54 protein-coding genes and 3 tRNA genes (2 of these 57 cut by a window edge) are annotated in these 56,207 nt (G+C 62.6%); 39 read left to right on the top strand and 18 right to left on the bottom strand.

Annotation, left to right across the window (positions count from 1 at the left end; all coding sequences use genetic code 11):
• Positions 1-740: the 5' portion of an enolase C-terminal domain-like protein gene (locus ACZIRK_RS27050; protein WP_130227027.1), read on the bottom strand. Its footprint begins 346 nt before the window's first position; only the first 740 of its 1,086 coding nucleotides appear in the window; its start codon is at positions 738-740; the stop codon falls past the left edge of the window.
• A gap of 18 nt (positions 741-758) precedes the next feature.
• On the bottom strand, positions 759-2,054 hold the full coding sequence (locus tag ACZIRK_RS27045) for a multicopper oxidase family protein (RefSeq protein ID WP_463328397.1): 1,296 nt from the start codon (positions 2,052-2,054) through the stop codon (positions 759-761).
• Between the two features lie 149 nt (positions 2,055-2,203).
• Here ACZIRK_RS27045 and ACZIRK_RS27040 point away from each other — a divergent pair.
• The 3 genes from ACZIRK_RS27040 (at position 2,204) to ACZIRK_RS27030 (ending at position 4,683) form a co-directional block, all read left to right on the top strand.
• A tRNA-Leu gene (locus tag ACZIRK_RS27040) sits at positions 2,204-2,288 on the top strand.
• A 156-nt stretch (positions 2,289-2,444) separates the two neighbouring features.
• A complete protein-coding gene (gene tig, locus ACZIRK_RS27035; RefSeq protein ID WP_130227026.1) occupies positions 2,445-3,806 on the top strand; it encodes a trigger factor in 1,362 nt (453 codons plus the stop codon).
• A gap of 241 nt (positions 3,807-4,047) precedes the next feature.
• Positions 4,048-4,683 carry an ATP-dependent Clp protease proteolytic subunit gene (locus tag ACZIRK_RS27030; RefSeq protein ID WP_028162822.1) on the top strand — a complete coding sequence of 212 codons (636 nt, stop codon included), beginning with the start codon at positions 4,048-4,050 and terminating at the stop codon, positions 4,681-4,683.
• Positions 4,684-4,685: 2 nt separating this feature from the next.
• On the opposite strand, the gene ACZIRK_RS27025 is transcribed toward ACZIRK_RS27030, so the two are convergent.
• Positions 4,686-4,934, bottom strand: a complete 249-nt coding sequence (locus tag ACZIRK_RS27025; RefSeq protein ID WP_130227025.1) for a hypothetical protein — start codon at positions 4,932-4,934, stop codon at positions 4,686-4,688.
• A 179-nt stretch (positions 4,935-5,113) separates the two neighbouring features.
• On the opposite strand from ACZIRK_RS27025, the gene clpX reads away from it, so the two are divergent.
• The 4 genes from clpX (at position 5,114) to ACZIRK_RS27005 (ending at position 9,764) form a co-directional block, all read left to right on the top strand.
• Entirely contained in the window at positions 5,114-6,388 is a 1,275-nt protein-coding gene (gene clpX, locus ACZIRK_RS27020; RefSeq protein WP_024506813.1) for an ATP-dependent Clp protease ATP-binding subunit ClpX, read from the top strand.
• Positions 6,389-6,695: 307 nt separating this feature from the next.
• Positions 6,696-9,119 carry an endopeptidase La gene (gene lon / locus ACZIRK_RS27015; protein WP_130227024.1) on the top strand — a complete coding sequence of 808 codons (2,424 nt, stop codon included), beginning with the start codon at positions 6,696-6,698 and terminating at the stop codon, positions 9,117-9,119.
• A gap of 113 nt (positions 9,120-9,232) precedes the next feature.
• Positions 9,233-9,637: a GFA family protein gene (locus tag ACZIRK_RS27010; RefSeq protein ID WP_130227023.1), complete on the top strand. Its 405-nt coding sequence runs from the start codon at positions 9,233-9,235 to the stop codon at positions 9,635-9,637.
• 50 nt (positions 9,638-9,687) lie between these two features.
• Positions 9,688-9,764, top strand: a tRNA-Val gene (locus ACZIRK_RS27005).
• Between the two features lie 123 nt (positions 9,765-9,887).
• On the opposite strand, the gene ACZIRK_RS27000 is transcribed toward ACZIRK_RS27005, so the two are convergent.
• Positions 9,888-10,331 (bottom strand): NUDIX domain-containing protein, encoded by a 444-nt coding sequence (locus tag ACZIRK_RS27000; RefSeq protein ID WP_130227022.1) that lies wholly within the window; start codon positions 10,329-10,331, stop codon positions 9,888-9,890.
• A 228-nt stretch (positions 10,332-10,559) separates the two neighbouring features.
• A complete protein-coding gene (locus ACZIRK_RS26995; RefSeq protein WP_028162819.1) occupies positions 10,560-10,928 on the bottom strand; it encodes a hypothetical protein in 369 nt (122 codons plus the stop codon).
• Between the two features lie 178 nt (positions 10,929-11,106).
• Here ACZIRK_RS26995 and ACZIRK_RS26990 point away from each other — a divergent pair, with 178 nt between their 5' ends.
• Together ACZIRK_RS26990 and ACZIRK_RS26985 are read left to right on the top strand one after the other, a co-directional pair.
• Positions 11,107-11,397 carry a hypothetical protein gene (locus ACZIRK_RS26990; RefSeq protein ID WP_028162818.1) on the top strand — a complete coding sequence of 97 codons (291 nt, stop codon included), beginning with the start codon at positions 11,107-11,109 and terminating at the stop codon, positions 11,395-11,397.
• Between the two features lie 30 nt (positions 11,398-11,427).
• Positions 11,428-12,288: a class I SAM-dependent methyltransferase gene (locus tag ACZIRK_RS26985; protein WP_130227021.1), complete on the top strand. Its 861-nt coding sequence runs from the start codon at positions 11,428-11,430 to the stop codon at positions 12,286-12,288.
• A 97-nt stretch (positions 12,289-12,385) separates the two neighbouring features.
• On the opposite strand, the gene pepT is transcribed toward ACZIRK_RS26985, so the two are convergent.
• From pepT to ACZIRK_RS26970, 3 genes are all read right to left on the bottom strand, one after another.
• Entirely contained in the window at positions 12,386-13,642 is a 1,257-nt protein-coding gene (gene pepT / locus ACZIRK_RS26980; RefSeq protein WP_130227020.1) for a peptidase T, read from the bottom strand.
• 138 nt (positions 13,643-13,780) lie between these two features.
• On the bottom strand, positions 13,781-14,080 hold the full coding sequence (locus ACZIRK_RS26975) for an HU family DNA-binding protein (protein ID WP_027580650.1): 300 nt from the start codon (positions 14,078-14,080) through the stop codon (positions 13,781-13,783).
• Positions 14,081-14,449: 369 nt separating this feature from the next.
• A tRNA-Asp gene (locus ACZIRK_RS26970) sits at positions 14,450-14,526 on the bottom strand.
• A gap of 382 nt (positions 14,527-14,908) precedes the next feature.
• Here ACZIRK_RS26970 and ACZIRK_RS26965 point away from each other — a divergent pair.
• Positions 14,909-16,276 (top strand): O-antigen ligase family protein, encoded by a 1,368-nt coding sequence (locus tag ACZIRK_RS26965; RefSeq protein ID WP_130227019.1) that lies wholly within the window; start codon positions 14,909-14,911, stop codon positions 16,274-16,276.
• A gap of 29 nt (positions 16,277-16,305) precedes the next feature.
• On the opposite strand, the gene ACZIRK_RS26960 is transcribed toward ACZIRK_RS26965, so the two are convergent.
• From ACZIRK_RS26960 to ACZIRK_RS26940, 5 genes are all read right to left on the bottom strand, one after another.
• A complete protein-coding gene (locus ACZIRK_RS26960; protein ID WP_130227018.1) occupies positions 16,306-16,506 on the bottom strand; it encodes a hypothetical protein in 201 nt (66 codons plus the stop codon).
• A 96-nt stretch (positions 16,507-16,602) separates the two neighbouring features.
• A complete protein-coding gene (locus ACZIRK_RS26955; protein ID WP_130227017.1) occupies positions 16,603-17,184 on the bottom strand; it encodes a haloacid dehalogenase-like hydrolase in 582 nt (193 codons plus the stop codon).
• A gap of 49 nt (positions 17,185-17,233) precedes the next feature.
• On the bottom strand, positions 17,234-18,859 hold the full coding sequence (locus ACZIRK_RS26950; protein ID WP_463328396.1) for a hypothetical protein: 1,626 nt from the start codon (positions 18,857-18,859) through the stop codon (positions 17,234-17,236).
• 2 nt (positions 18,860-18,861) lie between these two features.
• Positions 18,862-19,851: a UbiA family prenyltransferase gene (locus tag ACZIRK_RS26945; RefSeq protein WP_463328395.1), complete on the bottom strand. Its 990-nt coding sequence runs from the start codon at positions 19,849-19,851 to the stop codon at positions 18,862-18,864.
• A gap of 355 nt (positions 19,852-20,206) precedes the next feature.
• Positions 20,207-20,407, bottom strand: a complete 201-nt coding sequence (locus ACZIRK_RS26940) for a hypothetical protein (RefSeq protein ID WP_028162805.1) — start codon at positions 20,405-20,407, stop codon at positions 20,207-20,209.
• A 536-nt stretch (positions 20,408-20,943) separates the two neighbouring features.
• Here ACZIRK_RS26940 and ACZIRK_RS26935 point away from each other — a divergent pair.
• The 26 genes from ACZIRK_RS26935 to ACZIRK_RS26810 all read left to right on the top strand — a co-directional run bounded on the left by ACZIRK_RS26935 (position 20,944) and on the right by ACZIRK_RS26810 (position 47,907).
• Complete coding sequence (locus ACZIRK_RS26935; protein WP_130227014.1) at positions 20,944-21,309, top strand: NADH-quinone oxidoreductase subunit A; 366 nt, start codon at positions 20,944-20,946, stop codon at positions 21,307-21,309.
• Positions 21,300-21,890: a NuoB/complex I 20 kDa subunit family protein gene (locus ACZIRK_RS26930; RefSeq protein ID WP_028162803.1), complete on the top strand. Its 591-nt coding sequence runs from the start codon at positions 21,300-21,302 to the stop codon at positions 21,888-21,890. The genes ACZIRK_RS26935 and ACZIRK_RS26930 overlap by 10 nt, the downstream gene beginning before the upstream one ends.
• An 11-nt stretch (positions 21,891-21,901) precedes the next feature.
• Complete coding sequence (locus ACZIRK_RS26925; protein WP_130227013.1) at positions 21,902-22,519, top strand: NADH-quinone oxidoreductase subunit C; 618 nt, start codon at positions 21,902-21,904, stop codon at positions 22,517-22,519.
• A gap of 2 nt (positions 22,520-22,521) precedes the next feature.
• The gene (locus tag ACZIRK_RS26920; protein WP_028162801.1) at positions 22,522-23,718 is read left to right on the top strand and encodes an NADH-quinone oxidoreductase subunit D; all 1,197 of its coding nucleotides are present in this window, start codon (positions 22,522-22,524) and stop codon (positions 23,716-23,718) included.
• A complete protein-coding gene (locus ACZIRK_RS26915) occupies positions 23,718-24,677 on the top strand; it encodes an FkbM family methyltransferase (RefSeq protein WP_165435296.1) in 960 nt (319 codons plus the stop codon). Before ACZIRK_RS26920 ends, ACZIRK_RS26915 begins: the two co-directional genes overlap by 1 nt.
• A gap of 11 nt (positions 24,678-24,688) precedes the next feature.
• Positions 24,689-25,300 (top strand): NADH-quinone oxidoreductase subunit NuoE, encoded by a 612-nt coding sequence (nuoE, locus tag ACZIRK_RS26910; RefSeq protein ID WP_130227011.1) that lies wholly within the window; start codon positions 24,689-24,691, stop codon positions 25,298-25,300.
• Positions 25,301-25,341: 41 nt separating this feature from the next.
• Positions 25,342-25,506, top strand: a complete 165-nt coding sequence (locus ACZIRK_RS26905) for a hypothetical protein (RefSeq protein WP_165420951.1) — start codon at positions 25,342-25,344, stop codon at positions 25,504-25,506.
• 19 nt (positions 25,507-25,525) lie between these two features.
• On the top strand, positions 25,526-26,851 hold the full coding sequence (nuoF, locus tag ACZIRK_RS26900) for an NADH-quinone oxidoreductase subunit NuoF (protein WP_130227010.1): 1,326 nt from the start codon (positions 25,526-25,528) through the stop codon (positions 26,849-26,851).
• 5 nt (positions 26,852-26,856) lie between these two features.
• Positions 26,857-27,345 carry a hypothetical protein gene (locus ACZIRK_RS26895; protein WP_130227009.1) on the top strand — a complete coding sequence of 163 codons (489 nt, stop codon included), beginning with the start codon at positions 26,857-26,859 and terminating at the stop codon, positions 27,343-27,345.
• 4 nt (positions 27,346-27,349) lie between these two features.
• Positions 27,350-29,425: an NADH-quinone oxidoreductase subunit NuoG gene (gene nuoG / locus ACZIRK_RS26890; RefSeq protein ID WP_463328394.1), complete on the top strand. Its 2,076-nt coding sequence runs from the start codon at positions 27,350-27,352 to the stop codon at positions 29,423-29,425.
• 10 nt (positions 29,426-29,435) lie between these two features.
• Entirely contained in the window at positions 29,436-30,506 is a 1,071-nt protein-coding gene (nuoH, locus tag ACZIRK_RS26885; RefSeq protein WP_028162795.1) for an NADH-quinone oxidoreductase subunit NuoH, read from the top strand.
• Positions 30,507-30,513: 7 nt separating this feature from the next.
• Complete coding sequence (nuoI, locus tag ACZIRK_RS26880) at positions 30,514-31,002, top strand: NADH-quinone oxidoreductase subunit NuoI (protein WP_027575308.1); 489 nt, start codon at positions 30,514-30,516, stop codon at positions 31,000-31,002.
• Positions 31,003-31,061: 59 nt separating this feature from the next.
• On the top strand, positions 31,062-31,700 hold the full coding sequence (locus ACZIRK_RS26875; RefSeq protein WP_130226874.1) for an NADH-quinone oxidoreductase subunit J: 639 nt from the start codon (positions 31,062-31,064) through the stop codon (positions 31,698-31,700).
• Entirely contained in the window at positions 31,697-32,005 is a 309-nt protein-coding gene (gene nuoK, locus ACZIRK_RS26870; RefSeq protein WP_028162793.1) for an NADH-quinone oxidoreductase subunit NuoK, read from the top strand. Before ACZIRK_RS26875 ends, nuoK begins: the two co-directional genes overlap by 4 nt.
• Before the next feature lie 7 nt (positions 32,006-32,012).
• Positions 32,013-34,082, top strand: coding sequence for an NADH-quinone oxidoreductase subunit L (gene nuoL / locus ACZIRK_RS26865; RefSeq protein WP_130226875.1), 2,070 nt, complete (start codon positions 32,013-32,015; stop codon positions 34,080-34,082).
• Complete coding sequence (locus ACZIRK_RS26860; RefSeq protein WP_028162791.1) at positions 34,082-35,593, top strand: NADH-quinone oxidoreductase subunit M; 1,512 nt, start codon at positions 34,082-34,084, stop codon at positions 35,591-35,593. Before nuoL ends, ACZIRK_RS26860 begins: the two co-directional genes overlap by 1 nt.
• 11 nt (positions 35,594-35,604) lie before the next feature.
• On the top strand, positions 35,605-37,041 hold the full coding sequence (nuoN, locus tag ACZIRK_RS26855; RefSeq protein ID WP_130226876.1) for an NADH-quinone oxidoreductase subunit NuoN: 1,437 nt from the start codon (positions 35,605-35,607) through the stop codon (positions 37,039-37,041).
• Positions 37,042-37,854 carry a biotin--[acetyl-CoA-carboxylase] ligase gene (locus ACZIRK_RS26850; protein WP_130226877.1) on the top strand — a complete coding sequence of 271 codons (813 nt, stop codon included), beginning with the start codon at positions 37,042-37,044 and terminating at the stop codon, positions 37,852-37,854. It abuts the gene before it with no gap.
• Positions 37,854-39,524, top strand: coding sequence for a ribonuclease J (locus ACZIRK_RS26845; protein WP_463328393.1), 1,671 nt, complete (start codon positions 37,854-37,856; stop codon positions 39,522-39,524). Before ACZIRK_RS26850 ends, ACZIRK_RS26845 begins: the two co-directional genes overlap by 1 nt.
• Before the next feature lie 55 nt (positions 39,525-39,579).
• Positions 39,580-39,984, top strand: a complete 405-nt coding sequence (gene mce, locus ACZIRK_RS26840) for a methylmalonyl-CoA epimerase (protein ID WP_028162787.1) — start codon at positions 39,580-39,582, stop codon at positions 39,982-39,984.
• A gap of 106 nt (positions 39,985-40,090) precedes the next feature.
• Complete coding sequence (locus ACZIRK_RS26835) at positions 40,091-40,366, top strand: DUF1467 family protein (RefSeq protein WP_028162786.1); 276 nt, start codon at positions 40,091-40,093, stop codon at positions 40,364-40,366.
• Between the two features lie 260 nt (positions 40,367-40,626).
• Positions 40,627-42,522 carry a sigma-54-dependent Fis family transcriptional regulator gene (locus ACZIRK_RS26830; RefSeq protein ID WP_130226878.1) on the top strand — a complete coding sequence of 632 codons (1,896 nt, stop codon included), beginning with the start codon at positions 40,627-40,629 and terminating at the stop codon, positions 42,520-42,522.
• A gap of 277 nt (positions 42,523-42,799) precedes the next feature.
• The gene (locus tag ACZIRK_RS26825) at positions 42,800-43,588 is read left to right on the top strand and encodes an SDR family NAD(P)-dependent oxidoreductase (protein WP_130226879.1); all 789 of its coding nucleotides are present in this window, start codon (positions 42,800-42,802) and stop codon (positions 43,586-43,588) included.
• 142 nt (positions 43,589-43,730) lie between these two features.
• Complete coding sequence (locus ACZIRK_RS26820; RefSeq protein WP_130226880.1) at positions 43,731-44,792, top strand: hypothetical protein; 1,062 nt, start codon at positions 43,731-43,733, stop codon at positions 44,790-44,792.
• A 148-nt stretch (positions 44,793-44,940) separates the two neighbouring features.
• Positions 44,941-46,017 carry a 2,3-butanediol dehydrogenase gene (locus ACZIRK_RS26815; protein WP_130226881.1) on the top strand — a complete coding sequence of 359 codons (1,077 nt, stop codon included), beginning with the start codon at positions 44,941-44,943 and terminating at the stop codon, positions 46,015-46,017.
• A gap of 87 nt (positions 46,018-46,104) precedes the next feature.
• A complete protein-coding gene (locus ACZIRK_RS26810; RefSeq protein ID WP_130226882.1) occupies positions 46,105-47,907 on the top strand; it encodes an NAD(P)/FAD-dependent oxidoreductase in 1,803 nt (600 codons plus the stop codon).
• Positions 47,908-48,021: 114 nt separating this feature from the next.
• Here ACZIRK_RS26810 and ACZIRK_RS26805 read toward each other — a convergent pair whose 3' ends face one another.
• Positions 48,022-49,260, bottom strand: coding sequence for an ABC transporter substrate-binding protein (locus tag ACZIRK_RS26805; RefSeq protein ID WP_130226883.1), 1,239 nt, complete (start codon positions 49,258-49,260; stop codon positions 48,022-48,024).
• Positions 49,261-49,438: 178 nt separating this feature from the next.
• On the opposite strand from ACZIRK_RS26805, the gene ACZIRK_RS26800 reads away from it, so the two are divergent.
• The 3 genes from ACZIRK_RS26800 (at position 49,439) to ACZIRK_RS26790 (ending at position 52,375) form a co-directional block, all read left to right on the top strand.
• A complete protein-coding gene (locus ACZIRK_RS26800) occupies positions 49,439-50,263 on the top strand; it encodes a phytanoyl-CoA dioxygenase family protein (protein WP_130226884.1) in 825 nt (274 codons plus the stop codon).
• Entirely contained in the window at positions 50,264-51,289 is a 1,026-nt protein-coding gene (locus tag ACZIRK_RS26795; RefSeq protein WP_463328392.1) for an alpha/beta fold hydrolase, read from the top strand.
• A 123-nt stretch (positions 51,290-51,412) separates the two neighbouring features.
• Positions 51,413-52,375, top strand: coding sequence for a GntR family transcriptional regulator (locus tag ACZIRK_RS26790; protein ID WP_463328391.1), 963 nt, complete (start codon positions 51,413-51,415; stop codon positions 52,373-52,375).
• A gap of 8 nt (positions 52,376-52,383) precedes the next feature.
• Here ACZIRK_RS26790 and ACZIRK_RS26785 read toward each other — a convergent pair whose 3' ends face one another.
• From ACZIRK_RS26785 to ACZIRK_RS26770, 4 genes are all read right to left on the bottom strand, one after another.
• A complete protein-coding gene (locus ACZIRK_RS26785) occupies positions 52,384-53,418 on the bottom strand; it encodes an ABC transporter permease (RefSeq protein ID WP_245474784.1) in 1,035 nt (344 codons plus the stop codon).
• Positions 53,419-53,429: 11 nt separating this feature from the next.
• The gene (locus tag ACZIRK_RS26780; protein WP_130226887.1) at positions 53,430-54,932 is read right to left on the bottom strand and encodes a sugar ABC transporter ATP-binding protein; all 1,503 of its coding nucleotides are present in this window, start codon (positions 54,930-54,932) and stop codon (positions 53,430-53,432) included.
• 9 nt (positions 54,933-54,941) lie between these two features.
• A complete protein-coding gene (locus tag ACZIRK_RS26775; RefSeq protein ID WP_130226888.1) occupies positions 54,942-55,964 on the bottom strand; it encodes a sugar ABC transporter substrate-binding protein in 1,023 nt (340 codons plus the stop codon).
• A 210-nt stretch (positions 55,965-56,174) separates the two neighbouring features.
• Positions 56,175-56,207, bottom strand: the final stretch of a protein-coding gene (locus ACZIRK_RS26770) for a globin (RefSeq protein WP_463328390.1). The gene runs 378 nt beyond the window's last position; the window shows 33 of its 411 coding nt (coding positions 379-411); its start codon lies beyond the right edge, outside the window; its stop codon occupies positions 56,175-56,177.

Below are 56,207 nucleotides of genomic sequence, written 5' to 3'. Positions count from 1 at the left end.
GCCTGGATCGGGATCGGCGAGTCCATCCGGACACTGGCGTGGCCGGAGAGATTTTCCTGCGGCACGGGCTCCTCGACCCAATGCAGGTCGTAGGGCGCAAGGCGGGCGATGCGGCGTTTGGCCTCCGCCGGATCGAGCGACTGGTTGAAGTCGATCATCAAGGCGATGTCCGGCCCGATGACGGCGCGTACGCCCTTGACCACGCGCTCGTCATTGGCGGCATCGCCGTCGCCGCCCTTGATCTTGATGCCGCGAAAGCCCTGGTCGAGTGAGCGACGCAGCGCCCGCTCGTCGGCTGTCGGATCGACCACGCCATAGCTGTCATAGGCGGGGAGCGGGCGCGCCGATCCGCCGAGCAACTCGGCGACTGGCTTGTTCGCGATCTGCCCCAGCGCGTCCCAACAGGCCATGTCGAGGCCGGAGACGGCCATGCCGACCAGACCCTGCCAGCCCAGCAGGCGGAATTTGGCGTCCATCGCCTTCATCAGGTCGAAGGGGGCGACCGGCCGGCCGGCGAGCTCGCGCCCGGTCTCCTCGACCAGATGAACCAGCGGTTTAAGTGTGAGGCTGGTGTAGGCGAAGATGTAGGAACGGCCGGTAACGCCCTGATCGGTTTCGATATCGATCAGGACCAGCGGCCCGGAATCGATCAGGCCGAAGGCGTTCTTCACAGCACGCTTGAGCGGCACGACGACGGCTCGCGCCTTGATGCCGCGAATCGCTGGAACTGTTTGGCCCATGGTCGTTTCCTCTTGTTCTTATTCGACACTGTACCATCGCACGAGCCGTGGCGCCGCCCAATCGGTCGCGACCTGTTCGATGAGGTAGCGGCCGGCGTACTCGGCCTGAAAGGCGATGCGCTGGGTCTGGCCCGGTTCGATCGCGAGCGTGTCGAGCCAGAACGGCTTCCAGCCGTCGTCGAGCCGGTCGAGCAGGCGGAAGTGATGACCGTGGAGGTGAAAGACGGTGGCGATGGCAGCGCGGTTGGTGAGCGCCAGCACCACCGCGCGGCCGATCTTGGCGCGGAAGGCAGGCGGTGCGGAGGGGCTGAAGCTGGCCGGGCGCGTCCAGTTGGCCGGCGCGCCGAGGACCAGTTCGAACCGCTGCGCATTCTTGAGCTCAACGTGCGCCGGCAGGCCATTGGAGGGAAGCGGAGGGGCCGATGGCTGCGGAGCGGCGCGCAGCGGAGCATCGCCGGAAAGCACGAGTCGTCCGACGGCGCGCGCCTCTTTGCCGTCATGGAGCAGGATCGATGCGGTCGCGGCTGTATCGACAAAGGCATCGGCGCGGCCACCGGGCGCCAGCACGAGCGCGCCATTGCGCGCCGGGAACGGCTCGGCTGGCTCGCCGTCGATGGCCATGACGCGGACCTCGTGGCCTTCCAATTTCGCTGCGAGCACAGTGCGTTGGGAGGCGTTGATGAAGCGGAGCCGCAGGCGTTCATTGGCGCGTGCTGAGAGCTCGAATGAAGTCTGGCCGTTAACGGTATAGACCGGCGTCGCATCCTTGGCGTCCGTCCCCGGCGCAACGGCGGTGCCATCCGGCTGCAGCCGCCATTCCTCGATCATGAGCACCTCGTCGCGGTCGGCGGAGACCCGCTCGGTTTCGAGGACGATCAGTGGCTTTGCGCGCAAAGGGCGCGGCTGGCCGTCATTCAGGAGGCCGGGGTCGCACAGGAAAGTGCCCGCATGGAGCAGTGGAAGCTGGAAGCTCTCTTTTGCCCCGGCGGCAAGCGGGGGGCGGGCGAGCAGGGGCTCGCCGGCGGGCGCGCCGTCGATTCCCCGGCAGTACACTGCAAGCGGCGCGGGGAGATCGTTGCTGAGCGCCACCTCGATGGTCTCACCGCGATTCGCCCTGATGTCCTCGCCCGGGAAAGACCAGATCGGCGTGGCCATGCCGCCCTGGCGCAGCACCAGGCTGTGGGCTCTCGCGGAAAGGGCAAGTGAACGGCGGGCTTGCGCCAAGGTTGCGGCGGGAAGCCCTGCTTCCAGCGCAGCAGCGCCCAATCCCGTGAGCAGGGTGCGTCGATCGAGCATCGGAAAAAGGCTTGCCATCGGCCCGATCCGGACCATTTTTGCACCTGTGAGTCCAGCGGACATTGAGCCGAGTGGACATCCGAAAAAGGCCATTTTTTTGCTGCGTGGGGGCAGGGCCATGCTATAAGCCGCCGCCCGCGGCATCGCGGCCGGAGATGATGCGCCAAGCGGGTGTGGCGGAACTGGTAGACGCGCTGGATTTAGGTTCCAGTGACGAAAGTTGTGGGGGTTCGAGTCCCTCCACCCGCACCAAGCGCTCATCCAGCGTTTGCATGATCCCTTTCTGGAGGGCCTGTCTCTTTATTTCGAGAGACGGGTCCGCCGAATCACCGGCGCAGGCGTTGAGCTACGCGTCGAACCATTGACACAGTCGCGCCAACCGAGGCGCGACAGAAGCGGAAGAAGAAGATGCAGGTCACCGAGACCCTGAATGAGGGACTGAAGCACGAGTTCAAGATCAGCGTTCCCGCCACCGACCTCGATGCCAAGGCGGACGCGAAGCTTGTCGACCTGAAGGACAAGGTCCGCATCAACGGTTTCCGTCCGGGCAAGGTACCGGTCAGCCATCTCAAGAAGATCTACGGCCGCTCGGTGATGGCGGAGACCATCGACCAGACCATTCGCGACACCAACACGCAGATCTTCACCGACCGCGGCTTCCGCCTTGCGACCGAGCCGAAGATCACGATGCCGACGGAGCAGAAAGAGGTCGAGGAGCTGCTCGCCGGCAAGAGCGACCTCACCTACACGGTGGCGATCGAGGTCGTGCCGCCGATCACGCTCGCCGATTTCAAGACCTTCCAGGTCGAGAAGCCGGTCGCCGACGTAACCGACGCCGATGTCGACGAGGCGATCAAACGCATCGCCGACCAGAGCCGCCCCTATTCGGCCAAGAGCGAGGGCGCGAAGGCGGAGAACGGCGATCGCGTCACCATCAACTTCAAGGGCACCATCAACGGTGAAGCCTTCGAGGGCGGAACCGGCGAGGGCATCCAGGTCGTGCTCGGCGCCGGCCAGTTCATTCCCGGCTTCGAGGAGCAGTTGATCGGCATTGGCGCAGGCGAGACGCGCACGCTGCAGGTCACTTTCCCGAAGAACTACGCGAGCGAAAAGCTCGCCGGCCAGCCGGCCGAATTCGAGACCACCGCGACCGCTGTGGAAGCACCCGGCGAGACCGTGATCGATGAAGAGTTCGCCAAGACACTCGGCCTGGAATCGCTCGACAAGCTGAAGGAAGCCGTGCGGGCGCGGCTGACGGCCGAATTCGCCACCGGGACGCGTCAGCGCGTCAAGCGCGCGCTGCTCGACCAGCTCGACGAGAACCACAAGTTCGAGGCGCCGCCGTCGCTGATCGACGAGGAGTTCAACTTGATGTGGAACTCGATCAAGGCCGAGATGGATTCCGCCGGCAAGACCTTTGCCGACGAGAACACCACCGAGGACGCCGCCAAGGAAGAGTACCGCAAGATTGCCGACCGTCGCGTGCGGCTTGGCCTGGTGCTGTCGGAGATCGGTGAGAAGAACAAGATCACGGTGTCCGACGATGAGGTCGGCCGCGCCGTCATCGAGCGCGCGCGTCAGATGCCGGGCCGCGAGAAGGAGGTCTGGGACTTCTACCGCAACAACGCCCAGGCGCTCGCCCAGCTCCGTGCCCCGATCTATGAGGACAAGGTGGTCGATTTCATCCTCGAACTCGCCAACGTGACCGAGAAGAAGGTCTCGAAGGAAGATCTGTTCAAGGATGAAGACGCCGAGAAAACTGCGGCGTAATCCCGGCACCTCGTGTTAATGATGAACGGCGAAACCGGCCCGGCGACCGCATTCCGTCGCTAGGCGGGACCAGCCGAATCGGTTTGAGTTGCCGCGTTCGGACCTAGCCATCTGTGCGGTCTTGCCGCCGCGAAAATGGCGCATATCTGAGCGCAGCTTAACGCAGTCCTGCATCACGGGACGACCGTCCGTCCGGGCCAGCCGGCGGACGTTCGGCCCCGCCAACTCCAGGGGTAATCCCATGCGCGATCCCGTTGAAACCTACATGAACCTCGTGCCGATGGTCGTCGAACAGACCAACCGCGGTGAGCGCGCCTACGACATCTTCTCGCGCCTGCTGAAGGAGCGCATCATCTTCGTGACCGGCCCGGTCGAGGATGGCATGTCGACGCTGATCGTCGCGCAGCTTCTGTTCCTCGAGGCCGAGAATCCGAAGAAGGAAATCTCGATGTACATCAACTCGCCGGGCGGCGTGGTGACATCGGGTCTTGCGATCTACGACACCATGCAATTCATCCGCCCGCCGGTGTCGACGCTGTGCACGGGGCAGGCGGCTTCGATGGGATCGCTGTTGCTCGCCGCTGGCGAGAAGGATATGCGCTTCACGCTGCCGAACTCGCGCATCATGGTGCACCAGCCCTCCGGTGGTTTCCAGGGCCAGGCCACCGACATCATGCTGCACGCGCAGGAGATCCTGAATCTCAAGAAGCGGCTGAACGAAATCTACGTCAAGCACACCGGCCAGACCTACAAGGCCATCGAGGATGCGCTCGAGCGCGACAAGTTCCTCACGGCGGATGACGCGAAAGCGTTTGGTCTCGTCGACAAGGTGATCGACAAGCGTCCTGACGATCCGGCTGCAGCAAAAGCCGCGTAGTCTTACGGGATCGCTTGCGCGATTTTGGCGTTGACGACGAAATCCCTGTCGGCAAACTCAGGCGATTGCGGTGCAGTATGCCCCAAGTTGGGCAGAAAGTTCCGCTTTCGCATCGCTCTGTCGCGTGGCAATCTCGCAACGACCGTGCGTTTTCGACAGGTTATCCACGTGCGGACGTTATAAATCACGGTATTGTCACGGTGCCCGGCAAGCACCCGGTTAGCGAATTCTTGATAGTCGGATGACAGCATGGTTGGCTCTGGCGTATCGGATGTAGTTGCGGGGGAGATTCGACTGAACCGCGATTCGCCGGGTCAGTATTAAGTAGGGTCTTTTTTGGTACGGTTTTTGCTCTATCTACACCTAAAGCCCGGACAGTCCCGGAATAGGTCGATGGAGCGACGGGTTCGAACGGCGGACGGAGATAAGAATGAGTAAGGTCGGCACGAGCGATTCCAAGAACACGCTATATTGCTCGTTCTGCGGCAAGAGCCAGCACGAAGTCCGCAAGCTGATCGCGGGTCCCACCGTTTTCATCTGCGACGAGTGCGTTGAGCTCTGCATGGACATCATTCGCGAGGAGAACAAGTCCTCGCTGGTGAAGTCGCGCGACGGCATCCCGACTCCGAAAGAAATCTGCAAGGTGCTGGACGATTACGTCATCGGCCAGAGCCATGCGAAGAAGGTGCTGTCGGTTGCCGTGCACAATCACTACAAGCGGCTCAATCACCAGACCAAGCACAACGACGTCGAGCTCGCGAAGTCGAACATCCTGCTGATCGGTCCGACCGGCTCGGGCAAGACGCTGCTCGCGCAGACGCTGGCGCGCATCCTCGATGTGCCCTTCACGATGGCGGACGCGACGACGCTCACGGAAGCCGGCTATGTCGGCGAGGACGTTGAGAACATCATCCTGAAGCTGCTGCAGGCGGCCGACTACAATGTCGAGCGCGCGCAGCGCGGCATCGTCTACATCGACGAGATCGACAAGATCAGCCGCAAGTCGGATAATCCCTCGATCACGCGCGACGTGTCGGGTGAGGGTGTCCAGCAGGCGCTGCTCAAGATCATGGAAGGCACGGTGGCTTCCGTTCCGCCGCAGGGCGGCCGAAAGCATCCGCAGCAGGAATTCCTGCAGGTCGACACCACCAACATCCTGTTCATCTGCGGCGGCGCCTTCTCCGGGTTGGAGAAGATCATCTCCGCACGCGGCCGCTCGACCTCGATCGGCTTTGCGGCGCAGGTGCTCGCGCCGGAAGATCGCCGCACCGGTGAGATTTTCCGCCACGTCGAACCGGAGGATTTGCTGAAGTACGGTCTGATCCCGGAATTCGTCGGCCGCTTGCCGGTGGTCGCGACGCTGGAGGATCTCGACGAGACCTCGCTGAAGAAGATCCTGACCGATCCGAAGAACGCCCTGGTCAAGCAGTATCAGCGGCTGTTCGAGATGGAGAATATCGAGCTGACCTTCGCTGATGAGGCGCTTGGCGCGGTCGCCCGCAAGGCGATCGAACGCAAGACCGGCGCGCGCGGGTTGCGCTCGATCCTGGAGAGCATCCTGCTCGAGACCATGTTCGATCTTCCGGGCCTCGAAGGCGTGGAGGAGGTTGTGATCTCGCGCGAGGTGGTGGAGGGAACGGCCCGTCCGCTGTACATCTACGCGGATCGTTCCGACCGCGCGGTCGAGAGCAGCGCGAGCGCCTGATCGCGCTCGCGGGCGGCCGCCGAATGAACGAAAATACCGATGGCTGCCGGATTCCCGGTGGCCATTTCGATGTAATTAATGCTGCGTGTTTATTCCGGATTTTCCGGTATTTCTAAGTACTTGACACCCCCATGGCCGATAGCCACCTAATGCTGTCGGTGATGAAGATTTACGTCTCAAGATTCGTCATCTGATATCTGAAACGAGCGGCCGAGGGCCGAGCGACATTCGGATCATACAGGCACCTTGTGGTGGTTGCGCAAGCAAGCGGGCCGCGTGCAAGGGGGCACAACGAAAGGAATAGGCCATGACAACCTCAAAACCCCGGCCATCGATTGTCTACGGCGAAAGCCATTCTTATCCGGTGCTGCCGCTCCGTGACATCGTTGTCTTCCCGCACATGATCGTGCCGCTCTTCGTCGGCCGCGAGAAGTCGATCCGCGCTCTTGAAGAAGTGATGAAGAACGATGCGCTGATCCTGCTCGCGACGCAGAAGAATGCGTCCGACGACGATCCGGCGCCCGAGTCGATCTACGAGACGGGAACGCTCGCCAGCGTGCTGCAGCTCCTGAAGCTGCCCGACGGCACCGTGAAGGTGCTGGTCGAAGGGCTCGAGCGCGCGCGCGTCGAGAAATACTCCGACCGCAGCGAGTTCTACGAGGCGACCGCCGTCGCGCTCGCCGACACCGACGCCAATTCGGTTGAAGCCGAAGCCCTGGCGCGCTCGGTCGTGTCCGATTTCGAAAGCTATGTGAAGCTGAACAAGAAGATATCCGCCGAAGTCGTCGGCGTTGTTCAGGGGATCACCGATTTCGCCAAGCTGAGCGACAACGTCGCTTCGCATCTGGCGGTCAAGATCGCCGATCGCCAGGCGATCCTGGAGACGCTGTCGGTCACCCAACGCCTGGAGAAGGTGCTGGGCCTGATGGAGAGCGAGATCTCGGTCTTGCAGGTCGAGAAGCGCATCCGCTCGCGCGTCAAGCGCCAGATGGAGAAGACCCAGCGCGAGTATTACCTGAACGAGCAGATGAAGGCGATCCAGAAGGAGCTCGGCGACGACGAAGGTCGCGACGAGCTGGCCGATCTGGAAGAGCGCATCAACAAGACCAAGCTGTCCAAGGAAGCGCGCGAAAAGGCGCAGCATGAGCTGAAGAAGCTGCGTCAGATGTCGCCGATGTCCGCGGAAGCGACCGTGGTGCGCAACTATCTGGACTGGCTGCTGTCGATCCCGTGGAACAAGAAGTCCAAGGTCAAGAAGGATCTGGAAGCCGCGCAGGCGGTGTTGGACTCCGACCATTACGGGCTCGAGAAGGTCAAGGACCGTATCGTCGAGTATCTCGCGGTGCAGTCGCGCGCCAACAAGCTGACCGGACCGATCCTGTGCCTGGTCGGGCCTCCCGGCGTCGGCAAGACCTCGCTCGGCAAGTCGATCGCGAAGGCGACGGGGCGTGAATTCGTGCGCGTCTCGCTCGGCGGCGTGCGCGACGAAGCCGAGATCCGCGGTCACCGCCGCACCTATATCGGCTCGATGCCCGGCAAGATCATCCAGTCGATGCGGAAGGCGAAGACCTCCAATCCGCTGTTCCTGCTCGACGAGATCGACAAGATGGGCGCCGACTTCCGCGGCGATCCGTCATCGGCTCTGCTCGAGGTCCTGGACCCCGAACAGAACTCGACGTTCAACGACCACTACCTGGAGGTCGACTACGACCTGTCGAACGTGATGTTCATCACGACCGCGAATACGCTCAATATTCCGGGACCGCTGATGGACCGCATGGAGATCATCCGGATCGCCGGCTACACCGAGAACGAGAAGGTCGAGATCGCGCGCAAGCACCTGATCCCGAACGCGCTCTCCAAGCACGGTCTGGATTCCAAGGAATGGTCGATCGATGACGATGCGCTGCTCTTGATGATCCGCCGCTACACCCGCGAAGCGGGCGTGCGCAACCTGGAGCGTGAGCTCTCCACACTCGCCCGCAAGGCGGTGAAGGAGCTGATGATCTCCAAGAAGAAGTCGGTCAAGGTCACCGAGAAGAACATCGAAGAGTTCCTCGGCGTGCCGAAGTACCGCTTCGGCGAAATCGAGAGCGAGGACCAGGTCGGTATCGTCACCGGTCTGGCCTGGACCGATGTCGGCGGCGAGTTGCTCACCATCGAAGGCGTCATGATGCCCGGCAAGGGCAAGATGACGGTCACGGGCAATCTGCGCGACGTCATGAAGGAATCGATCTCGGCGGCGGCGTCCTACGTCCGCTCGCGTGCGATCACCTATGGCATCGAGCCGCCGCTATTCGACAGGCGCGATATCCACGTGCACGTGCCCGAGGGTGCGACGCCGAAGGATGGACCGTCCGCAGGCGTGGCGATGGCCACCGCGATCATCTCGGTCATGACCGGCATTCCGGTCCGCCACGAGGTCGCGATGACCGGCGAGATCACGCTGCGGGGCCGCGTGCTGCCGATCGGCGGTCTGAAGGAGAAGCTCCTGGCTGCCGCCCGCGGCGGCATCAAGACGGTGCTGATCCCCGAGGACAACGCCAAGGATCTCACGGAGATTTCCGATGCGATCAAGGGCGGCATGGAGATCATCCCGGTCTCCCGGCTCGACGAGGTCGTCGCCAGGGCGTTGGTGCGGGTGCCCACACCGATCGTCTGGGAAGAGGAGACCAAGGTCGACGTCAAGCCCGACGCTGCCGAAGAGACCGGCGGCCTGACGGCGCACTGACCGGACCGGATTGCTTGAACAACGAACGGCGCCTTCGGGCGCCGTTTTTGTTTATGGGAGTTTCGCGCGAAGATAACGCGCCAGGACAAGCGGCAGGCAGAGAGGAGGGCGCCATGAAGATCGACGGACAATGCCATTGCGGCTTCGTGACCTTTGATGCCGATATCGATCCGGAGCGGGTCTCGATCTGCCACTGCACGGATTGCCAGACGCTGACCGGCTCGCCCTACCGCGTCACAGTGATCTGCTCCGGCGAAGCGATACGCCTCACGGGCAAATCGCCGAAAATCTATGGGAAGCCCGGCGACAATGGCCGGATCCGCTTCCAGCATTTCTGCCCCGAATGCGGTTCCCCGCTGTTCACGAGCGGCGAGGACGGTGGCCCGGAGGATTGGGGCATCCGCTGGGGCAGCATCCGCCAGCGCGACCAATTGCAGCCGCGGCGCCAAATCTGGTGCCGCTCGGCCGCGCCCTGGATCAATGATCTCAAGGCATTGCCGGGACTTCCGACTGAATGATGGTAGCCACCTTGCGCCGCGGGCCAGGGCGAGGGTAAAGAAGCAGGCGAGGGCGGCTAGCTCAGCTGGTTAGAGCATCTCGTTTACACCGAGAGGGTCGGGAGTTCGAATCTCTCGCCGCCCACCAGCCTTCGCCCTGCGGCTTCGGCTCGGCAAGCCGGAGCTTGGAGAGCGAAGGCGGACTGGTGCTGTTCGTCAGCGTTCATCCTTGTTCACCCGCGAAGATCAGCTTTTGTAGCGCAGGGCCTTTCTACTCTTGCGCCATGTTGGTCGCTTTGGCCTCCGACAAGAAGGCGTCGACGGCAAATTGGGCAAGCGGCGCGAGAGATTCCCTGATCTGACAGAGTTCGGCGAGCGTGAACGTCGTTAGCTTGCCCTCAGTAATCGTCAGCTCTTCAGAACAAATCGATCGGACGATAAATATCTCGGCGTGAAAGTTGCCGCCGGTAATCGGGTGGTTTGAACCAACGCAGCGCGCGAGATGCTGGAAGCGCTCTGCCGGCAGATGGCAGCCCAGTTCTTCGTGGATCTCACGGGCAATACAGTCCCTGAAAGTCTCGTTGCCTTCGCGTCGGCCACCAAAAAGGCTGATCTTGCCGGGATCGACGATACCGGGCTTGTCGTCGCGCAATTGCATGAGAAAGCGACCATCTGTATCGATCACGATGGCCGCGGCGCCTTCTCTCAAGCTCATGATGATCCTCGATGGTGCGCATGACCCATAGTTTCGCCGTCGCGGAGCCGCAACGGCTGGATTTCAGATGGGCAATGATAGCGCACCAGTCACAATTGAGCTCGCGCGAATGCGCTCTGCGCGGGCTTCGGCTCGGCGGGCCGAAGTTTCGCAGAGCGAAGGCGAATTGGTGCGGCAAGTTCGATGCCGCACCGATGCAGACGCAGCCTGTCGAAATGATATCCGATCTCACGCCGTCTTGGTGAACATCGTCAGGATGCCATCGGCGATGTTGATGGCAACGACTTGCGACGACGTCACGCCCTTGGCCTTGAGCGCGGATACCGCCTGCGGGGTCGCGTCGATGGTCTTCCGAAGTGACTGCATGTCCTCGTCGCTCGTCTGCGAGATGATCTCATCGACTTTCGAGCGCACCGCCGGCTGCAGTTCCTTGACGTCAACAACCTGTATGGTCCGTATCACGGTGCCGGGCTCGGACTGAGCGGGTGGCGACTCCGCCCCACGTTGCGAGGGAGTTCCCTGCGCCAGCACCAAAGACGGTGTTCCGAGGCAGAGAGCTGCAATGATGGCGGATGCCGTAAAGATGCGCATGGTCATGCCTTTCCAGGTTGAAGACCAAACGAGTCCTATCCGGGAAATCTGGTTGGCATCTGCTTTTCATGTGGCCATTCGGTGAAAGCAATGCGGCCTCAATGCGCGGCGCTGCGCTCGCCGGAGGATTGGCGATGCGCCCAACCGGGTGATATCATTGCATGAAAACCCCCGGGAGCTGCCCATGCGAGTCTTTGTTGCCGCCGTGATGATCGCGCTGATGGCCGGATCGGCGTTCGCACAGAATGCCGTGCCGCAATATGGTGACATCGACAAGGAGAAGAGTCCGTCGCAGAAGGAGGAGGAGCGCAACGCCGAGCGCGCCTACAAGAAGTCGTTGCGCAACATTCCCGACAAGGCAGGGCCCAGCGATCCCTGGGGCGCTGTGCGCAGTGACAACGCGGCTCCGCCGGCCAGCCACACAACGCAGAAGAAATCCAAGACCGGCAGTGCCGCGAAGCAGGCACCGCAATGATGCTGCGGATTACAACGAAGAGACATGCTGATGGATACCGCCCTTGGCCACGAGCAGAACGCCGACCAGATCGCCTATTGGAACGGGCCGGGTGGCCAGCGCTGGGCTGACCGGCAAGCAGCGCAGGACGTCCTGTTGGCACCGGTCCTCGATATCCTGATCGATCGCGCCAGGCCGAACACAGGCGAGCGCGTCATCGATGTCGGCTGCGGCAGCGGCGCGACCACCGTCGCGTTTGCAGGGAAGGTCGGGCCGTCCGGCCACGTGCTCGGCATCGACGTATCGGGCCCGATGCTCGAGCGGGCGCGGCAACGCGTGACGCCGGGATTGTCGCTGGAATATGCGCTCGCGGACGCGACCGTGTATCCGTTCGCTCCCGCAAGCTTCGACCTGTTGGCGTCGCGGTTCGGCGTGATGTTCTTTGCCGATCCCGCGGTGTCGTGTGCGAATATGAGGAAGGCGCTGCGATCGTCGGGGCGGCTTGCGTTCGTCTGCTGGCGCGAGCCGCGAGAGAATCCATTCTTCATGACGCCGTTGCAGGCCGCCTACAAGCACGTGCCGAAATTGCCGCAGCAGGGCCCCGAGGATCCCGGGCCGTTCGCGTTCGCCTCGGAGGAGCGTGTGCGACGTATCCTCGGCGCGGCCGGCTTTACGAATGTGGAGATGGAGCCGTGCCCGCTCTCGCTCGACGCCGCGATCGGCGGCGGCCTCGATGGCGCCGTGCAAGGCGCGCTCGAGATCGGGCCGGTCAGCCGGGCGCTGCAGGATCAGCCGCCTGAACTCCGCGCCGCTGCCGCCGGTGCGATCCGCGAGGCGCTCGCGCCGTTCGTCAAAGGCAATTCAGTGATGCTGCCTGCCTCGATCTGGATCGTGACGGCGAAGGCTTCGTAGCAGCCAACCGTCATTGCGAGCGGAGCGAAGCAATCCATGTCTCCACACGCGGCGCGATGGATTGCTTCGCTCCGCTCGCAATGACGGAAGAGCGGCGCTACGCCCGCTCTTCCCAGATCATCGCGAGATGTACGATGGTCTGCACCGCCTTTTCCATGTCCTGCCGGCTCACCCATTCCAGGCGCGAGTGGAAGGCGTGCTCGCCGGCGAAGATGTTGGGGCAGGGCAGGCCCATGAACGAGAGGCGCGAGCCGTCGGTGCCGCCGCGGATCGAGGTCTTCACCGGGGTCAGGCCGGCGCGGCGAATGGCCTCGCCCGCGTAGTCGACGATCTCGGGGTGACGGTCGATCACCTGCTTCATGTTGCGGTACTGCTCCTTGACCTCCATGCGGTAGGTCGAGCGCGGATAGGCCTTCATCACGTCCTTGACGATGGCCTCCAGCAGCGCCTCCTTCTCCTTCAGCCCGGCCTCCGTGAAATCGCGCACGATGAAGTCGAGCCTGGCCTGCTCCAGCGCGCCCGAGATCGCGATCGGATGCAGAAAGCCTTCCTTGCCTTCGGTGGTCTCCGGCGAGCAGGTCGTCTTCGGCAGCCGCTCGATGATCCCCGCGGCGATCTTGATCGCGTGCTCCATCTTGCCCTTGGCGAACCCGGGATGGGTGGAGACGCCTTCGATCGTGATGGTGGCGCCGTCGGCGGAAAAGGTCTCGTCCTCGATATGGCCGGCGGTTTCGCCGTCGATTGTGTAGGCGAAATCGGCGCCGAGTTTCTTCAGGTCGACCTTGTCGACGCCGCGGCCGATCTCCTCATCGGGTGTGAACAGGATCTTGATGGTGCCGTGCTTCACCTGGGGATTGTTAACGAGGAAATGGGCGGCATCCATGATCTCGGCGACGCCGGCCTTGTTGTCCGCTCCCAGCAGCGTGGTGCCGTCGGTGGTGATGATGTCGTTGCCGATCTGGTCGGACAGCGCTGGATGCTCGGCGGCCCGAATCACCTGCGCGGGGTCGGCCGGCAGCACGATGTCGCCGCCGCGATAGTTCCTGACGATCTGCGGCCGCACATTCCTGCCGGTGCAGTCCGGCGAGGTGTCCATGTGCGAGCAGAAGCAGATCACCGGCACCTTCTTGTCTGATGTGGCCGGGATGGTCGCGTAGACATAGCCGTGCTGGTCGAGGTGGGCGTCGCTGAGCCCCATCGCCTGCAATTCCGAGACGAGGAGGCGGCCGAGATCCTTCTGCTTCTCGGTGGAAGGGCAGGTCGGCGATTCCGGATCGGACTGGGTGTCGATCACGACGTAGCGCAGGAAGCGCTCGGTGACGGTGTGTTTGAAATCGAGCGTGGGAGCCAGCATGGTGACCGCAATTGCAGGAGAGGGATTGGGCTGGCTCTATAACAGAAAAGCGCCACTCCGGGGGCCGCGTCGAAGAGCCGGAATGGCGCTGACTGAACGAAGGGCTTGGCCGATCACTCGGCCGGTCACTTTGGCCGATTAGATGGCTTCCTTGAGTTCCTTGGCGGGGCGGAAGGCGACCTTCTTGCTGGCCTTGATGTGGATCTGCTCGCCGGTGGCGGGGTTGCGGCCCATCCGGGCGGCGCGCTTGCGCACCTGCAGGATGCCGAGGCCGACGATGCGGATACGCTCGCCCTTCTTCAGGTGCTTGGTGATTCGCGTCACGACGTCGGTCAGGATGCTTTCGGCCTGTTTCTTGGAGAGCTCCTGGTCTTCGGCGATCGCCGCCGCCAGATGCTTCAGGGTGATGGTCGCCGGGGTCGCTGCTTTCTTCGCCATGTGTGGCCCTCCTCGTGATGAACGGCTTAAAGAAGCGTTTTCGAACGAAGCGGATGCTGAATCGTTGGGGAAAACGCGTCGACGGGAGATCTGGAGCCCTAGGGGGTCTCGATGGCGAGGGTCCAGGAAACCCTGACATTTCAGGCCTTAGTCGATTCGGACCCTGACTGACTACGCCGTTTCGCCCGAAAATCAGGCGTTTCCTGCATCGAAACCGCAAAACCGCCAAACGTCGCAGCTATGAAACGGTTGTGCGAACGGGGCCGTTCGCAACAACTGAAGGTGCCGAGTTGCCGGCGGGAAGTTTGGCGAAGGGAGCGGATCGATAAGTCGAGCGCGGAGCTAACTCTTTGAAACACATCGCCAAAATGGCGCGAGAGACGGGGCTCGAACCCGCGACCTCCGGCGTGACAGGCCGGCGCTCTAACCAACTGAGCTACTCCCGCGTGATGCGCAATTCCGCGAGACGTGGGGGACTTAAAGGGGCGGTCTTTTGAAGTCAAGGACGTTGAGATTCCCCGTGTCCTGCAGGGCTTTGCAGCGTGTTGATAGGGAATCAGCGGCGCTGCACGGAAGGCTCCGCGTTTCCTGCCCGAGGCGACTCGCCGGGTTCCATCAGATGGCGGGCTGGAAAGCCAGATGGCGGGCTGGAAAGCGCTCGGAGGTGCCATCGTGTTGCCACAAGCATAGAGCGAATTTACGTCGAGTGGCGACCGGCGCGTGCTGCTACCTTTGCAATTGCGAGAACTGTCACGGAGTCGATATAGAGCTATTCTGAGAACTTTTCTGATTGAGCTTCGACACTATCAGTTTCACGAGGGCCGGGCTTTGCAATCGGTATTGTTCGCCATCCTGCTATCCGCTGGGCCGTTTGCGGTGCTCGCGCACGGTTTCGCCGGGGCTGGCTCGACAATCACCGGTCTGCTGCTGGCCACGCCAATTGCTGCGCTGCTTCTTCTGGCGAGATGGCGTGAGTTCAGGCCCGACATTTGCGACGTGCTGTTCGTGCTGTTTTGTTGCGGCATCGCGCTCTCGTTCGCCGTCAACGGCATCGCCGCTCCGAAAGAGGCTGCCCTTCTGGGGTTGTCGCTTGCGGCTTATCCCGCGATCAGGGTGAGCTCCCGTTGCGGCCAAGTTCCCCAAGCCTTCGTGGTTGTCACAGGCGCGATCGTGGCGGTCGGAGCCGTCGTCACGCTGGTGGCGCTGCTTGGCCAATGGAACGACCACCATGGTAAACCGCTGGTCTTTGACGAGTACGACGCTGCGCCGGCGCAATTCACGACGTCGCTTGGCTTGCTGCTTCTGGCGCTGGCCTGCACAGAACTCAATTGGCGACGGACTGCATGGATCTCGATCCTCGCGGCCGTGCCCCTGGTCATCTTCGCGGCGTCGATGGTACGCTACTCCTTCATCGTGATCGTGGTGGCGCTGCTCGCAGCGATGTTGGTTGCCAAGGCCGGCCAGCGCAAATTCATTGCCGTGATCGTGTGCGTCACGATCGCTTCGGTTGCGCTTGGCGCAGTTGTCAGGTCATCAACAACGCTCAGATTCGCCAAGCTCGCCGAAGCGGCGTTGGGTTTTCAGGTTGCCGAGCCGGGCAACGATGAATCGCCGGCGCCGCCGGTTTCGCCGCCGGCGAGTGCACTGCCAGCCCCCGCCGCATCAGGCCGCATCGCTACCGAGGCAGCTCCGCCAGTGTCGCCTCCGCCTTCGCAAGCCTCTTGTCCTTCGATCGACCTGGACAATTCGATCATCATCCGGCAGCAGCTCTACAAGGACGCCTTCGCGTTGCTGCCGGAAGCGGGGCTGACGGGACTGGGACTGGACGGTTTCACCCAGCGGTCGTGCCTGAAAGGCTTCCAGGTTCACAACTCGATCCTGCAGGCCATCATCGAATTCGGCTGGCCGGCGGGTATCTTCCTCATCCTGTTGCTCTATCACGCGATGGGAACGCGGATGTTGTCGCTGGCGAGGATCAACCGCGAAGCCCGCTTCGTGCTGTGCAGCCTGGTATTCACGCTCATGCTGAGCATGGCGCATGGCAGGATCAGCAGGGACGTCGCCTTGTTCCTGTTTCTGGGATACGCCGCAAAGCTGCGAAGCAGTGCGCTCGATATTGAAGAGCAAGCCTGGGTAGACGGTCCGATCAATGCCATTCCGGTACCGGGTGTCGGCGCTCGCTTGACCGCCGCCTGACGGCGGAGACCGCCAGATTCTGGCCCAGACTAGAATTCGTAGAGGTCCCGGCCGCGGCGGGCCAGATCCCTGAGATCGGCCAATGTGCCGCGGACAGCGCTGCAGCAGCGGCATTCGATCACCGTGTCACCGGATGCGGCGGCCGGTCTCTCCAGCTTGATCGATAGGCTGCCGCAATCGGTGCAGACGATCTTGAAGCTGGAGGCGTATGTTTCCTGATGCAGATTCATCGGCGGCGAGGGTCCTACTGGCCCTCTCTATACGCGCCGAAATTTAAGCTTGGGATCGCAACGTCGGTTGCAATCGAACGATTGCGTTAGGGCTTGTTAACGCTGGCTGTCTGGCCGGGCGGTTAAATCCAGCGTTGGCCGTCCTAGCGCCAGCGCTGCGTCACCGACCGATCGTCGCGTGTTGACGAGGATGATGCCGCTGGCGTGGGCCCAGACCGCGAGATCGGATTTGCTGTCGCCGGCATAGATGAAGCCTTCCGGAAATAGCTCGCGGAGCAACGTGGCCTTGGCCGGCCCCTTCAGGTTTCCCTTGCCATCGGAGGCGAACACCTGATCGAAGACGGGCAGGCGGAATGCGAGTTGGCCGGCGAGCACGGCGTCGGCGGCGGTAGCGAGCACGATCATGCGGCCGGCGGCCTGCTCCAGGCGCGCCAACGCGACGACCTCATGATGAAATTCGAGCCGATCCCAGTCGATGCGGTTGCGCAGCGCAAGCTGGCGCTTGAGCGCGGCGCGTCCTCGCAACAGCCATCTGGCGCAGGCGAGCACGATCAGCGGATTGCGGCGCAGGATCGAGAAGAAGCTCTTATAGAGGAGATCGCCCTTGATGAGGGTGCCGTCGAGGTCCAGCACCAGCGGCATCGATATCGGCAGGCCCAGCAGCGCATCGGCGGCCATGCGTGCATCCCGCTGCTTCCGCGGTGTTGAGGCAACGTTCAGGGTAAGGTCAGTCACGCATCGCACTCAACTGGTTCGGAACCGTGCAGGCCACAATCTCGCGTCCACCGCTCTGGCTTGCCTTGCAGTCGCCATAGCCGAGATTGCTTGCGACGGCTGATCCGCTCTGATCGGAGGACGACACGATCAGCACCTGCGGCGCGCCGCGATTGGAGTTGCGGAATTTTGCGAGCTCAGCGGCGTCGCGCTCGCTTTCCCAGTCGGTGGTCGCGCGCAGGAAATCGTGCGACGACACATATTGCAGCGGGAAATAGCCGAAATAGCGGGTCGAGGGCAGCGTGGACGAGAGACCTGCGCCGCGGGCGGCCAGCGCCGCGGTCTGGGCCGCATGCAAAGTGGGGCGAATGCGCCAGGCGAACAGGGAGCTGTCGCGCTGGGCGATCAGATCGGCATTGACGAAGGTCCTGCCGGGGTTCTCGCGGCCGATCTCAAGCTCGCTTTCCAGCACCGGCGCCCAGCTCTTGTAGGCCACCGTGCGGATCGCGGTCTGGCAGACCAGGCCGGCGATCGCGGCCAAGCACAGGATGCGCACCAGTGCTTCGCGTGGCTGGCGGCTCGCGATGAAGAGCACGACCGCGATCCAGCTATAGGGAGCGAGCCGTTCCGACAGCAGCGCCGAGCCGGTCTTCAGGTTGAGGAGCGACACCAGCACCACAAGGACGAAGAAGATGGGCCAGGTCAGGTTGCCCGCCCGCAAGCGCCGCAGCGCCATGGCGCCGGTCACCAGCACCGCCGCCAGAAGCGGCGCCAGCGCCGCCACTTCCCAGGAGGTGAAGGTGAAGAGGTGCGTGGCGGCAAGGATCCGGCGCAGGATCTGCGTGATGCCGCCTTCTCCGCCCGGCACCTCGCCGGGAATGTTCTGGTAGGCGAGGAGAAACCCTGCGATCAGGACCAGCACCGGCATGGCGGCCGCAGCGGACCAGACGCCATCGACGAGCAATCGTCGGCCGGCGGCGCGCGGGCCGGCGTGCTCCAGCGTGCGGAGCGCACGGGTGATACCGTCAGCCGCAAGCAGCAGGCAGGCCGCGACCACGGAGGTGATGTGGGTCAGGTAGAGGGCCGCCAGGAATAGTGCGGTGGCGAGGAAGGTGAAGATGTCACCGCGCCCGCGCACCTTGCTCCAGAAGCTTGCGAACAAGAGGAACAGCGGCACGCCAAGGGCGAAATTGTAGAAGCCCCAATGGATGAAGACGCCGAAGGCAACCGGCAACAGCAGCAGCATCGGCAGCAGCGGCCGCTCGGTTTCCGTGCGGGACACCACAAAGGCGGCGGCGATCCAGATCAGCCCGTACAGGCTCAGAAACAGCGTGTTGGCGAGCAGCGGATTCCCGGTCAGCCGGATCAGGCCGGCGAGCAACAGATAGATCGCGGAGTTCGGCTCGATGCGCGAATTCCACTGGTAGAAGGAGGCGGCAGGCTCCTGCAGCACGCCACCCCATCCGAAGCGGGCGATCAGGTCGGCCTGTGCCAGATGCACCGGGCCATCCTGGGTCGGCACCAGCTTGACCAACCAGACCGGGCCGTCGAGCAAAAGCGCCAGCGCGGCGAAAGCCAGCGTCGCGACCGCGACGCCGGCGTAGTTTCGTGGGGCGCTCAGGGAGGCCGTCATCGACATGGTCAGCGACCCCCGCTGAGACGGATGAGGTCCGAACTGGTGAGGCTGTTGAGCAGCGGCAGGTCGACGAAGGTCAGGATGCCGAACAGCGCCATGGTGACGGCAGCGGCGATCAGCATGGACGGCTGCCGCATCAGCTCCTCGGGCCGTGCGGCCGCGGAATCCGGGGTCAATGCGAGCCGCATGTAGGCGGCGAACAGCGCGATCAGGAACGGGATCGCGACGATGTATTCGATCCGGTACTTGATCAGGAAGATCGCCATCATGAACGCAAAGCCCTGGGCGTAGACGAGGCAGCTCGTCACCAGGCTCGAATGCGTATAGACGGCGAAGGAGGGGCGATAGGCGGCGAGGTTGGCGGTGCCGCCGGCCTCGACGATGGCGCGATGTTCGGAAACGCGCTTGGCGGCCATCAGGAAGGCGCCGCCGAACCAGTAGGCAAGCAGGATCGAGATCGGCGGGGCGATATGCGGGACCACCGCGAACCAGCCGAACAGGAAGCGCATGGGATTGTTGAGGGACTCGACAATGACGTCGAGGAAGGCGCGATCCTTGGCGCGGATCGGGCGCACGTTGTAGATGACGCCGAAAGCGGCGAATACGGCGGCGGTGAGGGCGAAGCTCCGGCCGAGCTGGTTGGCGACGAGCAGGCCCACGCCGGTCAAGAGGATATACTGGGCGAAGACGATGCTGGGCGACATCGCGGTCTGCACTGCCGGACGCGCCCGCTTGGTCGGGTGCATCGCATCGAAGGGGGCATCGAGCCATTCGTTGATGGTGTAGTTGGCGGACGACAGCGCCATGGCGACGAACAGGCAGGCGAGCAGGCGTTCTCCCACCGTCGCGTAGTCGACCGGTCCGGTCCCTGCCATGATCATCGCGAAGGCGACGCCTGGCACGATCAGCACGTGCTTGATCCAGTGATCGGGCCGGGCGATGGCGATGTAGTCGGCGAGACCCGCCGACGGCGGCGCGTAGTGGGTGACGGACATGCAATCCTCCAGGCTGCCTCTGTGCCGCATCGGGGCGGATGCGACGGAAGATGCCTTGGAAGGGCAGCGATCGTGCCGCAGTGACGAGGGAGGCCATCAGGGGCGCCGAAACCCAGGTAATGCGGTTAACGGCGGTAGCGGAGGCGGGGTTTTCGGGGTTTTCGGCCCGCCGCATAGGCCGTCGTGCAGCCGAATCCAGGTCGGCGGCGGCGAAAGGTGGGGGCGATTGTTGCCAGCGCCTGCGCCGGATTGGTACAGGCTGTTCCAAACCGGGCAGTCTGTCAGCTTCGCAAGCCCACCAAAGAACAAAGCCGCCCGGAGGCGGCCTTCGGTGCCTTGTCAGGGAATGTGCGGGTCAGCGGACCGTGGAGGTCCCCGAGCTGGTAATCGCCACCGGCTTGCCAGCCTTCACCACCTGGGTTTGGGCGGTCTGGGTGAACTCCGAATTGTTGCGCGCGGCGATACCCAAGGCTGTGACCGCAATGCCCGCCACCAGCGCGACCACCACGATCTTCAGGTGGGTCGAGCGATCCGCCGAGTGAATTGAGTGGTTCATCTGACGCCTCCGGGCGAACTTTGCCGCCGCCTGTCGGGAAGACAGGTAGCTTTAATCTGTTTCAGGATGGTTTCGCGGGTTCCCCAAAATGGTTTCGTTGCTCGGCGGGATTGGTTTCCTGCGAAGCGTGTCTGACCGCAGGCGGCTGGGGCTAAAGGAAAAAAGTCACAAACGAAGGAGGATTCCCTGGGGATAACGCTGCCACAGGGGCGGCGGGCCAACATACCGTGTCGGCCGACAGGACCGCTGCGGTTCAACTAAACGAGAGGCGCGCAGAGACGGCCGGGCGATTATTAGCCACCGTGGATTTGAGCCGATCGGGAGCTGCAAATCTGGGGCACGAACCTTCGAGGTCACGCGTTCTTCATGTGGGGCGAGAACGAGCATTCAACACCGGTTGATCGGAGGCGGCTCCGCCCGGCAGAGCTTTAAAATAGCTTGTCTTGCGCCCTCTGTTGCGCTGCGCTAAGGCTCAAGAATAATTCCAATGACACGAATCTGCGGCCGTCCGAAACCGCAGCAAGAAGGCACCGCCGATGAACGGCATCCTGCAGAATTATCTTCCACTTGTGGTGTTTATCGGGGTCGCGAGCGTGATCGGCCTGGCGCTCCTGATTGCGCCATTCCTGCTCGCATTCCAGCAGCCCGATCCGGAAAAGCTCTCCGCTTATGAATGCGGATTCAACGCTTTTGACGACGCCCGTATGAAGTTCGACGTCCGCTTTTATCTGGTGGCGATCCTCTTCATCATCTTCGACCTCGAAGTGGCGTTTCTGTTCCCCTGGGCGGTGGCGTTCGGCAAGCTGGGCGCAACCGGGTTCTGGTCGATGATGGTGTTTCTGGCCGTGCTGACGGTCGGCTTTGCCTATGAATGGAAGAAAGGCGCGCTCGAATGGGATTGAGCCCTACCGTCGCAACGCCCCGGCCGGCGATCGCGCCGGCGCCCAAGGGCATCCTTGATCCCGCCACCGGCAAGCCGGTCGGCGCCAATGATCCCTATTTCCGCGAGATCAACCACGAGCTCTCCGACAAGGGCTTCTTCGTCGCGGCTGCCGACGACCTGATCACCTGGGCCCGTACCGGCTCGCTGATGTGGATGACGTTCGGCCTGGCCTGCTGCGCGGTCGAGATGATGCAGGTCTCGATGCCGCGCTATGACGTCGAGCGTTTCGGCTTTGCGCCACGCGCCTCGCCGCGGCAGTCGGACGTGATGATCGTCGCGGGCACGCTGACCAACAAGATGGCGCCGGCGCTGCGCAAGGTCTACGACCAGATGCCGGAGCCGCGCTACGTGATCTCGATGGGCTCGTGCGCCAATGGCGGCGGCTACTACCACTATTCCTATTCGGTGGTGCGCGGCTGCGACCGCATCGTGCCGATCGACATCTACGTGCCGGGCTGTCCGCCGACGGCGGAAGCGCTGCTCTACGGCGTCTTGCTGCTGCAGAAGAAGATCCGCCGCATCGGCACTATCGAACGCTAAGGTATTACGTCATGGACGACGCCAAGCTCGACGCCTTGGGGCAGACGATCGTTAGCGCGCTTCCCGGCGCTGCGAAGGCGCATTCGGTTGCATTCAATCAGCTCACGGTTGACGTGGACGCCGAGAAGATCGTCGACGTCGTCAGGCACCTGCGCGACGATCCGGCCCTGCGCTTCGTCAACATCACCGATGTGACCGCGGTCGATTATCCCGAGCGGGACAAGCGGTTCGACGTCGTCTACCACTTCCTGTCACCGACGCTGAACACACGGATCCGCCTGCGCGCGGAGGCGGACGAGAACACGCAGGTGCCCTCGATCATCGAGGTCTTTCCTGGCGCCGACTGGTTCGAGCGCGAGACCTACGACCTCTATGGCGTGATCTTCACCGGCCATCCTGACATGCGCCGGCTGCTGACCGATTACGGCTTCGACGGCCACCCGCTGCGCAAGGACTTTCCGCTCACCGGCTTCGTCGAGGTCCGCTACGACGACCAGGAGAAGCGGGTGGTGTACGAGCCGGTGCGCCTCAACCAGGAATTCCGCAAGTTCGATTTCCTCTCGCCCTGGGAAGGTGCGGATTATCCGCTGCCCGGAGACGAGAAGGCGAAGGCGGAGCCGAAGGCCTGATCATGAACGAGCAACCGCAGAATCTGCGCAACTTCACCATCAACTTTGGACCGCAGCATCCGGCGGCGCACGGTGTGCTGCGCTTGGTGCTTGAACTCGATGGCGAGGTCGTTGCGCGCGTCGATCCGCATATCGGGCTCTTGCATCGCGGCACCGAGAAGCTGATCGAGCAGAAGACCTATCTGCAGGCGATCCCGTATTTCGACCGGCTCGATTACGTCGCGCCGATGAACCAGGAGCATGCCTTCTGCCTCGCGGCGGAAAAGCTGCTGGGGATCGAGGTGCCGCGGCGCGGGCAGTTGATCCGCGTGCTCTATTGCGAGATTGGCCGCATCCTGTCGCATCTGCTCAACGTCACCACGCAGGCGATGGACGTCGGCGCGCTCACCCCGCCGCTGTGGGGTTTTGAGGAGCGCGAAAAGCTGATGATGTTCTACGAGCGCGCCTCCGGCTCGCGCATGCATGCCGCCTTCTTCCGCGTCGGCGGTGTGCACCAGGACCTGCCGCCGAAGCTGATCGACGATATCGAGGCGTGGTGCGATCCGTTCCTTAAAGTGGTCGCGGACCTCGACACGCTGCTCACCGGTAACCGCATCTTCAAGCAGCGCAACGTCGATATCGGCGTGGTGTCGCTGAAGGAAGCCTGGGAGTGGGGCTTTTCGGGCGTGATGGTGCGCGGCTCGGGCGCGGCCTGGGATCTGCGCAAGTCGCAGCCCTATGAATGCTATGCCGAGATGGATTTCGACATCCCGATTGGCAAGAACGGCGACTGCTACGACCGCTACCTGATCCGGATGGAAGAGATGCGCCAGTCGGTGCGCATCATGAAGCAGTGCATCCAGAAACTGAAATCGCCAGACGGGCAGGGGCCGGTCGTGGTCGAGGACAACAAGATCGCGCCGCCGCGCCGCGGCGAGATGAAGCGCTCGATGGAAGCGCTGATCCATCACTTCAAGCTCTACACCGAGGGCGTGCACGTACCGGCCGGCGAAGTCTATGCCGCGGTGGAAGCGCCTAAGGGCGAGTTCGGTGTCTATCTCGTCTCCGACGGCACCAACAAGCCCTACAAGTGCAAGATCCGGGCGCCGGGCTTTGCCCATCTGCAGGCGATGGATCACATCTGCACGGGCCATCTGCTCGCCGACGTCTCCGCGATCCTCGGCTCGCTCGACATCGTGTTCGGAGAGGTCGATCGGTGATGGTGCAGCCGCCCATCCAGTTTGACCGCGCCTCAGGGGCTCTCGAAGGAGCCAACCTGTGGGAGCGGACGGCTGCGCTGGCGCTGTCGACCGGTTCGAAGATCTCCTCGCATTTTTCCCACATGGGCTACATCGCCTGCGCGAACCTGCTGCGCAAGACGCTGCCCGAGCGCAACATCGCCATCCGGCTCAATGAGGACGCGGTGTTCGAGTTTCCCTATGGGGACGGTTATTGGAGCAAGCTGCTCAACCGCTCCTACCATTACGAGGACGAGCTCGAACTGCTGTTCAAGGATTCCGCCGACGTCGACTACACGCTGATCGATTGCGGCGCCAATTACGGCTACTGGTCGGTGCTGGTTTCGAGCAAGCCGTTCGGTTCGCAAAAGGCGATCGCGATCGAGCCGTCGGGACAGAATTTTCCCAAGCTTGCGAACAACGCCGCGATCAACGGCAATCGCTTCGAGACGATGAAATGCGCGATCGGCGCAGGCAGGGGTACGGCAAAGCTCTCCGGCACCAAGCATGAGGCGTTCAGCATCGCCGGCGACCAGACCGGCGGCGAGGACGTGCCCGTGATCGCGCTCGACAATCTGCTCGACGACGGCAAGATCGCGCTGGACGGAAAATATCTGATCAAGCTCGACGTCGAGGGCGTCGAGATCGAGGCGATGAAGGGCGGCTTGCGGCTGATGCAGGGCGACAGCGTGCTGCTGTGCGAGGAGCATGGCAGCGACCGCAAGCACACCGTGTCGCGCTACATCCTCGAACAGACCCCGCTCAAGCTGATCGTCTACGATCCCAGCTCCAATCGCCTTGAAGCCGTGACCGAGCTTTCGATCCTCGATCGCATCAAGGTATCGACCCATGTCGGTTACAACGTGTTCGGCACCGCAAGCGCCTTCTGGCAGGACCGGATCAACGCGCTGAATGCGAAGCCCGTTCGCCGCATGCAATGAGAGAGTAAGAAATGTCGGTCCGTCGTCTTGCCCCGAAGGAATTGCAGCCCGCGAGCTTTGCGTTCACGGAGGAGAACCTCGCTTTCGCCAAGCAGCAGATCGCGAAGTATCCGCCGGGACGTCAGGCCTCCGCTGTGATCGCGATCCTGTGGCGGGCGCAGGAACAGAACGAGGGCTGGGTTTCGGAAGCCGCAATCCGCACCGTCGCCGACATGCTCGAAATGCCCCACATCCGCGTGCTCGAGATCGCGACCTTCTACACGATGTTCCAGTTGCAGCCGGTCGGCAAGAAGGCGCATGTGCAGGTCTGCGGCACCACGCCCTGCCGCCTGCGTGGCGCCGGCGACCTGATCGAAGTTTGCCAGCATCGCATCAGTCACGAGCCCTTCGAATTGTCGAAGGACGGCAATTTCAGTTGGGAAGAGGTCGAGTGCCTCGGCGCCTGCGTGAACGCGCCGATGGTCCAGATCTGGAAGGATACCTACGAGGACCTGACCAAGGAGAGCTTCGGCAAAGTGCTCGATGGTTTCGCCTCGGGCAATCCGCCGAAGCCGGGTCCGCAGGTCGACCGTCAGTTCTCGGCGCCGGCGGGCGGGCCGACCACGCTGAAGGAAACCACATGAGGCCTGGTCTCGCATGGCAGCGGGCGGGAAGGGAGGTCGCGATGAAACACTGGCGTTACATCGCTCTCCACGCGGCGGTCGCTGCCGCGTTCATTTTCCTGCTGCAGCGCTATGGGCTGAACGCCTCGCTCGAATCCAGCCTGTTGTGGGCGCTGACCTTCGGCGGATGCGCTGCGGGGCTCGCTTACGCCCAGGCCAATCGTTGATGTTTGGAAAGTTCTAGGCATGCTCGACGACAAGGACCGCATCTTCAAGAACCTCTACGGCCTCCACGATTGGGGCCTCGAGGGCGCGCGCCGCCGCGGCGCCTGGGACGGCACCAAGGCGATCATCGACAAGGGCCGCGACTGGATCATCGCCGAGATGAAGGCCTCCGGTCTGCGCGGCCGCGGCGGGGCCGGTTTTCCGACCGGCCTGAAATGGTCGTTCATGCCGAAGGAATCGACCGACGGCCGGCCGAGCTATCTCGTGGTCAACGCCGACGAATCCGAGCCGGGCACCTGCAAGGACCGCGAGATCATGCGGCACGATCCGCATCTCCTGATCGAAGGCTGCCTGCTCGCGAGCTTCGCGATGAACGCGCATGCCTGCTACATCTATGTCCGCGGCGAATTCATCCGCGAGCGCGAGCATCTGCAGGCTGCGATCGATCAGGCCTATGAGGCCAGGCTGATCGGCAAGGACAACGTCAATGGCTGGCCATTCGACCTCTACGTCGCCCATGGCGCCGGCGCTTATATCTGCGGCGAAGAGACGGCGCTGTTGGAAAGCCTCGAGGGCAAGAAGGGCCAGCCGCGGCTGAAGCCGCCGTTCCCGGCCAATGTCGGCCTGTTCGGCTGCCCGACCACGGTCAACAATGTGGAATCGATCGCGGTTGCTCCGGATATCCTGCGCCGCGGCGCGGCCTGGTTTGCCGGTATCGGCCGGCCCAACAATGTCGGGACAAAGCTGTTCTGTGTCTCCGGCCATGTCGAGCGGCCCTGCAACGTCGAAGAGGCGATGGGGATTCCGTTCCGCGAACTGATCGAAAAGCATTGCGGCGGCATCCGCGGCGGCTGGGACAATCTGAAAGCGGTGATCCCCGGCGGTTCCTCGGTGCGCATGGTGCCGGCCGAGCAGATCATCGACACGCCGATGGATTTCGACTCCTTGAGCAAATTGCGCTCGGGCCTCGGCACCGCGGCCGTGATCGTGATGGACAAGTCGACCGACCTGATCCGGGCGATCGCGCGCATCTCCTATTTCTACAAGCACGAGAGCTGCGGCCAGTGCACGCCTTGCCGCGAGGGCACGGGCTGGATGTGGCGCGTGCTGACCCGCATGGCCGAAGGGCGCGCCCACAAGCGCGAGATCGACATGCTGCTCGAGGTGACGAAACAGGTCGAGGGTCACACCATCTGCGCGCTTGGCGATGCCGCGGCCTGGCCGATCCAGGGCCTGATCGCGCACTTCCGTCACGAGATCGAAGCGCGCATCGACCAATATTCGCACAAGGCTGACATTGATGATGTCGGCGTGCTCGATCCCGCGCACATGGTGGCGGCGGAGTGATGGTAATGTCGCAACCAAGCTTCTGGTGGCAGAGATACGGGACGCTGGCGCAGATGGCGCAGGCGGCCGTGGCGCTGCTCGGCTTTGTTGCGATCCTGTTCCAGATCAACGAGCTGCGTACCGGCAATCGCGCCTCCAGCGCGCGCCAGGCGTTTCTTGGCTACACCGATCTTGCCTTCAAGAACCCGAAATATGCGCAGCCGGATTATGAGCGGATCAAGGCGGGGAGCCAGGAGGACCAGGTGCAGTACGAGAGCTTCGTCTCGTACTTTCTCTATGCCTGCGAGGAGGCGATGTCGGCGTTTGCCAATCGGCGGGAATGGGCGGCTTCCTGCGACTACGATTTGAGGCCGCATCTGCCGTTCCTCTGCGCCAAGGTCGCCGCCGAGCCGGCCTATCTCGCGACCTACAGCGCCGACACCCAGCAATGGGTGAAGGCTTCACTGAAAACCGCCAGCGTCGTGCCGCCCGACTGCAAGCTGGGAAAGACGTAAAGAAATGACCAAACTGATCATCGATGGCAAAGAGATCGATGTGCCGCCGGAATACACGCTGCTGCAGGCGTGCGAGGCCGCCGGCGCCGAAATCCCGCGCTTCTGCTACCATGAGCGGCTGTCGATCGCCGGCAACTGCCGGATGTGCCTCGTCGAAGTGAAGGGCGGCCCGAAGCCGGTCGCAAGCTGCGCCTGGGGCGTGCGCGACTGCCGTCCAGGCCCCAAGGGCGAGCCGCCGGAAATCTCCACCCGCTCGCCGATGGTGAAGAAGGCGCGCGAAGGCGTGATGGAGTTCCTGCTGATCAACCATCCGCTGGACTGCCCGATCTGCGACCAGGGCGGCGAATGCGACCTGCAGGACCAGGCGATGGGCTATGGTGTCGACACCAGCCGCTTCGCCGAGAACAAGCGCGCGGTCGAGGACAAATATCTGGGCGCGCTGGTCAAGACCTCGATGAACCGCTGCATCCAGTGCACGCGCTGCGTCCGGTTCTCCGCGGAAGTGGCGGGCGCCCCGGAAATGGGGGCGACCGGCCGCGGCGAGGACATGGAGATCACGACCTATCTGGAGCAGGCGCTGAGTTCGGAACTGCAGGGCAATCTGGTCGACATCTGCCCGGTGGGCGCGCTGACCTCCAAGCCCTACGCCTTCGTGGCGCGGCCCTGGGAGCTCGGCAAGACGCAGTCGATCGACGTGATGGATGGCGTCGGCTCGGCGATCCGGGTCGATACCCGCGGCCGCGAGGTGATGCGGATCCTGCCGCGCATCAACGAGGCCGTGAACGAGGAGTGGATCTCCGACAAGACCCGCCACATCGTCGACGGCCTGCGTACCCAGCGGCTCGACCGGCCCTATATCCGCGAGAACGGCAAGCTCCGCCCGGCCTCGTGGCAGGAAGCCTTCGCAGCGATCGCGGCCAAGGCCGGCCGCATCGACGGCAAGCGGATCGGCGCCATCGCCGGCGACGTTGCCGCGGTCGAGGAGATGTTCGCGCTGAAGGAGCTGCTGGCGAAATACGGCTCGTCCAACCTCGCCGTGCAGGGTGGCGATGCCTTCGATCCGAAGGCGGGCCGCGGCAGCTACATCTTCAATCCGACGATTGCGGGCATCGAGCGGGCGGACGCGCTCCTGATCATCGGCTCGACCCCGCGCAAGGAAGCCGCGATCATCAACGCGCGTATCCGCAAGCGCTGGCGGACCGGCCAGCTCAAGATCGGCGTGATCGGTGCCAAGGCGGACCTGACCTACGACTACGACTATCTTGGCGCCGGACCGGAGACGCTTGCAGCTCTCGCTGCCGGCAAGCATTCCTTCGCCGACGTGCTCAAGAATGCCAAGAACCCGATCGTGCTGGTGGGCGCCGGCGCGTTCGCGCGCCAGGACGGTGCGGCGGTGCTGGCGCAGGCGGCGAAGCTTGCGTTGGACTTCGGCGCGCTGAAGGACGGCTGGAACGGGTTCGGCGTGCTGCACGATACCGCCTCCCGGGTCGGTGCCCTCGACGTCGGCTTTTCGGGCGGCGCCGGCGGCCTCAATGCGACGCAGATGACGACCCCTGGCACGCTCGACGTGCTGTTCCTGCTCGGCGCCGACGAGATCAAGGTGCCGGACGGAACGTTCGTCGTCTATATCGGCACCCATGGCGACCGCGGCGCGCACCGCGCCGACGTGATCCTGCCGGGCGCGGCCTACACCGAGAAGTCCGGCATCTACGTCAATACCGAGGGCAGGGCGCAGATGGCCGCCCGCGCCGCGTTCCCGCCCGGGGAAGCGCGCGAGGACTGGGCCATCATCCGCGCCCTCTCGGACGTGCTGGGCAAGAAGCTGCCTTACGATTCGCTGGCTGCCTTGCGCCAGGCGCTGTTCAAGGCGGTGCCGCACCTGATGCGGATCGACCAGATCGAACCGGGCAAGGCCGACGATATCAAGGCGCTTGCGTCGAAGGGCGGAAGCGCCGACAAGGCGGTATTCCAGAGTCCGGTCGAGGACTTTTACCTGACCAACCCGATCGCCCGGGCGTCCGCCGTGATGGCGGAATGTTCGCGCCTGGCCTCGGCGCGGATGCTGACGGCAGCGGAGTGAGCGTGACCTGATGGCTGATTTCTTCGCAAGCTCGTTCTGGACCGGTTTCCTGTGGCCGCTGATCATCATGCTGGCCCAGAGCGTGCTCCTGCTCGTCGTGCTCCTGATCGCGATCGCCTACATCCTGCTCGCCGACCGCAAGATCTGGGCGGCGGTGCAGATCCGTCGCGGCCCCAACGTGGTCGGACCCTGGGGATTGCTGCAATCCTTCGCCGACCTCCTGAAGTTCGTGCTGAAGGAGCCGACGATCCCGGCCAGCGCCAACAAGGGCGTGTTCCTGTTGGCGCCGCTGGTGTCCTGCGTCCTCGCGCTCGCCGCCTGGGCGGTGATCCCGATGAATTTCGGCTGGGTGATCTCCGACATCAATGTCGGCGTGCTCTACATCTTCGCGATCTCCTCGCTGTCGATCTACGGCATCATCATGGCCGGCTGGTCGTCGAACTCGAAATACCCGTTCCTGGCCGCGCTCCGCTCGGCGGCGCAGATGGTGTCCTATGAAGTCTCGATCGGCTTCGTGATCATCACCGTGCTGCTCTGCGCCGGTTCGCTCAATCTCTCCGCGGTGGTCGAAGCGCAGAACACCCGCGGGCTGGCCCACCTGATCGGCCTGCCGCAGCTCACCATCCTGAACTGGTATGTGTGGCCGCTGTTGCCGATGTTCGTGGTGTTCTACGTCTCGTCGCTGGCGGAAACCAACCGCCCGCCGTTCGACCTCGTGGAAGCGGAATCCGAACTGGTCGCGGGCTTCATGGTCGAATACGGCTCGACGCCGTATCTTCTGTTCATGCTCGGCGAGTATGTCGCGATCACCACGATGTGCGCGCTGGCGACGATCCTGTTCCTCGGCGGCTGGCTGCCGCCGGTGGCGCTGCCGCCGTTCACCTGGATCCCCGGCGTGATCTGGTTCGCGCTGAAACTCTTCTTCATGTTCTTCCTGTTCGCGATGGCGAAGGCGATCGTGCCGCGCTACCGCTACGATCAACTGATGCGGCTTGGCTGGAAGGTGTTCCTGCCGCTGTCGCTGGTGATGGTGGTGGTCGTTGCCGCTGTGCTGCAGTTCGCCGGCATCGCGCCGAAGTGAGGCCGTCATGAATATCAACGCAACAGCCCGCTCGCTTCTGCTCTCGGAATTCGTCTCGGCGTTCTTCCTCGCCATGCGCTATTTCTTCCAGCCGAAGCCGACCATCAACTATCCCTTCGAGAAGAACCCGATCTCGCCACGCTTCCGCGGTGAGCATGCGCTGCGCCGGTACCCGAACGGCGAGGAGCGCTGCATCGCCTGCAAACTGTGCGAGGCGATCTGCCCGGCCCAGGCGATCACGATCGAGGCAGGGCCGCGCCGCAACGACGGTACCCGCCGCACCGTGCGCTACGACATCGACATGGTGAAGTGCATCTATTGCGGCCTGTGCCAGGAGGCCTGCCCGGTCGATGCGATCGTCGAAGGACCGAATTTCGAATTCGCGACCGAGACTCGCGAGGAACTCTACTATGACAAGGCCAAGCTGCTCGCCAATGGCGACCGCTGGGAGCGCGAGATCGCAAAGGCGATCGAGCTCGACGCGCCATACCGCTGAGGTGAGGGCATGATCCTTCAGAACATTCCCACGTCATTCCGGGGCGCGGAGGCTCGCCGATGATCCTTCCCGCACTGTTCTTCTACCTGTTTGCCGCGGTCTGCGTGGCGTCGGCGGTGATGGTGGTTGTGTCGCGCAACCCCGTCCATTCGGTGCTGTATCTGATCCTGGCCTTCGTCAACGCCTCGGGTCTGTTCGTGCTGATGGGCGCCGAGTTCCTGGCGATGATCCTGATCGTCGTCTATGTCGGCGCGGTCGCGGTGCTGTTCCTGTTCGTGATCATGATGCTCGACGTCGATTTCGCCGAGCTTCGCGAGGGCTTCCTCGAATACCTGCCGGTCGGGCTCGTGATCGGCGGCATCTTCATGTTCGAGCTTCTCTTGATAGCCGGCGCCTGGGTGATCAATCCCGCCGTCACCAAGACGATCACCGCGGCGATCCCGACCAACGTCTCCAATACCGAGGCGCTCGGGCTCGTGCTCTACACGAAGTACATCTTCTACTTCCAGATCGCGGGCCTCGTGCTGCTGGTCGCGATGATCGGCGCCATCGTGCTGACGCTGCGCCACAAAGCGAATGTCAAGCGGCAGAACATCACCGTGCAGAACGCGCGCACGCCCGAAATGGCGATGGCGCTGCGCAAGGTGACGTCGGGGCAGGGGCTGCAGGAAGCCGATGCGGCGGAGTGGGTGAAATGACGATCGGGCTCGGACACTATCTCTCGGTCGGCGCGATCCTGTTCACGCTCGGGATCCTCGGCATCTTCCTCAACCGCAAGAACATCATCGTCATCCTGATGTCGATCGAATTGATCCTGCTTTCGGTCAACATCAACCTGGTGGCGTTCTCGACCTTCCTCGGCGACATCGTCGGCCAGGTGTTCGCGCTCCTGGTGCTCACGGTGGCGGCCGCGGAAGCCGCGATCGGGCTTGCCGTCCTGGTGGTCTATTTCCGCAACCGCGGTTCGATCGCGGTTGAAGACGTCAATCTGATGAAGGGCTAACGCGCCGATGTACCAGGCAATCGTCTTCCTGCCGCTGCTGGGCGCCATTCTCGCAGGGCTCATCGCGATCGTCGGCGCCCATGCGCGCAACCCGAGCGGCGACACCGTCGAACATCACGACGATGCGCATGGCGATGCCCATGCCTCCGCGGCCCACGATGAACATGCCCACGGCGGTCATGGCCACGACGACCACCACGTGAGCGAGCCGCCGGCCGCCGGCTCACGTGCGGCCGAGTTGATCACGACCGGGCTGTTGTTCGTCTCCGCGGCGTTGTCCTGGTTTGCGCTGGTCGACGTCGGCTTCCTGCACCACGACGCCCGCGTCCCGCTGTTTCCCTGGATCACTTCCGGCGACCTGCAGGTCTCCTGGGCGCTACGGATCGACACGCTGACTGCGGTGATGCTGGTCGTCGTCAACACCGTGTCCTCGCTCGTGCACCTCTACTCCATCGGCTACATGGACGAGGACCCGAACCGGCCGCGCTTCTTCGCCTATTTGTCGCTGTTCACCTTCGCGATGCTGATGCTGGTGACCGCGGACAATCTGGCGCAGATGTTCTTCGGCTGGGAAGGCGTGGGCCTAGCGAGCTACCTGTTGATTGGCTTCTGGTATCAGAAACCGACAGCAAATGCCGCCGCGATCAAGGCGTTCGTCGTCAACCGTATCGGCGATTTCGGCTTCTTGCTCGGCATCTTCTCGATCTTCGCGCTGATCGGCTCGACCGATTTCGACACCATCTTCGGCGGCGCCGGGGGCCTGACCGGCAAGACCATCAATTTCTTCGGCTGGCATGTCGATGCGCTGACGCTCACCTGCGTCCTGCTGTTCATGGGTGCAATGGGCAAATCGGCGCAGTTCCTGCTCCACACCTGGTTGCCGGACGCGATGGAAGGCCCGACGCCGGTCTCGGCGCTGATCCATGCCGCGACCATGGTGACCGCCGGCGTCTTCATGGTGGCGCGGCTGTCGCCGCTGTTTGAGCTGGCGCCGAACGCGCAGGCCGTGGTGATGTTCTTCGGCGCGACCACCGCGTTCTTTGCCGCGACCATCGGCCTGGTACAGAACGACATCAAGCGCATCGTCGCTTATTCGACCTGTTCCCAGCTCGGCTACATGTTCGTGGCGATGGGAGCGGGGGCCTATTCGGTCGGCATGTTCCATCTGTTCACCCACGCCTTCTTCAAGGCGTTGCTGTTCTTGGGTTCCGGCTCGGTGATCTACGCGATGCATCACGAGCAGGACATCCGCAACATGGGCGGGCTGTGGCGCAAGATCCCCTATACCTACGCGGTGATGGTGGTCGGCACGCTCGCGCTGACGGGCTTCCCGCTGACCGCCGGCTACTTCTCCAAGGACGCGATCATCGAGTCGGCCTATGCCTCGCATAATCCGTTCGCGTTCTACGGCTTCCTGCTGACGGTGTTCGCCGCCCTCCTGACCTCGTTCTATTCCTGGCGCCTGATCTTCAAGACCTTCCACGGCACGCCGCGCGACGAGGAGCACTACGAGGCCGCACATGAGAGCCCGATCTGGATGCTGATCCCGATCGGCGTGCTCGCGGTCGGCTCCTTCCTCGCCGGTTTCCCGTTCAAGGAATTGTTCGCGGGTCACGGCATCGAGGAGTTCTTCCGCGAATCCGTGAAGATGAACCCGCATATCATCGAGGAAATGCACCACATCCCTGAGAGCATCGCCTTCCTGCCGACGGTCATGATGGTGCTGGGCTTCCTGATCGCGTATCTCTTCTACATCAGCCGGCCCTATCTGCCGGTTGAGCTCGCCAAGCAGCAGCCGATGCTCTACCAGTTCCTGCTCAACAAGTGGTATTTCGACGAGCTGTACGATCTGATCTTCGTGCGGCCCGCCAAGTGGATCGGTTACACGCTCTGGAAGAAGGGTGACGGCGCCATCATCGACGGCTTCGGGCCGGATGGCGTGTCGGCGCGTGTGCTCGATGTCGCCCGTAATGCTGTGAAGATCCAGACCGGCTATCTCTACCACTACGCCTTCGCCATGCTGATCGGGGCTGCCGGCCTGATCACCTGGTTCATGTTCGGCCTGGGAGGCCAGTGATGACGACCTGGCCCATCCTTTCCGTAGTTACCTTCCTGCCGGCGCTCGGCGCGCTTCTGGTCTATCTGCTCGCGCGGGGCGGGGACGAAGCGGCGAACCGCAACGCCCGCTGGATTTCGTTCTGGACCACGCTGATCACCTTCCTGATTTCGCTGATCCTGGTGGTGCGGTTCGATCCGGCGAACGCCGACTTCCAGTTCGTCGAGAAGGCGTCGTGGCTCGCCACCGGCATCAACTATCACATGGGCGTCGACGGCATCTCGCTGCCGTTGCTCATCCTGACCACCGCAGTCATGCCGTTCTGCATCATAGCGAGCTGGAAATCGGTCACGCAGCGCGTGAGCGAATACATGATGGCGTTTCTGATCCTGGAAACGCTGATGGTCGGCACGTTCTCGGCGCTCGACCTCGTGCTGTTCTACCTGTTCTTCGAAGGCGGCCTGATCCCGATGTTCCTGATCATTGGCGTCTGGGGCGGCCCGCGCCGGGTCTATGCCTCCTTCAAGTTCTTCCTCTACACGCTCCTCGGCTCGGTGCTGATGCTGCTTGCCATCATGGCGCTGTACTGGAACGCGGGTACGACCGACATTCCGACCCTGATGCACACCGCCGTGCCGTACAACCTGCAGAAGTGGGCGTGGCTCGCGTTCTTTGCCTCCTTCGCGGTGAAGATGCCGATGTGGCCGGTGCACACCTGGCTGCCTGACGCCCACGTCGAAGCGCCGACCGCGGGCTCGGTGATCCTGGCGGCGATCCTCTTGAAGATGGGCGGCTACGGCTTCCTGCGCTTCTCGCTGCCGATGTTCCCGCTGGCGTCGCACGACTTCGCGCCGCTGGTCTTCGCGCTGTCCGTCATCGCCATCATCTACACCTCGCTGGTGGCCCTGATGCAGGAGGACATCAAGAAGCTGATCGCCTATTCGTCCGTCGCCCATATGGGCTTCGTCACCATGGGCGTTTTCGCCGGGACCATGCAGGGTGTCGCCGGCGGCGTGTTCCAGATGATCTCCCACGGCATCGTCTCCGGCGCGCTGTTCCTCTGCGTCGGCATCGTCTACGATCGCATGCATACCCGCGAGATCGCCGCCTATGGCGGCCTGGTGAACCGGATGCCGCTCTATGCGCTGGTGTTCATGGTCTTCACCATGGCCAATGTCGGCCTGCCCGGGACCAGCGGGTTCATCGGCGAATTCATGACGCTGCTCGGCACGTTCAAGGTGTCGCTGCCGACCACGGTGCTTGCCACCACCGGCGTGATCCTGTCCGCGGCCTACGCGTTGTGGCTCTATCGCAAGGTGGTGTTCGGCGCGCTGGTCAAGCCGTCCTTGATGAGCATCAAGGATCTGACGGCGCGCGAATGCCTGATCCTGTTCCCGCTGGTGGCGCTGACCATCCTGTTCGGCGTCTATCCGAAGCCGGTGCTCGACATGTCCGAAGCATCGGTCCAGCAGCTCGTCAATAATTACAACACCGCCGTGACTGCCGTGAAGGCAGCCGCGCTGCTCCAGTAAGGCCTTAACCCATGAGCTTCTCGAGTGCAGGTTATCAGTTGCAGCCGGTGCTGCCCGAGCTCGTGCTCGCGGTCGGCTCGATGGTGCTGTTGATGATCGGGGCCTATCGCGGGCAGGGGACGACCCGGCTCGTGACCACGCTTGCGACGTTGCTGCTCATCCTCACCGGCGTGCTCATACTGATGCTGCCGTCCGGTAAGCTCGTCACCTTCGGCGGCAGCTTCATCGTCGACGACTTTGCCCGCTTCCTGAAGATCCTCGCGCTGATCGGCTCGGCGGCAACGCTGATCCTGTCGACGGAATTCCTGTCCGACCCGTCGCGTCGCATCTTCGAATATTCGATCCTGGTGCTGCTCTCGACGCTCGGCATGATGGTGCTGATCTCAGCGGGCGACCTGATTGCGCTCTATCTCGGGCTCGAGCTGATGAGCCTAGCGCTCTACGTCGTCGCCGCCAGCCACCGCGACAACGCCAAGTCGACCGAAGCCGGACTCAAGTATTTTGTGCTGGGCGCGCTGTCCTCGGGCATGCTGCTCTATGGCGCCTCGCTGATCTATGGCTTCACCGGCACTGTCAATTTCGCTGGCATCGCGGCGGCTGCGACGACCGGCACGCCCGGCATCGTGTTCGGGCTGGTGTTCCTGCTCGCCGGCCTCTGCTTCAAGGTCTCGGCGGTGCCGTTCCACATGTGGACGCCCGACGTCTATGAGGGCGCGCCGACGCCGGTCACGGCGTTCTTCGCTTCCGCTCCGAAGGTCGCGGCGATGGCAGTGTTCACCCGCGCGACGCTGACCGCGTTCCCTGGCATCGTGCCGCAGTGGCAGCAGATCCTGGTGTTCGTCTCCATCGCCTCGATGGCGCTCGGCTCATTCGCTGCGATCGGGCAGAAGAACATCAAGCGCCTGATGGCCTATTCCTCGATTGGCCACATGGGCTTTGCGCTGGTCGGCCTCGCCGCCGGCACGGTGGAAGGCGCGCAGGGCGTGCTGATGTACGTCGCGATCTATGTCGCGATGACGCTCGGCTCATTCGCAATCATCCTCGCGATGAAGCGCAACGGACAGCATGTCGAGCAGATCAGCGATTTCGCAGGCCTCTCGCGCACCAATCCGCTGCTCGCCTTCTTCTTCGCGATGCTCCTGTTCTCGCTCGCCGGCATTCCGCCGCTCGCGGGCTTCTTCGCCAAGTGGTACGTCTTCGTCGCGGCGATCAAGGCCAACCTGTTCACCCTCGCCGTGATCGGCGTGCTGACCAGCGTGGTGGGCGCCTACTACTATCTCGCCATCATCAAGACGATGTATTTCGACGAGCCGGTGGGCAATCTCGATCCGGTCCGGATCGAATTGCGCGGGGTGCTGGCGGTCGCGGGCCTCTTCAACATCTTCTTCTTCGCTTATCCAGGACCGCTGGTCAGCGTTGCGACCGCCGCGGCGAAGTCACTTTTCTAGATGCCGTTTACACTTGGTCATCGCGCCACTTCCGCCGGCTACAGGCTAGCCGCCTTTGACCAGGTCGGCTCGACGAATGCGGAGGCTCTGGTCTGCGCCCGTGAAGGCGAGCGCGGACCGATGTGGTTCGTGACGACTGAGCAGACGGCGGGGCGCGGCCGACGGCAGCGGACCTGGATCGCGCCACGCGGCAATCTCGCCAGCAGCATCCTTGAGGTCATGGACGTCGCGCCCGCGGTCGCGGCGACGCTCGGCTTTGCCGCGGGGCTGTCGCTGGAGGCTGCGCTGCAAAAGATCAGCGTCGAGGCGGCGCTGCGTCTGGGCGGGACGGATGCGCTGAAGTTCTCCCTGAAATGGCCGAACGACGTGCTGGCCGGGAACAAGAAGCTCGCCGGCATCCTGCTCGAGGCCGAGATCGTCGCGGGCGGCCGCCTTGCCGTCGTGGTCGGCATCGGCACCAATGTCGTAGGGGCGCCGGAGGGCACGCCGACGCCCGCGACCTCGCTGGCCGCTCTTGGCGTCCATGTCGGCGCCGAGGAGCTGTTTACCGCGCTTTCGGAGGCCTGGGTGGAATTCCGCGGCGTCTGGGACAACGGCCGCGGTTTTGCGGAAATCCGCAGGCTTTGGCTCGCGCGTGCGGCCCGGCTGGGGGAGAATGTGGCGGTCCAGACGGGGAACGCTATTCTCGAAGGCACGTTCGACACCATCGATGAGACAGGTTGCATGATTATCCGGCTGCCCGACGGCAAGCACGTCCCCGTAACCGCAGGCGAGGTCTATTTCGGTACGGCGGCCTCAGTAGGATCTGCCTGATGGCACGGCCGGATGAACTGACCTTTGCGCCGCTCGGCGGCGTCGGCGAGATCGGCATGAACCTGTCGATCTATGGGCTCGGCAACCGCCAGCAGCGGTCCTGGCTCGCGGTCGATCTCGGCGTCTCCTTCGGTGACGAGGAGCATCTGCCCGGCATCGACCTGATCATGCCCGACATCTCGTTCCTGGAGAAGGAACGACAGAACCTGATGGGCCTGGTGCTGACGCACGCCCACGAGGACCACTTCGGCGCCATCATCGATCTCTGGCCGAAGCTGCAGTGCAAGATCTACGCGACGAAGTTTAGCGCGGCGCTGTTCGAGGCCAAATGCGCCGCCGAGCGCAACCCGCCGAAAATCCCGATCACCGTGGTGCCCTCGGGCGGGCGCGTCGATATCGGCCCGTTCAACGTCGAATTCATCCCGGTCGCGCATTCAATCCCTGAGTCGCATGCGCTCGCGATCCACACCGAGGTCGGCACCGTCCTGCACACCGGCGACTGGAAGCTCGACCCGACGCCGACCGTCGGGCCGCCGACCGATGAGAAACGCTTGCGCGAGCTTGGCGACGCCGGCGTGCTGGCGCTGGTCGGCGATTCCACCAACGCGGTACGCGACGGGCGTTCGCCCTCGGAAGCCGAGGTGTCGAAGACCATCGCCGAGCTGGTCAAGGGCGCGAAGGGCCGGGTCGCGGTGACGACCTTTGCTTCCAACGTCGCACGCATCAAGGCGGTTGCCGATGCGGCGCGGATAGCGGACCGCGAGGTCGTGGTGGTCGGGCGCGCCATGGACCGCGTGGTCCAGGTTGCGCGCGAGACCGGCTACCTCGACGGCGTGCAGAATTTCCGCGGGCCCGATCTCTACGGCCATTTCCCGGCTGACAAGGTGCTGGCGATCTGCACCGGCAGCCAGGGCGAGCCGCGCGCGGCGCTGGCGCGGATCGCCAAGGACGATCATCCTGAGATCACGCTCAACAAGGGCGATTGCGTGATCTTCTCCTCTCGCACCATTCCAGGCAATGAGAAGGCGGTCGGCTCGATCATCAACGATCTGGTCGAGCAGGGTATCGAGGTCATCACCGATCGCGACCATCTGGTCCATGTCTCCGGCCATCCGCGCCGCGACGAGGTGCGCGACCTGCTGTCCTGGGTGCGGCCGCAGGTTCTGATCCCGGTACATGGTGAAGCGCTGCATTTGCACGAGCACGCCAAGCTCGCGCGTGCTGCGGGCGTGCCAAAAGTGATCGAGTGCCGCAATGGCGACTTGGTCAAGCTCGGGCCCGGCGAGCCCGGGATCATCGCCGAGGTGCCCTCAGGGCGGCTCTACAAGGATGGCATCATTCTGGAGGACGCCAAGTCGCGCGCCGTGGTCGAGCGGCGGCGGCTGGGATTTGCCGGCTGCGCCTTCGTTGCGATCGTCATGACGGCGCAGGGGGAACTGGCCGAAGATCCGGAGGTCGACCTGGTCGGCGTGCCGGAGAAAAATAGCGTAGGCGAGGTGCTCGACGAGATCGTGTTCGATGTGGTGGTATCGACCGTGGAAGGCCTGCCGCGGGCGCGCCGGCGCGACCCGGATGCGGTCGCGGAGTCGGTCCGCCGCGCAGTGCGCGGGACCGTGAACGAGCATTGGGGCAAAAAGCCGATTTGCGTCGTTCACGTGCTGACGGTCTGACGCCGGTTCGGCACGGCGGCGACAAGAACAAGCGTATCTGCGAGGGAGAGACAACATGCTGGGCCGGCTCAACCACGTCGCGATAGCGGTCAAGGACGCCAAGAAGGCGGCCAAGATCTACGGCGCGGCATTCGGCGCCGAGATTTCGGATGCAGTGCCGTTGCCGGAGCACGGTGTCATCACCGTGTTCGTGACCTTGCCCAACACCAAGATCGAGTTCATCGAGCCGCTCGGCGATGCTTCGCCGATCGCAAAATTCGTCGAGCGCAATGCCGACGGCGGCATCCATCACGTCTGCTATGACGTGCCCGACATCATCGCCGCGCGCGACCGGCTGATCGCCGAAGGCGCGCGCGTGCTCGGCGACGGCCAGCCCAAGATCGGCGCCCACGGCAAGCCGGTGCTGTTCTTCCATCCGAAGGATTTTTCCGGCGCGCTGGTCGAGATTGAGCAGGAGTAGCGCCTGATCGGTTCTGATTGCATCAGAACCGATCAGGCTCTAGCTTTTGTCTTGACGCGTTTTCTTGACGCGAGCCGGCATCCACTTCGCTTGAAAACGCTACGGTATGGCCTACAGCATCTCAACCGCGTTCGCGATCTACTTCGTCTTATGGTGGGTCGTGCTGTTCCTGACGTTGCCGTTCGGCGTGCGCAGCCAGCACGAGGAGGGCGGGGGCGTCGAAGGCACCGATCCCGGCGCGCCGATCATGGCGCGGATGGGCCGCAAGCTGCTTTGGACCACGCTGATCTCGGCGGCCATTTTTGCTGTTGCGATGTGGGCCTACAACGCCGGCTATCTCAGCATCGAAAGATTGTCGAAGTTGATGGGAACGCCGTTCTAGCGCGTGTTGTTTTTTTGACTAGTCCACTGACTTTCGGCCTGTTCCTCATGGGAAGGATGGGCGCTTCACTCTTGGGCCTTCCGGCACGGTCCGGTCTATTTGAGATGCTGCTGTGCGATGCGGCGGACACAGGCGCTTGATGCGAACTGATCCGCTGGAAGAAGCGTGTTTACATTCGACAAAACTCGTGCAGACTTGCGCGGCCTGGGAAAAAAGAGAAAATATGGCCGTGGCCGTTGGGAGGCAGCGCGGATTGTCGCATGTTTTCGCATTCTGACCATATCCGCGAAATCGAAAGCGTCAGTCTCGGCGCGGCAACCAACCGTGATGATATTGTCGTGCAGAGCTGGCTGCGCTGCATCAACCAACACCGGCTCGATCCAGCACAGGCTTGCGAAGCCTATATCGTCCCCGATACCGAATTGCGTGAGCACCGTCAGCAGTCGGAAGTACTGATATCGATCGCGCGGTCTGGACTTGAGAACCTGTTTCGGCAGGTCGCCGGACAGAACTATGTGTTGCTGCTCTCGGACCGCCAGGGCGTGACGGTCGAATTTCTTGGAGATCCGCTGTTCGACAATAATCTGCGCAAGGCGGGGCTCTATCTTGGCTCAGAGTGGTCGGAATCCCGGGCGGGTACCTGCGCCGTAGGCGCCTGCATCGAAAGCGGGGATGCGCTAAGCATTCATCAGACCGATCATTTCGACAATACGCACACGCCGCTGTCCTGCACTGCTGCGCCGATCTACGATGTTCGCGGTGCGCTCGCGGCGGTGCTGGACATTTCGCTCCTGAGTTCTCCCATCAAGAAGGCGAGCCAGAATCTCGCTTTGCACCTGGTCACGGCGACCGTGCGGCGTATCGAACTGGCCAACTTGATGGCGCTGGCAAGCCGGGAGTGGGTGCTGCGCTTCGCCCGATCGCCGGAATTTCTGGACGTCGATCCGGAGGCGGCCATTTCCATCGACGGATCTGGACGCATCATCGGGATGACCAATGGTGGCGCCAAGATATTGGCACGTTCCGTGAGCCGCGACTGGCGCCAGCCCGACGATCTGATCGGGCAGCCCCTTTCGCGCTTCTTTGAAATTGATATCAACGACTTGCCGAATCTGACACGACAACGCCGCACGCAGGATCGCCTCGTCTTTGCCCGCGACGGCAACGCGCTGTTTGCCCATGCGATCGAACCGAACATCGCCGTGCGCGCCCCCGCAAGCATCAGGCACGAGATTCCCGCCTCGTTGCGCGATCTCGGCCGAGGCGATCCGCAAATCGCGACACTTCAGGTCAAGGCTGCAAAACTTGCCGCAAAGCCGTTGTCGATCCTCATTCAGGGCGAAACGGGGACGGGCAAGGAATATCTCGCCCGTGCGATCCATGACAGCAGCGCCGTCAAGGGCAGGTTTGTCGCCGTCAATTGTGCGGCGATTCCCGAGCAGTTGATCGAAGGCGAACTGTTCGGCCATGTTCCGGGGGCTTTCACCGGGGCCAATGCCAAGGGCCGCAAGGGTCTGATTGAAGAGGCTGACGGCGGCACGTTGTTCCTCGACGAGATCGGTGACATGCCGCTACCGCTGCAGAGCCGGTTGTTGCGTGTGCTCGCCGAGAAGGAGCTGATGCCGATCGGTGCGACCCGTCCGAAGCCGGTCGATGTTCGCGTGATCTCCGCCTCCCACCGCATGATCGAAACGCTCGTGAGGGAAGGGTCCTTTCGTGAGGACTTGTTTTACCGGCTGAACGCCGCAACGCTGTTCTTGCCGCCGCTCAGGGAGCGATCCGACTTTGCGTGGCTGCTGGGCAAGATCGTGGAGAGGCATCGGGCGAAGGAAGATTCGCTGGTGGTGTCCCCGGCAGCGCTCGATGTGCTTGAGACATACGCCTGGCCTGGCAACATCCGTGAACTGGACAATGTCATCTCGGTCGCCGCGGCGCTCTGTCAGAACGGCGTCATCGAACCTCACGATCTTCCGGATGCTTTGCTAAGAACGACCGGCGTCGCAAAGGCGAAAGAGCCGCATTCGCAGAAGACGATGCTGGAAACGATGCTTGCGGCCTGCGGCGGAAATATTTCGGAAGCCGCGCGCAGGCTGGGTGTCGACCGGTCCACCGTTCATCGTCAAATCAAGCGATACGGTTTGAGCCAACGTACCTGACGCTGTCGCGGTGCGACTGCAACAGGTGTGGCGTCTGTTGCAGGCCGTGCAACAGTAGCGGCCGCTGTTTCGCTAGAGCATTTTCGGTTCTGATTGAATCAGAACCGAAGCTCTAGATTCTTGTTTTGACGCGTTTTCTTCACGCGAACCGGTGTCCACTTCGCTCGAAAACGCTCCAGAAAACGAAGGATTTCTTCGGGTTTTGCCGTTGGCACGGCGATTGCTCCTTTCATTTGCAAGCATTCGTAAGAGTGCAACAGCAAATGGGAGGATTTTCATGCCATTCGATCTCGAGGGGTGCGCGATTGTCGTGACCGGATCCGGCCGCGGCATCGGCGAAGCCATCGCACGCGGTCTTGCGGCGGATGGGGCGCTCCTGACGATCGCGGACATTGACGAAGGCAATGCTTCGACAGTCGCGGAAGGAATTCGCGCCGCAGGCGGCAAGGCGATTGCCGTCCGCGTCGATGTCACCAGCCGCGACAGCGTCAAGGCCATGATCGCCGCGACGGTGAAGGCGCACCGCAAGCTGGATGTGATCTTCAACAATGCGGGCATAGCGCAGACGAAGCCGTTCCTGTCCATCACCGAGCAGGATTGGCGCAGGGTTATGGATACCAACGGTCTCGGTGTTCTCATCTGCATGCAGGAGGCGATCAAGCAGATGATCGCGCAGGGCCACGGAGGCAAGATCATCAACACCGCCTCTATCGCGGGCAAGCAGGGTTATGAACCGCTCGCTCATTATTCGGCCAGCAAGTTCGGCGTCGTGGCGTTGACGCAGGCGGCGGCCCGCGCTTTCGGAGCGCAGAAGATCAACGTCAATGCCATCTGTCCGGGTGTCGTGGCGACGGACATGTGGAAGCTCATCGACAAGGGCTTCAAGGACGAGGGTTTGACCTCGCGCGACAACGAAGCCTTCGAGACGTTCTCTGCCGGGATTCTGCTCGGGCGTCCATCCGCGGCGGACGATCTCTGCGGTGTTTCGCGGTTCCTGGCGTCATCCGCATCCGACTACATGACCGGCCAGAGTCTCGTCGTCGACGGAGGCATGGTTCTTATCTGAGGTCGCGAAGAAAAATCATCACGCTCTATTGCGTTTTTGAGCGACGTGAAAAGCGGTTCGCGCGAAGAAACCGCATCAAAACAAACCAGAACCCCGGCTTGATTCCATCAGCGCCGGAAAGGCTCCAGGAGGGGAAACAAACATGCAGTATGCGATCGAGGTTGCGCCATTACGACTTAATTCGTCGATCAAGGGATTGGCGTTGGTCTACGGGCTCACGATACTTTCGTGTTTCATCGTCAATCTGATCGTGAAGGCGATGCCGATCGGACCATGGAGCAGCGATCAGATCAGCCAGATGTTCTGGCTGGATAACGTCACCTGGCAATTGCTCAGTCTGTGGTGGGCCCTGCTGTCAATCGTATGTTGCGGCTGGCCGTTTGATCGGATCAAGAACAATCTCGCGCGCGGATTTGTCATCGTTGCAGCTTCGTGGATGTTGGGCTGGCTATCGGCAAAGTCGATCTACTGGAGCGGGCTTGGCGCCGATTGGATATTTCCGATCGTCGGATGCATCTTCTTCTTTCTGGCGTTCTTTTCATTCACGGGTGAGAACTGGATCGTGGCGGGTATGCCGCCGTACCGGCAGTTTTTCATTCTGCTGGTTCTGATCGGCTTCTGCACCTATCTCGTTACGAGTTCGGTGGTGCGCTGGATACCGGCCTGGTGGTTTCCCTTCGTGCAGATGGGGGCCGCTACGGGGCTGCTCGCATACTGGACGCGGGGTATGAAACAACCGGGTCGCGGGTTTACGCAGATGGCGATCCTCTTCCTGACCGTGCTGCTCTGCCTATGGGCCAGCCGCTATTTGGGGCTGTGGGATTCCGCCAAGCCCGGCGTCGGGAATTTCTGGTCCATCGGATACTTCACCGACGATCAATACTGGCTGTTGTGGTTCATGGTCGCCTGTTCGGTTACCTATGGCGTTTTGATCCCCATTCACAACTGGCCGTTCTCCCAGATTCCCATGCCGTGGGGTGGATTGGCGGCGTCCAGCTTTTGCCTATTGCTCGCCTATCTGGTGACGAAACTCTTGTTCGACCTGATCGGGCCGGTTTTCGGCAACATCAGCGAAGCCTTCACCTACGGCTACATGGGCACGCACTGGTCCTTCATAGTTCCGATGCTGTTCGGTTACGGGCTGGCCGAGCCCTATCTCTGGAAGGGACAGAGGACACCAGGCTCATGGGATGATGTCCCGTGAGGATGAGAGAGAAGCCGAACCGGGCAACTCGCGATCATAGCCGGTCCAGGCAAATTTCCTTCCATGACCTCCAGCCCGGCATGAGCCGGACCAGGCATTGAAGCCGAATGCAGCAAACCACAAACGCAAATAGTTACAGGAGGAAAGAATGAAAGCCTTGCGATTTCATGCAGCCAAAGATCTGCGTCTCGATACGATTCCAATACCGGCGGAAACGCCAGCCGCGGGTCAGGTCCTGATCCGGAACCGCTTCGTCGGCATCTGCGGCACCGACCTGCACGAGTATGCCTACGGGCCGATCTTCATCCCCGTCGAACCGCATCCGTTTACAGGTGTCAGCGGGCCGCAGGTTCTCGGTCACGAATTCGGCGGCGTGGTTGAAGCGGTCGGGAAGGGGGTTACATCGGTGAAGCCGGGCGACCGCGTATCGGTTCAGCCGTTGATCATGCCACGCGCCGGCGATTATTTCGCCGACCGCGGTCTCTTCCATCTCAGCCCGCAACTTGCATTGGCGGGGTTGAGCTGGGTGTCTGGCGGAATGGCGGAATATGCCCTGCTCAACGAATACAATGTTGAGAAGATTCCAGACGAGATGACTGATGAGGAAGCCGCGCTTGTCGAGCCGACAGCGGTGGCCGTCTACGCCTGCGACCGCGGTGGCGTGACGGCAGGCAACAGCGTGCTGGTCACCGGCGCAGGTCCAATCGGGATCCTGACGCTGCTGGCTGCGCGGGCGGCGGGTGCTGCTCAGCTTTTCGTTTCAGACATCAACGACGCGCGATTGAAATTCGCCAAGTCCATCTTGCCTGACGTCGTCACCATCAATCCGAAGCGCGACAATCCCGGCGATGTGGTCCGCTCGCTGAGCGAAGGGAATGTCGGCTGCGACGTCGCGATCGAATGCGTCGGTAACGAGCAGGCTCTCAAGGCCTGCACGGACGCGGTGCGGAAGCAGGGGGTGGTGGTGCAGACCGGTCTTCATCCCCACGAAAATCCGCTCGACTGGTTCCAGGTCACGTTCAAGGACATCGATATACGGGGATCGTGGGCCTATCCCACGCATTACTGGCCGCGTGTCATCAGGCTGATTAGCACCGGTCTGCTGCCGGCAAAGAAGGTGGTGACCAAGAAGATCACGCTGGATCAGGCGGTCGGAGGAGGCTTCGACGTGCTGCTCGATCCCGCCGGTCAGCATCTGAAAATCCTGATCGATCTGACGAAATAGCTTCTGCGAAAGGCGCGGGCGCTCGCCATGCATAGCGAGCGCCCGCGTTGACTGATGTTACCAAAATACAAGAGAGAGGAGACGACTATGCTGGACAATAGCCCTCACACCAAGGTGGAGGCTGCCCTCGGTAAGCTGGAGGACGCGCTCGCCGGCGGCGAGATCGATGTTGCGGTGAATCTGTTTCAGGCCGATTGCTACTGGCGCGATCTCGTGGCCTTCACCTGGAACCTGCGCACCATGGAAGGTCAGGGCCAGGTTCGCGAGATGTTGACGGCGCAGCTCGCCGGCATCAAACCCCGCCATTTTCGTCAGGACGCAAGCAATCCCGCGAGCGAAGTCGACGGCGTCGCGGACGGCTGGTTTGAGTTCGAAACCGAAGTGGCGCGCGGCTACGGCCATATCCGGCTGAAGAACGGGCTGATATGGACGCTGCTCACAACCATGACGGAGCTGAAAGGCCACGAGGAGCCGAAAGGGTCGATGCGGCCCATGGGGGCCGAGCACGGCAGCGATCCTGCTCGCAAGACCTGGAAGGAAAAGCGCGAACAGGAGATCGCCGAGCTCGGCGTCAAGACGCAACCCTACGTCGTTATCGTCGGCGGCGGTCAGGGCGGCATCGCCCTTGGCGCACGATTGCGGCAGCTCGGCGTGCCGACCATTATCGTCGAGAAGAACGAGCGGCCGGGCGATAGCTGGCGCAAGCGCTACAAGTCGCTCTGCCTGCACGATCCGGTCTGGTACGACCACTTGCCCTACATCCCGTTCCCGGAGAACTGGCCGGTGTTCGCGCCCAAGGACAAGATCGGCGATTGGCTGGAAATGTACACGAAGGTCATGGAGCTGAACTACTGGAGTTCCACGACGTGCAAATCCGCCAAGTACGACGAGAAGGCAAAGGAGTGGACGGTCGTCGTCGAGCGTGGCGGGGAGGAGATCGTGCTGAAACCGAAACAGCTCGTGCTGGCGACCGGGATGTCGGGCAAGGCAAACATCCCGAAGTTCAGGGGGCAGGATGTTTTCAAGGGCGAGCAGCAGCATTCGTCGCAACATCCGGGACCGGACGCCTACAAGGGAAAGAAGGTGGTTGTCGTCGGATCCAACAACTCCGCGCACGATATCTGCGCGGCGCTCTGGGAAGCCGGGGCCGATGTCACGATGTTGCAGCGCTCGTCGACCCACATCGTGAAATCGGACTCGCTGATGGAAATCGGCCTTGGCGATCTCTATTCCGAGCGTGCCGTCGCCTCAGGCATGACGACCCGCAAGGCGGATCTGATTTTCGCCTCGCTCCCCTATCGCATCATGCACGAATTCCAGATCCCGATTTACAACGCCATTCGCAAGAAGGATGCAGCGTTCTACAAGCGCTTGGAAAAGGCAGGTTTCATGCTGGATTTCGGCGACGACGAGTCCGGCCTGTTCATGAAATATCTGCGCCGCGGCTCGGGATATTACATAGATGTTGGAGCCTGCGATCTCGTTGCCGATGGAAGGATCAAGCTGGTGAGCGGCGTGAACGTTCGCGAGCTCAAGGAGCATTCCATCCTGTTGGATGATGGCCGCGAGCTGGATGCGGATCTGATCGTTTACGCCACCGGCTACGGCTCGATGAATGGTTGGGCTGCGGACCTGATCTCCAAGGACGTGGCCGACAAGGTCGGCAAATGCTGGGGACTTGGCTCCAACACGACCAAGGACCCTGGTCCGTGGGAAGGCGAACAGCGCAACATGTGGAAACCGACGCAACAGGAAGGTCTGTGGTTCCACGGCGGCAATCTGCACCAGTCGCGCCACTACTCGCAGTATCTTTCGTTGCAGCTAAAGGCCCGAAAGGAGGGACTTGCGACGCCGGTTTACGGCCTGCAGGAAGTCCATCATCTTTCCTGAGGTTCATTTGCGCGGGTGGCGTGCGGCGATTTCTGTCGCCGCACGCGAAGCGAGCCCGGGTTTCTTCCTCCCTCTCTCCGTTCTTACAGGGAGAGGGGGCGCCCGAGCGCTAGACTAGTTCGTCTCGCTCGCGGAGCGGCGTCCGGATATGACGTCGCCGAACCGCTCCCAGCTTTCGCCCTTGAAGCGAATGAGCTGCAGGTCCTGGATCGGGCCGAAATCGTTGGCGCTCGTGTTCATCTTGATGCCCGGCAGCAGCCCGTCAAGCTCGACGTCCTTCAGCGAAGCGGCCTGCTTCATGACGTTCTCGCGCGTCAGGTTGTCGCCGCAGGCTTTCAGGACATGGACCAGCGATTGGGCGGCTGAATATCCCGTCAGCACCAGCACGTCGGCCCGATTTCCCCTCGGGTAATACTTCGTCAGAAACTCGTCGAAACGGCGGATGCCGGGATCGTCCTTCCACTGGGGGTCCGTCGCATCCTTCAGATAGGTGGCTGACACGATGCCATGGCCGTTCTCCAGGCCGGCCGGTTTCATCACGCTCGCGACCGAAATCGAGACGCTGGTCATGACGTGCATGGGCTTCCAGCCGATTTCCGCGATCTTCTTGATGGCTTGCGCGGCAAACTTGGGAGTCGCGAAGTTGACGATGACGTCGACATTGGCTGACTTCATCTTCACGATGTGCGAGTCGATCGTCGGCTCCGAGGTCTCATAGCTCTCCTCGGCGACGATCATCGAGCGAGCCTTGTCGCCCAGCCCGTCCCTGAAGCCTTTCATGAAGTCGACGCCGGAATCGTCATTCTGGAAGAATACGCCGATCCTGGCGTCGGGCTTCTCGTTCAGTACGTATTTCGCGAAGCTGCGGGCTTCGCTCTGGTAGTTCGGCTGCCAGCCCGTGGTCCAGGGGAAGTGCTTCGGGTCGTTCCACTTGGTGGCGCCGCTGGAGACGAAGAGATGCGGCACTTTTTTCGTGTTCATGTATTTGTGGATGGCGCTGTTGGTCGGCGTTCCCAATGCATGGAAGATCAGGAGCACTTCATCGCTTTCGACCAGCTTGCGGGCCTGCTCGACCGTCTTCGGCGGTGAGTAGGCGTCGTCATATGAGATGAAGTTGATCTTGCGGCCGTTGATGCCGCCCTGTTCGTTGATCATCCTGAAGTAGGCCGCTTCGGTCTCGCCGATGACGCCATAGGCGGACAGCGGCCCGCTATAGGGCATGATGTTGCCAATCTTGATCTCGGTATCGGTGGCGCCGACGTCGTATTTCTTCTGCGCCGAGGCCGTGCTGGTTGCGGCAAGCACAGCGACGGCCGCGAAAAACACCCGCCGGACGGTATGGCTCAATGACATTCCAACTCTCCCTAGCTTGCGCGGGCCGCTTTCTTCGCGCGGCCTCATTGGATCGGTCCGGCCGGACCGTCATGCTGGAGGGTTGACCGGTCCGAACTTGACGCGATATCCTGCCATCAATGTACATTGAATGCAATGTACATCATAAGAGGGTAGGGAAGAACAAGGGGAGAAGGAAATGCCGAAGGTGTTGTCGCCTGCGCAAATCGAAGGCTTTTGGAAAGATGGATATGTCGCTCCCATCCGCGCGATATCGACCGAGCAAGCGGCTTCGATCCGCGCGAAGCTTGAGGCGTTCGAGCGAACCATCGGCGGTCCGCTCAGCGGGTCGCTGCGCGGACGGAGCCATCTATTGTTCACCTGGCTGAGCGACTTGATCCGCGAAGAGCGGATCGTCGATGCGATCGAGGATCTCTACGGCGAGAATATCCTGTGTTGGGCGAGCAGTTTCTTCATCAAGGAAGCGGAGGACCCGTCATTCGTGTCATGGCACCAGGACTCCACCTATTGGGGCCTGTCGAGCCCGGATGTCGTCACCGCATGGGTTGCGCTGTCGGAGAGCAACAAGGCGAACGGCGCCCTGGAAGTCGTGCCCGGCACGCATCTGCAGGATCAGATCCCGCATCGCGATACGTTCTCCAAGAACAACATGCTCACGCGCGGACAGGAGGTTGCGGTAGAGGTCGATCCGAAAATGGCGGTCATGCTCGAACTCGAGCCGGGCGAAATGTCGTTGCACCATGTGCGCCTGATCCACGGCTCGGCGCCCAATCCGTCGAAGCGTCGCCGCATCGGCTTTGCGATCCGCTACATGCCAACATCGGTGCGCCAGGTTGAAGGGGAAGACAGTGCCTCGCTGGTGCGTGGCGTCGATACTTACCGGACTTTCGAGCACGAACCGATTCCAAGCCGCGACATGGATCCTGTGGCGGTCGAGTTTCATCGCAAGCAGCACGAACGTTCGGTGAAGATCCTCTATAAGGGCGTGAAGGTGCCGGCATAGATGCACCCTCCCGTGCAGCCCGGCTGGATCGATGCGCCGCACGGCCGGCTGAACCTGCCTCGTCTCGTGCTGGAGAGCGGTGAAGCGATCGAGGACTTCGAGCTGTCCTATGCCGTCCATGGCGACATCGATGATCGTTCGCTTCCGGTCATCGTCGCCCTCTGCGCCATCGGAAGCAGCCACCACCGGCTTGATTTCCTGATCGGGGAGGGCCGGGCGCTCGATCCCGGCCGGGCCAGGATCTTCGCGATCGATGCAATCGGCAACGGCCTGAGCAGCTCACCGTCACTGTCGCGCAGGCAGCCGCGCCTGAACTTCCCCCGCTTCACCATCCGCGACATGGTGAACAGCCAGAAGCTGCTGATGCAGCATCTCGGCATCGAAACCGTCGATCTCGTGATCGGCGCCTCGATGGGCGGGATGCAGGCGCTGCAATGGGCGGTTTCCTATCCCGATATTGTGCGGCAGGTCGTGGCCATGACGCCGATGGCGAAGACGACCGCCTGGTCGGGCGCCGTCAACCATGCCGCGCGGCTTGCCCTGCAAAGCCATGCGGCGGATCCGGATATATGTCCGGACCAGCTTCCGAACCGCTGGGAAAGCTGGAGCGCGGTCATGCAGCTTCTCGGCGCGCGGACGCCGCAGCATATTGACAGGCAGTTCAGCGGTCCTGATGAGATCAGGCGCTGGTTGTCGGATCGTACGCGGCTTTGGCTGGAGCAGGGGTTCGATCCGCTTGATTGGATCTATCAGTCGTTCGCGTATGACGGCCATGATGTCGGCGATACGCCGGGCTTTCGGGGAGATACCATCGCCGCGCTGCGATCGATCTGGGCGCGGACGCTGATCGCGATCCCGCCGCTGGATCTCTACAATCCGACGGAAGCCGGCCGCTGGGCGGCGCGGCACATCGCCGATTGCGAATTGGTGGAGGTGATGTCGGATTCCGGCCACCAGGTTGCCAGTGCAACCGATCCAGCCGCCGCCTCCGAGCTGAACCGGCGGATAGCTGCCTTCCTGCGATGAAGGTATATCTTCGCGAAGCGCTGTTCGCCGGTTAAGTTCCGGCGAAGTCTGCAACCAGACGTTGGGAACATGAAAGCGTCACCGCAAGCCGCCGCTGCTGCCGAAGCATTCGAGAAGACGTCGATGCAACGGGATGCATTTCTGTTGCTCAAGGACATGATCGAGCAGGGGCGGATTCGGCCCGGTGAGAAATTGCTGGAAGTGCAGGTCGCCAAAGCATTCGGCATCAGCCGTTCACCCGCCAGACATGCGTTGCGGGCGCTGTGCGAGGCGAAGATCGTCCATCCATTGGAGGGGCGGGGTTATCAGGTCGCCGGCCGTCCGAAGGCTGAGCATGTCGGACAGATCGCCTCGCTTGGCGAATCGCGGATCGCTCCATTGCCGCAATGGGAACGGGTTTACAAGAAGGTCGAGCAGGAACTCTGGATTCGCGTGCTGTTCGGATCGCTCAGGATTACCGAAGCGGCGTTAGCTGACTTCTTCAATGTCAGCCGCACCGTCGCCCGCGATGTCCTTGCCCGCATGCACAGCGTGGGGATGGTCGGAAAGGACGGGCTCGGCCATTGGATTGCGCCGCATGTGTCGTCGGACAAGATCCGCGAACTGTTCGAGATGCGTGCGATCCTCGAGCCGGAGGCGCTGATGCGCGCCGCGCCGCTGGCGCCAGCTGCGGAACTCGGACGCATGCATGCCGACCTGCGGCGTGCGATATCAAACGGTCCGGTCGAAATCGGACCAGTCGGGCAACTCGAAACTGACCTCCACATCAATCTGCTGGACCATTGTCCCAACCGCGAGATCGTCAAGGCGCTGCAGAGAACGCATATCCTGTTTGTGCCGAGCCTTTATCTGCTCGACTCCAGCCTGAGCGTTCCGCAGGGGACCATGCACGATGCCCTGGAGGAGCATCTCGCGATCGTCGAGCAGCTCCGTCGCGACAATGTCAGCAAGGCCGCCAGATTGTTGCGCGAGCATCAGGGCTCCGCAGCAACACGCTGGCTCGAGCGTTTCGAGATTTTTTCGAAGGCGGACCGGTCGCCGCTGCCGCCTTATCTGTCTCCGTTCAAGGATACGGGTTCGAGCTGATCCGCACACTATTCCGCCGTCCGTGCTCGCAGCCGCTGCGCGTAGACATTGATGACGAGCGCGGCGAGCAGGATCAGGCCGCGGATCAGGATTTTCAGGAAGCTGTCGATATTGACGTGGTCGAGGCCGTTGTTGAGCACGCCCAGCACGAACAGGCCGACAATGGTGTTGCCGATGCCGCCGCGGCCGCCGAACAGGCTGGTGCCGCCGACCACCACAGCGGCGATCGAATCGAGCAGGTAGGTGTCGAATTCGTTCTGCTGGGCGCTGCCGAAATGCGCGACGCCGAGCATGCCGGCGATGCCGGAGCAGACTGCTGAGATCACCATCACGCTGCCCAGGATCAGCTTGACGTTGAGCCCGGAATATTCCGCCGCTTCGCGATTGCCGCCGACCATGTAGACGTAGCGGCCGAAGCGGGTGTAGGTGAGCACCAGGTGGCCGGCGAGCAGCATCACCGCCGCGACGATCACGATCCATGGAATGCCGCCGATGGATCCGGATCCGAGCGTCGCGACCAGGTCGGGCACCTTGTAGGCGATCTGGCCGCGCACCAGCAGCGCCGAGATGCCGGCCGCGATCTGCATCATCGCCAGCGTCATGATGAAGGAGGGGATGCCGATCACGGTCAGCCCCAGGGCATTGACGAGGCCGAGCAGTGCGCAGAGCGCCAATGACAGCATGATCGCCGCCCAGCCCGGCAACGGTACATTGGCGATGTTCACATAGGATTCCTGCAGCGTGAAATAGGCAACGGCAATGCCGGTGACGTTGGCGATGGCGGCGATCGAGAGATCGATCTCGGCGCACAGGATCACGAAGGTCAGGCCGACGGCGATGATGCCGGTGACGGAGACTTGCGTCAGGATGTTGCCGAGATTGTCGAGGGTCGCGAAGGAGGGGCTCGCGATTGCGAAGAACCCGCTCAGGCAGATCAGTGTCAGGAACGGCGCGATGTTGCGCATCTGCGAGCGCAGGATCGCAGTCGCGTTGCGCTGTCCGCCGCGATGCACCGTTGCAGTCACCCCTTCGCTGCTTGCCATGCTGTTCTCCGTTAGGCCGCCTCGAGCAGGCGGTCCTTGCTGACCACCTCACCCGCAAATTCGCGCACCACCGCGCCGCGTTTCATGACGATGATGCGATCGGCAAGCGACAACACCGTCTCCGGTTCGGTCGAGAGCACGATGACGGCGAGCCCTTTGGCGCTGAGCTCGCGGACGATGTTGATGACATCGTTCTTGGCGCCGACATCCATGCCGCGGGTCGGCTCACACAGCACCAGCACCCGCGGCGGATAGCTCAGCCACTTTGCCAGCGCCACCTTCTGCTGATTGCCGCCCGAGAGCATCCCGAGGTCGAGCTCAACCGCCGCCGGGCGGATCTGCAATTGCTCGACCTGCCGGGCGGCAATCGAGCGCTCGCGCGACGGCTTGAGCAGAAGTGCAGATATACGGTCGAGCACGCTGATCGAGATGTTCTTGTAGACCGGCTCCTGGTGAAACAGCATCGCGCGTCGGCTCTCGGGGACAAAGGCGATTCCGGCGCGCCGGGCCGCGGCCGTGCTGCGGAAGGCTGTGCGGTTGTCGTCGATGACCACCGTGCCGCTGTCGGGCTTGATCTTGCCAAACAGGACGCGCGCCAATTCCAACTGGCCGCATCCCATGAAGCCGTAGATGCCGAGCACTTCGCCGGCGCGCACGTCGAACGAGACGTCCTGGACGCTGCGGGCGAGCGACAGTGCGTCGGCTTTCAAGACCACTGGACGGTCACCGCGCGGCGGCAGCGTGATGTCATGCGCATAGGTCTCTTCCAGCGCCTCGCGGCCCTTGCCGATCATCGCTTCGATCAGTGCGGCCTTGCTGGTCGCGGCGGCTTCGGTTTCGTGGACCTTCCGCCCATTGCGGAACACCGTCACGGTGTCGGAAATGCGCAGGATGTCCTCGATGAAATGGGAGATGAAGACGATGCCGGTGCCCTCGTCGCGCAGCCGTCGCAAAGTCGCGAACAACCGCTCGACCTCGGGCGGGGAGAGCGCCGAGGTTGGCTCGTCCAGGATGACGATGCGGGCGCCGGAGAATAGCACGCGCGCGATCTCGATCAGTTGCTGCAGGCCGATCGGCAGATCGCCCAGCCGCGTCATCGGATCGACGTCGATGCCGAAACGCGCAAGCTGCTCGCCCGCCTCGCGCGCCATTCTCCGCCACTGAACGATACCGAAACGGTTGGTCGGCTGCGCCCCGAGAAAGACGTTCTCGGCAACGGAAAGATCGGGCGCGACGCTGAGTTCCTGATGCACCATGGCGACACCGGCTGCATGCGCATCGCTCGCCCTGCGGAAACGGGTCTGGCGTCCGTCGAGTACGAAGCGGCCGGAGAATTCCGGATGCACGCCGGCGATGATTTTCATCAGCGTGCTCTTTCCAGCGCCGTTTTCGCCGACGAGACCGTGGATCTCGCCGGCGTAAAGCGCGAAGTCGACCCCACGAAGCGCTTCGACACCGCCGAAAGCCTTCGTGATCTCCTTCAATTCGAGGATCGGTGAGCGTCCCTGTGGCATGCGGGCGGCTCAGATCAGAAAATGATCCTCCATCCATTGCATGCCAGCGGCATTGGCTTTGGTTACCACCGGACCGTCGGTCACCACGCTCTTTGGAATGCCCTGTCCGCTCTTCTCGCCCGCGGTCACCGCGGCGACGCCCGCGATGATGGCGCCGCCGTGGATGCGGCACGATGGATTACGGACGGTCGCGAACATGCGGCCTTCGCTCACCGCCTGGATCGCCGGTGGCATGGCGTCGACCCCGCCGATCAGGATGTTGGTGCGGTTGCGCGCCTTCATGATGTTGTAGGCGGCGAGCGCCATGTCGTCATTGTGGAAGAAGGCGGCGTCGATCTGCGGGTATTTGGTGAGATAGGTCTCCCACAGACGCGCGGTCTTGGAGACATCCCAATCGGCCGGCTGGGTGTCGAGCACCTCGATGTTCGGATACTGCTTCACGACTGCGTTGAAGCCCTTGGCGCGGCCCTGCGCGCCGGTATGGCCGAGTGCGCCTTGCGTCATGATGATCTTGCCCTTGCCGCCGATGGCGTTGACGAGCGCCTGCGTCACCGAGGACCCCATGAATTCATTGTCCGGGGCGAGGAAGGAATGGACGTTGATCTGATCGAGCGGAGCGATCAGCGTATCCATGTCGATGACGGGAATGCCGGCGTCAATCATCTTCTGCACCGGCTGGGTCAGCGTGCCGATGCCGAACGCCTGGATGGCGACGAAGTCCCATTTTTGCGACGCCATATTGTCGATCGCGGCGCGCTGCTTGACCGCATCGAGCTGGCCGTCGAACCATGTGACCTCGACGTTGAAGAGCTTGCCCCAATATTCGGCCGCCTGTTTGCCTTGCGCGCACCAGGTGGCCTGCAGGCCGGCGTTGGAGAATGCAGCCTTCAGCGGTTTCTCGGAACGTCCCACTTCCGCCGCGAGCGCGGGGCTCACGCCAATCCCGCCGAGCAGCGCGGCTGCTGCGCCGCCGGCTGCCGCCGTCTGAAGAAGATCGCGCCTGGTCCTTGAAGATGTGTCCTTCGTTGGCATCGCACGCTCCCTGATGTCTGTTCTTGGCGCCGTCGGCGTCTGTTGCGCGCGCCGCGGATCAGGGAAAGTCTGTCACAATCGGAGCGTTCATGCCAACGGTTCCGATTCCGCGGCTGCTAAAGCGAGACGACGCTTCTTCGAATCGTCGTCCCGCTTTAGCTCTTTGTTTGAGCATGATCTGTTCGGAAAACCGGTACCCACTTTTCCGGATCATGCTTTAGCGACATCCGGCATCACGATCGT

The sequence above is a fragment of the Bradyrhizobium sp. Leo114 genome (assembly GCF_055229415.2).
This window is presented reverse-complemented; position numbering and strand designations above follow the sequence as displayed.

Excerpts from the sequence above, each read along its gene's own strand:
- ACZIRK_RS26935 (WP_130227014.1), top strand. The coding sequence starts at position 20,944 with ATGAACGGCATCCTGCAGAATTATCTTCCACTTGTGGTGTTTATCGGG.
- ACZIRK_RS26995 (WP_028162819.1), bottom strand. The coding sequence starts at position 10,928 with ATGACCATGCGCATCTTTACGGCATCCGCCATCATTGCAGCTCTCTGC.
- ACZIRK_RS26930 (WP_028162803.1), top strand. The coding sequence starts at position 21,300 with ATGGGATTGAGCCCTACCGTCGCAACGCCCCGGCCGGCGATCGCGCCG.
- ACZIRK_RS27045 (WP_463328397.1), bottom strand. The coding sequence starts at position 2,054 with ATGGCAAGCCTTTTTCCGATGCTCGATCGACGCACCCTGCTCACGGGA.
- ACZIRK_RS26895 (WP_130227009.1), top strand. The coding sequence starts at position 26,857 with ATGTCGCAACCAAGCTTCTGGTGGCAGAGATACGGGACGCTGGCGCAG.
- ACZIRK_RS26795 (WP_463328392.1), top strand. The coding sequence starts at position 50,264 with ATGCACCCTCCCGTGCAGCCCGGCTGGATCGATGCGCCGCACGGCCGG.
- nuoH (WP_028162795.1), top strand. The coding sequence starts at position 29,436 with ATGGCTGATTTCTTCGCAAGCTCGTTCTGGACCGGTTTCCTGTGGCCG.
- ACZIRK_RS26990 (WP_028162818.1), top strand. The coding sequence starts at position 11,107 with ATGCGAGTCTTTGTTGCCGCCGTGATGATCGCGCTGATGGCCGGATCG.
- ACZIRK_RS26820 (WP_130226880.1), top strand. The coding sequence starts at position 43,731 with ATGCAGTATGCGATCGAGGTTGCGCCATTACGACTTAATTCGTCGATC.
- ACZIRK_RS26940 (WP_028162805.1), bottom strand. The coding sequence starts at position 20,407 with ATGAACCACTCAATTCACTCGGCGGATCGCTCGACCCACCTGAAGATC.
- mce (WP_028162787.1), top strand. The coding sequence starts at position 39,580 with ATGCTGGGCCGGCTCAACCACGTCGCGATAGCGGTCAAGGACGCCAAG.
- ACZIRK_RS26905 (WP_165420951.1), top strand. The coding sequence starts at position 25,342 with ATGAAACACTGGCGTTACATCGCTCTCCACGCGGCGGTCGCTGCCGCG.
- ACZIRK_RS26985 (WP_130227021.1), top strand. The coding sequence starts at position 11,428 with ATGGATACCGCCCTTGGCCACGAGCAGAACGCCGACCAGATCGCCTAT.
- ACZIRK_RS26975 (WP_027580650.1), bottom strand. The coding sequence starts at position 14,080 with ATGGCGAAGAAAGCAGCGACCCCGGCGACCATCACCCTGAAGCATCTG.
- nuoE (WP_130227011.1), top strand. The coding sequence starts at position 24,689 with ATGTCGGTCCGTCGTCTTGCCCCGAAGGAATTGCAGCCCGCGAGCTTT.
- ACZIRK_RS26850 (WP_130226877.1), top strand. The coding sequence starts at position 37,042 with ATGCCGTTTACACTTGGTCATCGCGCCACTTCCGCCGGCTACAGGCTA.
- ACZIRK_RS26860 (WP_028162791.1), top strand. The coding sequence starts at position 34,082 with ATGACGACCTGGCCCATCCTTTCCGTAGTTACCTTCCTGCCGGCGCTC.
- tig (WP_130227026.1), top strand. The coding sequence starts at position 2,445 with ATGCAGGTCACCGAGACCCTGAATGAGGGACTGAAGCACGAGTTCAAG.
- lon (WP_130227024.1), top strand. The coding sequence starts at position 6,696 with ATGACAACCTCAAAACCCCGGCCATCGATTGTCTACGGCGAAAGCCAT.
- ACZIRK_RS26955 (WP_130227017.1), bottom strand. The coding sequence starts at position 17,184 with ATGGCCGCCGATGCGCTGCTGGGCCTGCCGATATCGATGCCGCTGGTG.
- ACZIRK_RS26875 (WP_130226874.1), top strand. The coding sequence starts at position 31,062 with ATGATCCTTCCCGCACTGTTCTTCTACCTGTTTGCCGCGGTCTGCGTG.
- nuoN (WP_130226876.1), top strand. The coding sequence starts at position 35,605 with ATGAGCTTCTCGAGTGCAGGTTATCAGTTGCAGCCGGTGCTGCCCGAG.
- nuoL (WP_130226875.1), top strand. The coding sequence starts at position 32,013 with ATGTACCAGGCAATCGTCTTCCTGCCGCTGCTGGGCGCCATTCTCGCA.
- ACZIRK_RS26920 (WP_028162801.1), top strand. The coding sequence starts at position 22,522 with ATGAACGAGCAACCGCAGAATCTGCGCAACTTCACCATCAACTTTGGA.
- nuoK (WP_028162793.1), top strand. The coding sequence starts at position 31,697 with ATGACGATCGGGCTCGGACACTATCTCTCGGTCGGCGCGATCCTGTTC.
- clpX (WP_024506813.1), top strand. The coding sequence starts at position 5,114 with ATGAGTAAGGTCGGCACGAGCGATTCCAAGAACACGCTATATTGCTCG.
- ACZIRK_RS26835 (WP_028162786.1), top strand. The coding sequence starts at position 40,091 with ATGGCCTACAGCATCTCAACCGCGTTCGCGATCTACTTCGTCTTATGG.
- nuoI (WP_027575308.1), top strand. The coding sequence starts at position 30,514 with ATGAATATCAACGCAACAGCCCGCTCGCTTCTGCTCTCGGAATTCGTC.
- ACZIRK_RS27030 (WP_028162822.1), top strand. The coding sequence starts at position 4,048 with ATGCGCGATCCCGTTGAAACCTACATGAACCTCGTGCCGATGGTCGTC.
- ACZIRK_RS26805 (WP_130226883.1), bottom strand. The coding sequence starts at position 49,260 with ATGTCATTGAGCCATACCGTCCGGCGGGTGTTTTTCGCGGCCGTCGCT.
- pepT (WP_130227020.1), bottom strand. The coding sequence starts at position 13,642 with ATGCTGGCTCCCACGCTCGATTTCAAACACACCGTCACCGAGCGCTTC.
- ACZIRK_RS27025 (WP_130227025.1), bottom strand. The coding sequence starts at position 4,934 with ATGCTGTCATCCGACTATCAAGAATTCGCTAACCGGGTGCTTGCCGGG.
- ACZIRK_RS26825 (WP_130226879.1), top strand. The coding sequence starts at position 42,800 with ATGCCATTCGATCTCGAGGGGTGCGCGATTGTCGTGACCGGATCCGGC.
- nuoF (WP_130227010.1), top strand. The coding sequence starts at position 25,526 with ATGCTCGACGACAAGGACCGCATCTTCAAGAACCTCTACGGCCTCCAC.
- ACZIRK_RS26830 (WP_130226878.1), top strand. The coding sequence starts at position 40,627 with ATGTTTTCGCATTCTGACCATATCCGCGAAATCGAAAGCGTCAGTCTC.
- ACZIRK_RS26790 (WP_463328391.1), top strand. The coding sequence starts at position 51,413 with ATGCAACGGGATGCATTTCTGTTGCTCAAGGACATGATCGAGCAGGGG.
- ACZIRK_RS26945 (WP_463328395.1), bottom strand. The coding sequence starts at position 19,851 with ATGTCCGTCACCCACTACGCGCCGCCGTCGGCGGGTCTCGCCGACTAC.
- ACZIRK_RS26815 (WP_130226881.1), top strand. The coding sequence starts at position 44,941 with ATGAAAGCCTTGCGATTTCATGCAGCCAAAGATCTGCGTCTCGATACG.
- ACZIRK_RS26810 (WP_130226882.1), top strand. The coding sequence starts at position 46,105 with ATGCTGGACAATAGCCCTCACACCAAGGTGGAGGCTGCCCTCGGTAAG.
- ACZIRK_RS26960 (WP_130227018.1), bottom strand. The coding sequence starts at position 16,506 with ATGAATCTGCATCAGGAAACATACGCCTCCAGCTTCAAGATCGTCTGC.
- ACZIRK_RS26950 (WP_463328396.1), bottom strand. The coding sequence starts at position 18,859 with ATGTCGATGACGGCCTCCCTGAGCGCCCCACGAAACTACGCCGGCGTC.
- ACZIRK_RS26800 (WP_130226884.1), top strand. The coding sequence starts at position 49,439 with ATGCCGAAGGTGTTGTCGCCTGCGCAAATCGAAGGCTTTTGGAAAGAT.
- ACZIRK_RS26915 (WP_165435296.1), top strand. The coding sequence starts at position 23,718 with ATGGTGCAGCCGCCCATCCAGTTTGACCGCGCCTCAGGGGCTCTCGAA.
- nuoG (WP_463328394.1), top strand. The coding sequence starts at position 27,350 with ATGACCAAACTGATCATCGATGGCAAAGAGATCGATGTGCCGCCGGAA.
- ACZIRK_RS26780 (WP_130226887.1), bottom strand. The coding sequence starts at position 54,932 with ATGCCACAGGGACGCTCACCGATCCTCGAATTGAAGGAGATCACGAAG.
- ACZIRK_RS26775 (WP_130226888.1), bottom strand. The coding sequence starts at position 55,964 with ATGCCAACGAAGGACACATCTTCAAGGACCAGGCGCGATCTTCTTCAG.
- ACZIRK_RS27010 (WP_130227023.1), top strand. The coding sequence starts at position 9,233 with ATGAAGATCGACGGACAATGCCATTGCGGCTTCGTGACCTTTGATGCC.
- ACZIRK_RS26785 (WP_245474784.1), bottom strand. The coding sequence starts at position 53,418 with ATGGCAAGCAGCGAAGGGGTGACTGCAACGGTGCATCGCGGCGGACAG.
- ACZIRK_RS26925 (WP_130227013.1), top strand. The coding sequence starts at position 21,902 with ATGGACGACGCCAAGCTCGACGCCTTGGGGCAGACGATCGTTAGCGCG.
- ACZIRK_RS26845 (WP_463328393.1), top strand. The coding sequence starts at position 37,854 with ATGGCACGGCCGGATGAACTGACCTTTGCGCCGCTCGGCGGCGTCGGC.
- ACZIRK_RS27000 (WP_130227022.1), bottom strand. The coding sequence starts at position 10,331 with ATGAGCTTGAGAGAAGGCGCCGCGGCCATCGTGATCGATACAGATGGT.